The organism is Pleomorphochaeta sp. DL1XJH-081, from assembly GCF_049310885.1.
Lineage (GTDB): Bacteria > Spirochaetota > Spirochaetia > Sphaerochaetales > Sphaerochaetaceae > CAYZJV01.
In genome coordinates, this window is sequence record NZ_JBMDYO010000009.1 from 1 (window position 1) to 57,020 (window position 57,020).

Below are 57,020 nucleotides of genomic sequence, written 5' to 3' on the forward strand. Positions count from 1 at the left end.
TTTCTTTCGAAACATTTGTTCGGGTCTAACCACCTATCGCACCACAGGCTCAGCCTGTGGATTTCTTACACTATTAAATTACAGAAAGCTTTCGTTTACGATATCAACCAAACGAGTCTTCAGTTCTTCAAGTTTCCCATTGACTGTTGCTCCAGCCGCTTTGCGGTGACCACCACCACCTAATGTAGCGCTGATTTTTCCCACATCCACAACTGATGTGTGGGCTGCCCTGAAACCGATTTCCCAGATGTCCTTCTCAACAATCTTGAAATAGAGGACAACTTCCACGTCATCTACTCCAAGCAAATGGGCATAGAGAGCATCAGATGGACGATCAGCAGCGTTAAATAACTGCATATCCTGTGCCTCTTCTACTACCAACATCAGCCTACCATCGAGAAGAGGTTGTGCACGTTGGAGGAGTCTGCCCAAGAATTGTTGTGATTCGAATGAATTACCCCCCTCCATACGGTTGAATATCTCATTAGGGGACACTCCAAGTTCGACAAGCTCTCCCATCAAATGGAATGTTTCACCTCTGTAAGGGCCAATGAATTTCATAAACCCTGTATCAGTAGCCAATCCAAAGAAGATGTGGTCGGCTATTTCGTAGGTCATTTCTACATCTAAGGCTTTATAGAGTTGCATAATGCAAAGCGTAGTCGAAAATGACTTAGGAACAATATAAGAGAGGTCTCCAAATTTGGAGCCGGAGGCATGATGGTCGATAGTCAGTGTTGTTAACCCCTGTATCTCATCTCCCAAATAACCTATTCGGTCGATGGTTGAACAATCTACCATGATAACCAAAGGGTTGCGATCATACAGTTGTTTGTCGACATGAGGAGCGAACAAGGGCTCGTATTGTTTTATTTCTTTCCTTGCAAACGGTCCTGCATTCACCAGATGGACTTCTACCCCAAGTCTTTGTAAGAGTTTTTGGGTTGCAATCTGGGAATGGATGCAGTCTCCATCAGGACCTACATGGCCGACAACGATAGCAACAGAACAACTTTTAATTTCATCAATAATCGCAGGAGGTACGTCAGGGTAGGTGAACATCTTATCCTCTCGTGTTATGCGGTTTCGGCCGGATCCATTTCAAGCTCTGGCAATTTCGCATTATCAACCGTATCGCGGTTCACCACGACCCGTTTTATACCCTTTCGGGAAGGAATATCGTACATGACTTCGATCATGATATTCTCAACGATAGACCTCAATCCACGGGCTCCAGTCTTCTGTTTGATTGATTTTTCCGCTATAGCTTCGATTGCCTCGGGAAGAAATACCAAATCGACTTTATCCAACTTTAATGAAGCTGTGTATTGTTTTATAATAGAGTTCTTTGGTTCAGTGATGATCTGCATAAGATCTTCTTTGTTGAGATTGTTCAAACCAACGTGGATGGGCAATCTGCCAATGAATTCCGGGATAAGACCAAACTTTACTAGATCGTCTGGATGCATTTGCTTGAACAATGAAGAATTATCCTGGGAATCCCCGCTGGTGATATTTGCGCCAAAACCCATCTGGTGGGCAGATACACGTTTCTCAATAACTTTGTCGAGCCCAACAAATGCACCTCCACAAATGAATAGGATATTCCGTGTATTGATTTTGAGCATCTCTTGGTTAGGATGTTTTCTTCCACCTTGGGGCGGTACGCTGGCATCCGTTCCTTCAATTATCTTGAGCAACGCCTGTTGGACACCTTCTCCAGATACATCACGGGTAATGGAAACATTTTCCCCTTTCTTGGCAATCTTGTCGATCTCATCGATAAAGATGATTCCATGTTCCGCTGCAGTTATATCATCGTTCGCATTCTGAATAAGTTTAAGTAGAATATTCTCGACGTCTTCACCAACATATCCTGCTTCAGTCAAGGTAGTGGCATCTGCAATGGCGAAGGGTACTTGTAACTTTTGTGCCAAGGTCTTTGCCAAAAGGGTTTTACCCGTACCGGTAGGACCAATCATTAGAATATTGGATTTGTCCATCTCAAGACCTTCAGCCTTGAATTGTTCCTGGAATTTGACCCGTTTGTAGTGATTGTAGACCGCTACGGAGAGGACTTTCTTGGCATCATCTTGGCCGATGACATAATCGTTCAGATAGTCGTGAATCTCTTTCGGGGTAGGAATGGTGCCAAGATAATCATCAGGTACGGTACTCTGGCCAGGATCAGCCTTAAGGATGTCGTTACATGTATGTATACAATCCTCACAAATCGCGACACCGGGGCCATCGATCAGTCGTTTCACCTCTTTGGAACTTCGTCCGCAGAAGGAGCAGACTTTACTATTACGTGCCATGGTTAGCTCCTGTTCATGATGTGGTCGGCCAATCCGTACGAAACTGCCTCTTCGGCTGTAAAGAAATAATCGCGTTCAATATCGTTGGCTATCGTTTCGTAACTTTTGCCCGTGTGTTGTGCGAAATATTCTACGCTGAGTTTTTTGATTCTCAGCAATTCACGGGCATGGATGGAGATGTCGGAAACTTGTCCATTCACACCTCCCCAAGGTTGATGAATCATCACCCTGGCAGAGGGAAGGATATACCGCTTGCCAGCGGTTCCAGCTGCAAGCAATAAAGCTCCCATGGAGGCCGCTTGACCGAGACAAATGGTTTGGACATCACTTTTTATATATTGCATAGTATCATAGATAGCTAATCCGGCGGTCACACTACCACCGGGGCTATTGATATAGAGGCTGATATCTTTCGTCGGATCCTCGGATTCCAAGAAGAGTAACTGGGCTACGATAATATTCGCGCTTGCAGCAGTAACCTCCTCTCCGAGGATAATGATACGATCGCGCAATAGTCGGGAAAAAATATCGAATGAACGTTCCCCGACCCCAGAGTGTTCTATGACTACTGGTACGAGAGACGATCGTGGTTCAGTTTTCTGCTCTTGCATGTATCCTCCGGTTGATCCTGGATCAGTGCTGATGATCGGCCATGAACTCATCGTATGAGAGAGCCTTGCCATCCTTGAGGGTATTATTCTCTAATAGGAAATCGCCAGCCTTCTTGATCTTCATATCATCTTCAATGAGAGCTTTGTAATAAGATTTGGTATTTTCGTCGGTAACACCCTGCAATTGAGTCTCCAATTCCGATTCCAATTCTTTCTCATCAATGGTGAAATTTTCCTTCTCTTTGATCTTTTCCATTACAAGCTGGACTCGGATACTCTTCTCTGCAGGTTCTCGCCAAGTTGCTGTGAAGTCATCCTTCGTCTGTCCTTGGAATTCGAGGAACTTGAGAATCTGATCTTCAGACATGCCGGACTGGGATACGAACCTTCTCCAAGAAGAGTCGACCTCCATCTCAATCATGGACTGGGGTACAGCAATGGTTACTTTCTCAAGAATGGTATCCAATAATGCATTCAGCTTGGTCTCTTTGAGATGGCTCTCTAGACTATTTTCCAGCTTCTCTTTAGTAGCTTTTACCAGATCCTTTACGGTCTTGTAATCTTCGCTTACATCCTGGGCAAACTCATCATCGAGTACAGGAATATCACGAACCTTCACCTGCTTCAGCTCAACTTTAAGAGAGATCTCCTTACCAGCATACTCAGGATATTCGAAGTCCTCCGGGAAGGTCTTCCCAATGGTCTTGACCTCATCCTTCTTCATACCGACGATATCATCATCGATTTTATAGAAGTTCGTCCCACTACCGACAGTGAATGCGAAATCCTTTCTCTCGGTACTTGCAACTTCATTTCCTTCAGCGTCGATCTCAACATAATCGATAGTGACGATGTCACCACTTTCGACAGCTTTATCCTTTTCTATAACAAGGGCATTCTGGTCCCTAAGTTTTTCTATCTCTTTGTTTACCGTATCATCTGAGATTTCTACCTTAGGCACTTCAACGGTAAGTCCCGTGTAGTCGGGAAGCTCGAAAAGGGGCATGATATCATAAGTGACTGCGAACTCGAGATTCTTATCTATGTCGGTAGAGATGTTCTCCTCGTCGACTAGATTGGGTGTACTATAGGGGAGGGGGCGGTATTTGTCCTCGACATTTTTCAATGCTTCTTGGACGGCATCGTCAATGATGGTATAAACGCTTTCCTCGCGCATAGCAGGTCCAAATTTCTGTTCCAAGATAGATGCAGGAGCCTTTCCCTTCCTGAATCCGGGCAATTGGAGACTCTTGGTATATTTCTGCAAAATCTTAGCATATGATTCTGCCAATGCTTCCTGTTTTACGGTAATGGCCAATTCTACGGCCGATTTCTCAAGTTCTTTGACTTTCTGTTCAGCAATCATCCTATTTCTTTCCTCTTTACGTTTGGTATATCTATAGTAAGCATGCCACAGCTTCTAGGCAAGGGCAATGCGGTTTAACCCAACCAATCATAGCAAATACCGAATAAAAAAGCGACCCGGTGTCCGGGTCGCTTGAGAGAGCGAGAGACGGGATTTGAACCCGCGACATCCACCTTGGCAAGGTGGAGCTCTACCACTGAGCTACTCTCGCAAACGCATGCCGCATCTTACAGACTTTAGACCCTAAGGTCAAGTGCGAGAGGAGGGACTTGAACCCTCACACCTACGGTACTAGATCCTAAGTCTAGCGTGTCTGCCAATTCCACCACTCTCGCAGTGGTTTCCATCCGGAGAACCGGATGCTAATGCGTTTTATGAGCCGCAAAGGGATCGAACCTTTGACCCGCAGATTAAGAGTCTGCTGCTCTACCAGCTGAGCTAGCGGCCCAAAACAATGTAAAAAATCACAACTGCGTCCGGCAGGATTCGAACCTGCGACCTACGGATTCGAAGTCCGGAACTCTATCCAGCTGAGCTACGAACGCATCAAAAACCACAAAATGTGTAGCTGAGCTGCACAAGGGTGGATGACGGGGCTCGAACCCGCAACAACCAGATCCACAATCTGGTGCTCTACCATTGAACTACATCCACCAAGATGTCTTTGCAGTCCGGATCCACCAGCGCAAATCAACGTACAATAAACTGCCCGATTAACCATGTTTTGTCAATAGTGTTCAACGGAACTTATCAAAAAAAATGCAGTCACAAGAATTGCAGGGATATCTCCTTTCACTTGGAGCAGACGATGATGACGACGGTTACCTGCCATGGTACAGCATTCCGTTCGCAAATCCTTTGCAGATGTGCCGACATATAATCAACATCGACTTCCAACTGTAACTTCTTCCATGCTGGGGTGTAACTTCGTTCGATCCATCTATCCAATCCTTGCTTGGAAATGTGCCGGTGTTCTTCTGCCTTAACGAGATGCGAAGTCACAGTGATCTTCTCTGCGGTAAAGAGTGCTAGAAGATCATCAACCGACCATCTTGCCATAGGATTTCCATTAGAACCGTATATCTCGTTTTCCGCATCGGCCAATTGTTTCTTTACAATCGGATCTGTGGCTATATGGGATAGGCGAGATCCGAGAGATGGTATGGTTTCAGCGGAAGTGAAGGTGCCTTGAGGTGCTATTTTTCCTAAAATCAAGGGAAGTAACTGTTCTGCTTCGTCTAGTCGGGTGAATATATTTCGTCCAATGATATGCTCAAAAACCATGTTGGTATCTGTACTTTGTAGTACATTTGGAATATCTCCCATGTTGATAACAGGTCTTTCGAGCTCTTCCAGGGTATTGGCATAATGCTGGAGGTGTTTGAAGTGATCTTTATCCGACGTCTGTGCTACCACGATTCCCTCCGGTGCATGACGAAAAGCCTCCCAAACAAAGATTCCATGACCGGCATTGAGAACCAGTATTCTGTCATGGCGATGGATATCAATATACGAGAAGAGTCGTTCGCGTAGTGTATGCAAGAATGTGCCGCGATCTCCAGTTGTCCTTTGTACCCAACGTTCCCTTTCAGAATCATTGGGGCTATAGGTGAGATTACCGGAGAATGTATCGGGAATCACTGCCTCCAGCTGGGCTTCCCTTTTACGTAAGACCTCTTCACGAATATGCTTCTCGTATCCCATTTCTGATGGATGGTAAAAGACCTTCCCTTGCAGACTTCCTGGAAGGTATTGCTGCGGCACCCAGTGGTTGTGGTAGGCATGGGGGTAGAGGTATCCCTCTCCATGGCCGAATCCCTTCTTATCGCGACTACCATCCTTTAAGTGGTTTGGTACTTCGGTAGCCTGTTCTTCTTCTATGGCTTTGAGAGCATCGAAGAATGCCATGGCCGTATTCGATTTCGGAGCTGTGGAGAGATACAATGCAGCATGGGTAAGGTGGAATCTGCCCTCGGGTAAGCCTATCCTCTCAAAAGCCGCCGCATCAGCCTCTACTATCTGGATAGCCTGTGGGTCGGCCAATCCGACATCCTCACATGCACTTATCATCATGCGTCTAAATATGAATTTTGGATCTTCCCCAGCACGGATCATCCGTGCCATCCAATAGAGTGTTGCATCGGGATCACTTCCTCGTATCGATTTGATAAAGGCGCTGATGATATCAAAATGGTAATCACCCTCCTTATCGTAAAGGACTACTTTCCTTTGGATACTTTCTTCCGCTGCTGACTTGGAGATTTCTATAGTCGATCCGTCTTCTGGAGGGAAAGATTCTCCACTAGTTTCCACTGCCAATTCAAGTGCATTAAGTAGGGACCTGGCATCTCCATTGGCAATATCTACGAGATGCTCAAGTGCTCCTATTTCAAATTTTACCTGCCATTTTCCATAACCACGATCTTTATCAGAGAGTGCCTGATGTGCAATGTCTAGAAGATCTTCAGTGCCTAGTGGTACCAATTGGAATATCCTCGATCGACTTACCAATGCTGAATTGACTTCGAAATAGGGGTTTTCTGTTGTGGCTCCAATGAGGATGAACGTTCCATTCTCTACCCAAGGCAACAGTGCATCCTGTTGGCTCTTGTTCCAGCGGTGGACCTCATCAACAAATAGGATTGTCCTTTTTCCATAATGGGCCAATCTGCTACGGGCTTCATCTATTTCGTATCGAAGGTCCTTCACTCCCGAAAGTACCGCATTCAATGTGGAAAAATGGCTCTTAGTTGTGTTTGCTATTACTCGAGCCAGTGTCGTTTTTCCCGTTCCCGGAGGGCCATAAAGGATGATTGAAGACAACTGGTCAGCTTGGATAGCTCTCCTGAGCAATCTTCCCTTGCCGACGATATGGTCTTGGCCTACATATTCGTCCAAAGTTCGAGGTCGCATTCGATAAGCGAGTGGTTGATGGGCATTGTCTTGTTGTTCGAAGAGATCCATGAAGCGATTATACGCTACCGTTTGCATGGAGACAACCGTAGTTATAAAGAGTTATGGAGTAGAGAAAATCGTAATACGCGGATCATCATAGGCAGGAGCCATTGTCCTTAACAATGCCTCTTGAGTGGTCATAGCTGCAATGAATTCTCTTAAGAACGAAACCATGATTGTTTGTTCGATAGTAACATCAATAGTTTGGAGCTGCAGATCTTCTTGTTGCTTGTTCAATTGGTTTTGTGCTTTTACGTAGGTATTATAATGAAGCAACAATGCATCCCAAGCTCCGACTACTGCTATCCCATCCTCTTGAGAGAGACGTTGAACAATCCATGATTCCAATCTTGGCGCTAAATGAGATGCAAAATGGCGCGTTATTGCATCGTTATTTCCCTCAATTATGGCAAAGGGATCCTTGATCTCGATGGTTGGTTTGAGTTCCTCTCGGAAAAACCGGGGGATCTGCGAACCCATACTAGCCATTGCCTCATATGTCCTGAGTAGATAGGTGTCCATGAGACGTTGTGTTCCCGGTATGGTATCGATAATCGTGAAGATTCCGCTTGCTGCGGTCGGCACAAGTTGTGCAGTGACCGACTTCCACCTTTCTGTATTGGCAATCGTGTCACTTGCCGCGAGTACCACGAGATCCATCATTTCCAAGACAGACTCCTTACCAAACTCAACTTCTTCTGGAGTTCTTTGTATCTCCTGTGTGCTTCTACAGCTTGTAAGGGAAATAAGCATGAACACGAGTATGGGGAGGAATAAAAGCTGGTGTGGTCTTCGGTGCATGTCGAAACTATAGCATGTGAATCTACTTGAGAAAACAGTTTCCGCATGATAGATTGAGGCGCCATGAAATCCCCACAGACGACGCATCTCACAGAAGGACCTGTGAATAGACAAATACTCAAGCTCTCTCTTCCCACGATGGTGGGTATGTTGCTCCAATCAGTTTATGATCTGGTTGATATGGTATGGATTGGTTTCATCAGCCCTGCAGCCATTGCAGCTGCCACCCTTTTTGGAACCTTCTTCTGGCTCATAGAGGTCCTGAACGAGATTGTTGGGACTAGTAGCGTGGCATTGATAAGCCAAAGTCATGGGGCGGCTGACCGTGAACGTACGACCCGGATTTCCGAGCAGACGCTCGCATTCAAATTTATCCTCGCATGCATAGGAGCAATTATTCTTGGGCTTGGACTCCGTCCTCTTTTCCATTTCTTCTCACAAGATCTGGCTGTGATCTCGTACGGGATGGATTATGGTCTCATCAGGGTACTGTTCCTTCCCTTTTTCTTTTCATCCTATAGTGTAAACACCATTTTTAGATGTACAGGAGATGCGAAGACTCCCATGCGGCTACTTGTCGGATCAGCGCTTCTCAATATGGTAGCTGATCCCCTATTCATGTTCGATACAATTCCTGGAACCTCTATCCGTGGGTTAGGGATGGGGATGAAAGGAGCAGCCCTTGCGACAGTTATGTCCATATCCTTCTCGTTTATTATTGGTTTCGGGTTGCTGATCCTAGGAAAAGGTGATGTGAAAATCCGAGTGAAGAATCTGTTTAAGCTCGATCCAGTAATATCAGCTAAGCTTTTTTCCATTGGCTTACCCAGTGGATTGACTCTATTGTTGAGAAATCTCTCAATCGTTATTTTTTTGAAAATGGTAGCTATGTATGGAACTGAAGCCGTTGCGGTATCGGGAATAGCTTTCCGTGTATATAGTTTCGCTCTCATGCCAGGATGGGGACTTACCATGGGTAGTGGGATCATCATTGGGCATAGCTTGGGAGCCAAACGGGTTGAGAGGGCTTTTGAGGCTGTCCGTCTGACTACAGTTGATTGTCTTCTCTTTGTCGGTCTACTCGCACTTCCAATTATCATATTTCCCTCATTCGTGTTGTCACTATTTATGGGGGGAGCTACTGTTCCCGGCGATGGTATCCTACTGATGCGAATTGTTGGTCTTGCGCTTTTTATCGGAGCTGGAATGAGTGGTATGGGAGCTGCATTCACCGGAGCGGGCAAGAACCGACCCATGCTCTATGCAAGTGTTCTCGGCCAGTGGGGAGTATTGGTTCCTTGGGCGTTGGTTGCTACTCTGTTACTGAAAGCTCCCATCCTGTGGCTCTGGTTGGCAATTCTTGCCGGGGATGGAGTTGAAATGCTGTTCCGCTGGTATCTCTATAAGAAGACTAGATGGGCAACCACCGAAGTATGAGTTGACTCTACCCAGTAAAAAGTGTGAAATTATAGTTAGATTCGATACGGAGGTATTCGCATGACAAATCAACGTACCCAAATGCTTTCTCAGGTTAAGAACCGTGAGCGAAGTATCCTCAAGAATGTCTATCTCTGGATGACAGCTGGCTTGGCTATGACTGGAGTGGTATCGTACGCAGTTGCTACCAACGACACATTGCTCCGCATGTTCTTGGGTAGTAGTGTCAGCTTCCTCTTTATCATCTTCGCTCAGTTTGGTCTGGTCATCTATCTTTCGGCAAGATTGCAGAAAATGGCATCAACTTCCGCAATCGCAGCTTTTATGGGATATTCGATCCTAACCGGAATTACGTTATCGGTTATCTTTTATGCCTATAGCGGCCTTGTCATATCTCGTGCATTTTTCACCACAGCAGCATCTTTTGGTGGTATGAGCCTCTACGGTATGACCACCAAAAGAGATCTTGACGGGATCGGACACTACCTCATTATGGGGTTATGGGGTATTATTATCGCATCATTGATAAACATGTTTATCGGTAGTGCCAATGTATACTATCTTATTTCCATAATCGGTGTATTAGTATTTCTTGGACTAACAGCATGGGATACACAGAAAATCCGTAAGATGAATGATGCCTATGGTTCCTCCATGGACGAGGAGACCTATATCAAACTCTCGATCATTGGAGCTCTCATGCTCTATTTGGATTTCATCAACATATTCCTCTTCCTGTTGAGGATATTCGGACGTAACAACCGTTAGGAGAGTTCTTATGGACAAAGCTTATGACCTCTTGCTGAAACGACGTTCAGTAAGGAGTTTTTCCCAGGATCAAGTTGATACTGAACTTATTGAGAGAATCATCAATGCTGGATTGCATGCCGCAACCGCCATGAATCGCCAGAGTTGGCATTTTACCGTTGTCCAGGATAGATCTTTTCTGACTGCGATTAGTAAGGCTGTCGGAGCTGTTTTGATCGATTCTGGTGTACCCTCACTCATAGAAAGGGCAAAAAGTGAAGATTTCAGTACTTTCCATCATGCACCTACAGTTATCTTTGTCTCCTCCGATGGTAGCCACTATTCCCTAGCGGATTGTGCTAATGCAAGCCAGAACATGTGCTTGGCTGCTGCATCCTTGGGATTGGGCTCTTGCTACATCGGTTCATTCGTGCAGGCATTCGATCATCCGAGCGGAAAGCAGTTGCTCGAACGGTTTGACGTTCCCCAGGGGTATCGTCCTGTGTTTGCGATCGCAATCGGTAAGCCGACCGACGAATCTTTAATACTTGGAGAAAAGGAAATAGAGAGAAAGGTCTCCTATATACTTTGATCGTAAGAGGAACCCTGTAGAAAAACGAAAATCCCACGCGAGTGGGATTTTTTGTTGTAAAGCAAGCTGTATTATAACGCTGTAACCGACAGGAGGGTTGCATCCTGCAGATAGGCGACTGCGACCTGAGCGGAAGGAACATTAGAACTGAAGTGAACTTGACCCATTGCATCGACTGCGACACTGGTTTTCTGGGGGATATATGCATGGATGGTAAGAGTTTCTGAAGCTACCACACGTGCCCCGAGAGAAGACATGCCTAAGACAACCAATAAGAGAACCAGTGAGACTAGTTTTTGTATTGTTGTGCCCTTGAGCATCCCTTCCTCCATTGGATGAGTCGCCTCAATCCTGAATATATTTTGAATATAGGGAATAAGGGTGCGATTGTCAACAAGTAAGTTTATGTAATATAAGGAGTTATATGCTATGACAGATGTTGTTGGTTCATTCATGTTAGTACAGACAATGTACTAACATGTGCATGATCTTTGACCATGAAAACATAAACATATGACATCAATTGCATGTTTCAAAACTACGAAAAATAGCTCTCTAGCGCAGAAAACTTATAACGTTAGTTAAAATTCTCGTGTGAGATGTACGAAGTGCTGACAAAGGACAATGAGGTTACATTTTTTAAAGTTGTTGTGGTTGAAGTGGGTCAAATAGGGTCAACATCTACCAAACCTCCACCAAAAATAGGTAAGAAGTGGTAAGAAGTTTTCTTAATTTTTTTTGTAATTTTTTCAAATTCCCAAATATGAGACGGCATTTCTGGAAAACGCATCACGTAATGCCGCGAAGCCCACGCTCTCAGATTCTATATAACAACGTCTTCTACCGATATGTTCGATATAGTGGGCGTCGGATCCTTGTGTGACGGTGTATCCATAGGTATCGACGATAGGCGGGAATGCAATGGATTCCACAGCACTATAAGGGAGCTCTGGAAGAAAACCCAGGTTTGCAGTCACACTATTGGCGGGTCTGTCTATATGGGCAGGTATGACCAAACCATTGCTCTGTAGGGTTTTCTCAATCAAGATATCGAATGGTATTTCAGCAGGCCCGTAGAGAAATATATCGGCCTCTTCTATAATCGTGCCTGTAACATCACATACTAATTGGTTGCCAAAAAGACGGGAAGAATTGGCTATCTTGGGAAGGATGGATTCGATCCATGCGCTAAACGATAAGGCTTCCTCTAGTGTCTCGAAGAGTGAAAGAACATGCACTTCCTCACTTGTAGTGACTTCCAGACCAAATACTCCTGTGATACCGATTATCTCACAGGCTTGTGCGAATGCAGGAAGGTTTCTTCCGCTGTTATGGTCGGTAAGAGCAAGGATATCGATACCTTTATCCGCGCCTTCCATAGCAAGGACTGCGGGGAGCATCGCATCGCTACCGCAAGGAGATAGGCATGAGTGGTTGTGCAGATCTATGCACCAACGTCCCATTAGACACTACCTAAGGCCTTTGCAAGACGGTAGGATACAGTGAACTGGTTCTCTTCTGTTGTGAAGATTGCGATCTTTTCCTTCCTTGCTGCCTCTACCATCGATTCATCCGGCTCCCTTGAATTGCAGAGGATAATCGCATGCATACCGATTAACGATGCCACTGCAACCGTATTCTTGTGAGCCTGGATAGTGATGAGGGCACTATCTTCAGCAGCATTACCCATCACATCGGAAAGTAAGTCTGATGTATAGCCTGAGAGCAACGGAGCTGAGGGATTTTCCATGGTAAGGGGTTGATAACCCAAATCTTTTTCCAATTGTTCAACTCGTATCATTCTACTCCCTCCTGTGGCTTTTTAATCGTATCTTTGAACCGTATGGTTGAACGGACTATAGTGCCTTGCACTGTGGATTCAATCTCGAATTCATCCGAAACAGATTTCACATTAGGTAAACCCATCCCAGCGCCGAAACCAAGCGAGCGAATCCACTCATTCGCAGTTGAGAACCCTTTTTCCATAGCTCTCTCCACATCAGGTATGCCAGGACCCGAATCTTCGCTCACAATGACAACTTCGTCAGGGCCATATTCGGCAGTAATCTTTCCACCTTCGGAGTGGACTACGATATTCATCTCCAGTTCATAGCTCGCGATTGCCGCTCTTCGAATAACCGATGGAGCGAGAGCACTCTTTTTCAACCTTTTCTTTATCTCCGTTGAGGCGAATCCAGCATTTTCAAAGTCATGTTTGAGTATCGCAAAGGAGTGGACATCCCTAGATAGGCCATCGGTCACCTTTGTAGTCTGGTTCATCCTTTCCAGGTTTTCAACCTCTCTATTAATCTCCAGCAACAATCGGGTAGTGATGTCTCTCGTTGTCACCATTCCTACGAGTTCCTTGTGTTTATTCAATACCGGGAAACGGTGATAGCTGTAACGATCAAAATAGCTGATCGCGAAAGAGACTGGCATATCGTCCTCCAATAGGATGAGGTTCTTCGTCATATGCCGTTCAACTGGTTCTTCGATATATCCGAAATCTAGCGCCTGGATGATATCATCCATACTGACAATACCTAACAGTCGTATATCGGAGACTACAGGGACACCAGTGATTGAGTTCTCACGCATAAGTCTCTGTACGGTACGCATGGAATCGCCGAGCGAGACACTGATGAGTGAGCGGGTCATTACATCTTTCACCTTCAGACGGTAGATCAGTTCCAAGATTACAGTAGGTGAGTTGTAAGTATTGATAGGTATCGTCTGCATGTTGTTAGTATACTACAGGTACTTGGTAAGAAGGAAGTGATTCTGATATGCTCTTAGCATGCAGATTCCTCAATGCCGAGTCCTGTACGAGTCCGATTCTTTCCTCATTGTAGAGAAGCCTTCTTTCTTGGCGACAGTTCCGCTATCACGCGATCCGTTGGGGCATTCGCTTCTGAATCAACTGTTGTCCACCTATCCTGAAGTAGGAGAGGGTAGTGGTCGGCAATCGCATGAAGGTTTAGTTCTCCATCGGCTGGATACGGATACCTGTGGTCTCGTCCTTGTTGCAAGGGATGCATTTTCATTCCAGAAATTACAATTAGCCCAAAATAATGGTTTTTTTACCAAGACGTATCTCGCTGTTGTCTCCAAGTCTTTCCGATTGGATGGCTTTCCATCCGACAAGCCGGATTTACCTATAGGGCACAGAGTCATAATAGAAAGTCGATTCCGTCCCTATGGGATAGGGAGACGAGCTGTACGGCCAGTTGCCGAAGAATCGAGCCGCTTGGCAAAGCAAAAAGGCGGAGCTGCGATGTATTATACTTCGGTGGAGCATATGGGGAAAGATGGTTTAGGTCGTCATCTGGTAAAGTGTCGGTTGGTCAAAGGTTTTAGACATCAAATCAGATCCCATTTAGCATGGACCTCCTATCCGATAATTGGTGATCGCCTATATGGTGGAGAGGTTGCTGATGAACTTCATTTGGCGGCCGTTACATTAGAATTTCCGCATCCTTCGGATGGTTCACCTTTCAAATTCGATTGGAACGAAGCCCCCGAATGGACGCAACAATCAGCATATGGAGAGGTAGAGGATGAGTGATTCTAGAGAACGGGATCTCGCCCGACTATTGGTCCGGTATTCTATTGGATTGAAACCTGGTGAGAGTTGTCTTATACATGCGACGGATGTTCCGGACAGTATGGTTGAGAAATTAGTTGAAGAGGTCTATGAGGCTGGAGGATACCCACAAGTACAGCTCATGTCCATCCGCTTGGAACGTGCCCTGATTGCACAATCGACTACTAAGAGTCTCTCATTGTGGGCAGAATGTGATGCTTTTAGGATGAATAAGATGGATGCTTTCATTGGCATACGGGGAATCGTAAACCCTCGGGAACATGCAACACTTGGAGCTTCTTTCCACTCCTACATGGAATACTACAATGCTCCGGTCCATCATGATATTAGAGTTCCCCATACGAAATGGGTAGTTCTCCGGTATCCTACTCAGTTGATGGCTTATCAAGCCAATATGTCCACAAAGGAATTCGAAGACTTTTTCTATTCTGTTACCAGCGAGGTCGATTATCTTGCTATGGCAGCAGCGATGGAAAAGGCAAAGGCTTTCCTTGACTTAGCCGATTCGGTCCATATTGTTGCAAAAGATACAGATATCACTTTTTCCATAAAGGGAATGGGAGCTGTTCCATGCGCCGGGCTCAGGAATATTCCAGATGGAGAAATCTATACCTGTCCTATACGGGACAGCGTCAATGGAATTATTACTTATAATACCGCATCTACCTACCATGGCCATTGTTTCACCGATATCTCTTTTACCGTTAAAAATGGGAAGATCATTGATGCAACAGCTGATGATGTCGATGCAATAAACGCCATCCTTGATTCGGACGAAGGTGCTCGATATTTCGGTGAATTCGCCCTAGGCTGTAATCCAAATATCAATTTCGCGATGGATAATACCCTATTCGATGAAAAGATTGCAGGATCGATCCATTTTACTCCGGGAAATGCCTATGATACCTGTGATAATGGAAACAGAAGTTCTATCCATTGGGATCTGGTCCAAATACAGACGCCACAATTTGGTGGAGGAAAGATCTATATTGATGGTCAACTCATCCGTGAGGATGGTCGATTTGTACATGAGGCTTTCGTAGATCTGAATTTCGACCGATAACGATTCAATGCTCGGCGTTGAATACAATTGTCCGATTATCGAAAATGATAATACGGTGCTCCAGATGGGCTTGTACAGCTCGTGAGAGCACCTGTCTTTCCACATCTTTGCCCACTTGTTTGAGACCTTCAGGACTGAGTTCATGGTTAACCCGAACCACATCCTGTTCGATGATCGGGCCTTGGTCCAGGTCCTCAGAGGCATAGTGTGCTGTAGCCCCAATCATCTTCACGCCTCTTTCATATGCACGCATGTAGGGATTCGCTCCTTGGAATGCCGGGAGGAATGCATGGTGGATATTAATAATCTTTCCACTCCATTCATGGGTGAATTCCGCTGTCAATATCTGCATATACCTTGCTAGCACGACCAGATCGATATCATGTTTCGCCAAGAGTGTACGGATTTTATCCTCCTGCTCGGCTTTCTTTCCCTTTTCGATGGGGAGGTAGTAGTAGGGGATACGGAATTGGTCAGCGATGTACTCAAGATTGGGATGGTTACTTATGATCAAAGGAATATCGCAACGAAGATCACCTTCGTGTTGCCTGCTCAACAAATCGAAGAGACAATGGCTGGTTTTGGATACCAGAATTGCTATTCTATTTCGGTAATCGGTGAAATGGCACTCCCAAGTCAGTGAAAGATCGCTAGCGAATTGGGCAAAGTCCTCTTGCAATTCTTTGCGGGTTGTCTTCAAATCATCAAGATCGAGTTCGATTCTCATATAGTACCGTTTTGCACGTGTATCCGAGTGTTGTTGACAGTGGAGTATGTTATATCCACGTGAGTAAAAGTATTGCGATATGGTTGCTAATAGACCTTTACGGTCATCACACTGGATGAGGAATATAATCTTGTGCATGTTTGAAGGGTCCTCCTATCGTCCGGCCAACGGTTTCAACTCAGTATACAAAGGCGCTGAAAACGATGCAACCGGGACGGTCAAATCCGAATATAGTGAATTCACGTATTTGATGGAAAAGTCTCCATTTTTGGAGATGTGGTGGAATCCTCTGGAGGCGTTACCAACAGTTCAATTTTACGTTCAATCTCGGATAGCTCCTTCTCTACCTTGCGAGCAATCTTGACTCCCTCTTCGAACAATGCAATAGATTCTTCCAATGGAATACTTGTGTCCTGGAGGCGATTGGTGATCTCTTCCATCCTAGCGATATCCTTATCATAACTCATGCACTGACCTCCCGATCAATTATTGTTCTCTTCAATAGACAATGTCTTTGCAGTCGCCATACCCTGTGAGAAACGGATGGAGAGGGAATCTCCCTCCTTGAGCATTTCGGCTGATGTGACCAATTCTCCGGTATCTAATTTGTTTACTATTGCATATCCCCGATCAAGTACTGCTATAGGGGACAATGCCGACAATTGGCGATCGAATGTCTTTAGTTGGGCACGTGCAGCAGATATCCTACTTTCTATGATATATTGCATCTGCTGTCTCGCATCGTCAGTTCTTAGACGACCTTGTTCCAACTTTCTGGTGAAATACTCTTTCATCCGTGTCGGAGTAAACAGTTGCGTTCTGCTCTTTGCTAATGCTATGCGATTACCTAAAATATTGGCCATTTGTTTTACCTGTTGCTCCAGGTGTTCGACCAGTTCGTTCATGTCAGGACTCACTAACTCTGCTGCAGCGGATGGTGTTGGAGCTCTGAGGTCCGCAGCGTAATCGCTTAAAGCCCAATCGATCTCGTGTCCGACAGCGCTTACGATTGGAATAGCAGAAGCCACAATAGCTTCAACCACACACTGTTCACTGAAGGGAAGTAAATCCTCCAGCGATCCTCCACCTCGGCCTACTATGAGTACATCTGCAAGAGCCCATCTATTCGCAGCAGCAATCTGTGCTGCTATCGTTTTTCCCGCACCCTCTCCCTGTACTGTCGCGGGGAGTATAGTGACATTGATCGTGGGGTTGCGTCTTCCCAAGACTTGAAGGATATCATGCAAAGCAGCACCTGTAGGACTTGTGACTACACCAATTCTTTTCGGATAGGTAGGAAGACTCTTTTTCTTGTCTTCATCGAAATACCCTGCTTGGGCGAATTGCCGCTTGCGTTCCTCCAGCAAAGCTAGGATATCACCGATACCAGTCTTCGTCATATGCTCACAAATCAACTGGTATGTGCCCCGTTTCGCATACACACTGATGTTTCCCAAAACTCTTACCCGGTCGCCATCCTTAGGTAAGAATGGTAATCGCCACGATTTCTGTTTGAACATCACTATCTGGAGCGATGCATTGTTGTCGTTTAGTTGGAAATACCAATGCCCACTGGATGCTGGTCGAAAATTGCTGATTTCGCCCTCAACCGAAATTCCATAGAAGGCCCCCTCCAGTGTCTGCTTGATGAGCGACGTAAGGTCGGATACCGAGAATATCTGTTCGGAGAAGAGATCATTCATGCCGGTTCCTCCCCATTAAAAATCCGTTCTGACCTCTTTTTCTTTTGATATGCATGGGTTTGGCTGAAGTAACCAGATAGACCGAATACTAATGCGATTATGAACGAGACCCATACGGGAAGGAAATAGAATTTCGAGAAGAGTAGAGCTATGGCTGATCCTCCGACAATCGAACTGGTGGTGATGATGTAACGTTCAGGAAACACGATATGGCAACATACGGCCAGTAGGGCGATTATTGCCGAAATAATCATGTGTACCGTGATGGTAAATCCGAACTGTGACAAGCCCATGATTGTCGTACTTATTACCATTGCCAGTACCAGATCAGAGAATGCATCGGATGTTCTTGGGAACCTTTTCTGAGTCAAACGACCTAACGTAGCCGCAGCTAATACGATAGCGAGGATCCCCATGCTTTCAAGGAGTGTGTTTCCCCTAGTGGCGAGGTTCCATATACTACCAAGCCCCTCACCTGTCCAAAGCATCTCAGTGACGACATCCCCTTGCATGATCCGTATAATGATAAAGAGGGTGAAAGTTATTGTCGCTAAAACCATACGCAGAGGAGATATGAAACGTTCATGGTTCAAACCCATGAATAGGATTACAGAGGCTGAAATGACACCGACGATCATGACTATTGAATTCAAAGGCAAAACTCCTTTCCGTATATACCCAGAGCTGATTTCCCAACGAAGCGAATGAAATGATGCCCTTACAATGGTAGCACTGTCGCGCGAAAGTAGGCAACGCATCCTAGGGCTACCCTTTGCTCTGGGTACCAATCTTTCATTAAAAAAGACAGCCCGCAAGAGCTGTCTTTTCTTTGCATCCGGATGCAGACATCCGACCTATGATTAGTCGGCTAAGATTGCTCCGGTAGGACATGCATCCATACAAGCACCGCAGCTGATGCACAATTCAGGGTCGATAACGTAGATATCGCCCTCTGAAATTGCTTCAACAGGACACTCGGGAAGACATGATCCGCATGCTACGCATGCATCGGTAATAGTGTAAGCCATAGTGGACTCCTTATGGTTTTTTTATACGCGTTCGACTATATACCCAAGAGAACATGGCGTCAAGGCTTGCTAGACTATCTTCTTCCCGATATAGTCCCAAAAGAGATGTAGCATCATTGGTTTTGGAGGAAATTTCATGGGCAAACAGTTGGTATTAGCAGAAAAACCGAGTGTTGGTAGGGAACTTGCCAGGGTTCTCCAATGCCGCAAGCGGGAACGTGGTTTCAGTGAAGGTGATAGGTATGTCGTGACATGGGCATTGGGACATCTTGTTGAATTGGCACAACCGGCAGAATACAACGAGAGATACAAACGCTGGCATATGCAGGACCTTCCCATGCTCCCAGCCCAACTACGACAAAGTATTATCAAGCAAACCTCCGAACAATACCACGTAGTGGAAAATCTTCTACGTAGGGAGGATATTGATTCTTTGGTGATTGCCACCGATGCCGGTAGGGAAGGTGAACTGGTAGCACGTTGGATTATGAAGATGGCTGGCTGGCAAAAAGAAGTCAAACGTCTTTGGATCAGTAGTCAGACCGACTCTGCAATTGAACAGGGGTTTGCAAAGCTTAAAGATGGAGAACTCTACGAGAATCTCTATGCAGCTGCTGAAGCTAGAGCTGCGGCTGATTGGTATGTAGGTATGAACGTGACGCGAGCACTTACCTGCCGCTACGATGCCAAACTCTCGGCAGGACGAGTGCAAACTCCCACATTGGCTCTCATGACCGATAGGGAGGATGAAATCGAGGCTTTCTCTGGTGGTTTCTATTGGACTATCAGGGCAGACTTCGGTGGTTTTACCGCCTCTTGGCAGGATGAATCCGGCTCTATTAGAATTACCGAGGAGCAAAAATCGGAAGCGATCATCGAAAAGATCAAAGGTAAAGAAGGGACTATTGTTTCAGTAGATAAACTCGAGAAAACCGAACAACCTCCTTTGGCATACGATCTTACGGAACTCCAGCGTGATGCGAACTCACAGCTCTCATTCAGTGCGAAACAAACCTTGGATGTCTTGCAGGGTCTGTACGAAAACCACAAAATAGTTACCTATCCCCGAACAGATAGCCGGTATATTACACCCGATATCGTACCTACCTTGGCGGGAAGATTGAAAGCAATGGATGCTACCCCGTTTGGACAGGTTGCATCCCTTTTCGTGGAGCACGGGTACCGAAGCGATATGGATCGATTCGTCATGGAAAGTGGCGTAACCGACCACCATGCTATCATTCCTACCGAACAGCGAGTCGATCTGAATAGACTCTCCAAAGATGAACGCTCTCTCTGGGAACTTATTGCACTTCGATTCATGGAAGTCCTATCAGGAGATTATATATATGAGACCACAACGGTCGAAGTCCATGTATTGGATGAGCGTTTCCTGACTCGATTTACCGTACCGGTGAAACAGGGTTGGCGCGATATGGCTCGTCTTATCGGAAAGCGCAGTGCTGCTGCAATCGTCGATATCGATGAAGGCTCGAGCACTCGGGATGTCAAGCTGGTTGAGGGGAATCTGGTGACAGTGGGGGCGGTTCGTTCGAGGAGAAACACGACAAATCCACCAGAACGATATACTGAGGCTACCTTGCTCTCTGCAATGGAGCATGCAGGAAGGTTTGTTGAGGATTCTGCATTGAAAAAACGACTAGGTGGTGGATTGGGAACTCCGGCGACCAGAGCCGATATCATTGAAAAATTGATCCAGAACCACTATGTCGAACGTGAAGGGAAATATTTAGTGCCAACACCTAAGGGGCGAGAGCTTGTTCGTCTCGCACCTTCCGAATTACGTTCACCGGAGCTTACTGCACTATGGGAGGACCGTCTTGCTGCAATAGCCGATGGGAAAGAGAAGAAAGAAACCTTTGTTGAGGATATAAAGGCAAATGCGAGAAAGCTCGTATCGGAGGTTTCCTCGAATAAGGAACGGTTCGAACCTACATTTCCCGATGGGAAGCAGTGTCCCTTCTGTGCATCTCCCATGATGCGGGCTACTGATGAATTCGGACAGGTCCATTTTATATGCCAGAGGCTCTCCTGTTCTTATGAGGAAGCTCAGGTGAAGCGTCGTAAGAAGGGTTCTTCTGCGAAGATGACTGTAGCCGATTCCAATAAGCCAAAAAAAATGTTAGTGAAAACCAAGACAGTACCAGCATCATCAGCTACAGGAAAGAAGGTTGTTGTAGTCAAGCGTTCTACTGCTAAGGTGGAAGTTGCCGAAGAATGGGAGACGGTGACAGAGGTGGTCCGACCTTCAAAATTAGAGCGACGTGGACGATTCGACGATCATGAATCTACCTCAGCCACTCCTCGAAGGGGGAGGGGAAATGATCGCACAAGTACCAGAACGCAACTGACAAATCCCAATCGTTCACATGGATTCTCGTCTCAAACCGATTCGGGAACAACATTTGCTGATCTTCTTGCTGCAAGCGAAAAACGAAAACGTGAAAGGGATAAGAAGCGGAAAAAGTAAAAAGCGTTGAAAAATTTGCGGAATACCTCAATCATTTGTAACTTGATTGTGGTATTTGTCGACAGTAAAGCTAACTGATAGAAGAAGATATTTATCAAATATTTTGATTGACAACTCGTCCTCCCGTGCTATGATGTACTTGCTACTCATACTATAAGAAGTAGCTGATATGAGAAGGATTTTCATACAAAGAGGAGGAAAACACAATGAAGTTTTCAAAAGTATTGTTGATTCTGGCGTTGGTGCTCTCAACAGGTGTTTTGTTTGGTGCAGCGCAAGGTGAAGCCGTAGCGACCGATGCCGAAGTGCTCACTCCAGCTACCTACTCCTGGACTGCTGGTGGCATGGGTGGCGGTTGGTATACCCAAGCTGGTGGAATGGCTGCAATCGTAAAGAACACCGTACCTGAAATCACCATAAAGGTAATTCCCGGTGGTGGAACGGTAAACCCCGCAAAGCTCGATGCCGGACAGGATGACTTCGGATGGGGCGTCGGTTATGTCGACAAAGCCGCTTACAATGGTGTTGCTCCTTTGTTTGACAAGGAATACAAGAATATTCGTGGCTTAGCCGGTAACTTCTCTGTTGACTTCTACCATTTCCTTGCTGCAAAGAGTACAGGAATCAGTACCATCGATGAACTGGTTGCGAAAGTGAAGGCTGGGGAAAAGGTTAATCTTGCAGGACCCATGGTTGGTACCAGTGAGAGAGCTCTTACATCTCTATTGTTTGAGAATTATTATGGTATCTCCTATGAGCAGATTGAAAAGAATGGTGGACGGGTGATTTATGCCGCATATGGCGACATGGTTAACCTCTTCAAAGACCGCCATGTGGATTATGTCATTGCATGTCTCGGACTTCCTGGCTCCGCAATAACAGAAATGGCGATATCACGCGATTCTGTTTTGTTGAAGGCTTCAGACGATCTGGTCAAATTCTCGGCCAACACCTATGGAACAGTCTCCTTCGATTCGGGACTTAATCGTGTTCCCGCAGGAACCTATGACAAGATCGACGTTGATACCCAAGCAATCGGACACTCCACTGAGATCATTGCCAAGGCTGACATGCCCGACATTGTCGCATACAATTTCGTGAAGGCTCTCATGGAGAATATCGATGAAGTCAAATCCTTGAACCCCTCGTTCCAGAAGTATTTCTCCAAGGAAATTGCTCCAAGCACCATGGTTCCACTACATCCAGGTGCTGAAAAGTATTATAAGGAAATTGGTGTACTTAAGTAGTCGCAACCCGTCATATGTAGAGTTTGTATCTAGGGGGAGTGTGTTCGGTTCTTTAGGACAGTCGCGCTCCCCACATTAAGAAAGATTGGAGTTATCTTTATGCGTGAATTAAAAGGTTGGGTAAAGTGGTTTGTCAGTCTATGTCTGGTCGCTGTAGCGGTCTTCCACCTCTACACGGCTATCTTCGGTGTATTTCAGCCAAGGATCCAGAGAGGCATCCACCTTCTGGTCTTGCTTCCCATGGCATTCATGTTGTATCCAGCGACAAAGAATTCACCGAAGGATCGTCCGTCTCTTCTTGATGTAATTTTAGCTATATTAGCAATCGCACCTCCGATTTACCTCATGATTATGAATGATACGCTGAATATGAGGATGGAGTTGTTTGATCCTGTATCGAATATCGAAGCGATTCTTGGTTGGATCAATATTGTGTTGATTATTGAGGCTGTCCGGAGAACGGTCGTACCGGCGATGGCTATCCTGATCGGTCTCTTCTTTGTCTATATATTCCTTGCACCATTACTCGGTGGTATCTTCTATTCGAAGCCGATGGCACTCAGCCGAATCGCCGAGATCAATTATCTGATTACAAGCGATGGTATCTATGGCTCGATTGTCGGTGTGACGGCAACATTTGTTGCGGTATTCGTTATCTTCGGAGCGTTCATGCAGAATACGAAGACTGGAGAATACTTCACCAATCTGGCCGTGTCTTTAGCTGGAAGAAGTGCAGGTGGACCTGCGAAGATCGCAGTCATCTCATCGGGCTTATTTGGATCGATCAGTGGCGTCGCAGCTGCTAACGTCTATGCAACCGGTGTATTCACCATTCCGCTGATGAAGAGACTCGGTTACCGTTCCCAGTTTGCCGGAGCCGTCGAGTCTGCTGCTTCCACCGGAGGCTTGCTCATGCCGCCTATCATGGGAGCAGGAGCATTCGTGATGTCCGAGATTACCGGTATCGCGTATGTACATATCATTAAGGCTGCATTACTAGGAGCAATCTTCTATTATCTGAGTATCCTCTTGAGAGTTCACTTTGTTGCAAAGAAGGAGGGGCTACGGGGCATGGATAAGGATGAAGTCATCTCACGCAAACAAATCTTGAAGGACTCCTACCAACTCATTCCTCTTATTCTCCTTGTCATATTCTTAGTTATCGGCTATTCACCTTTTATAGCTGCTGTCTATGGAATTCTTGCTACTTTCCTGCTCACCTTCCTTAATAAGGAGACTTGGATGACACCTGCGAAGCTCTGGGATACCTTTGAGCTATCGGGTAAAAACCTCATCATGCTTGGTGTTTCATGTGCAGGAGCCGGTATGGTGATCAGCATTGTAACCAATACGGGACTTGCTTTGGGTATAGCTTCGGTAATCCAATCTTGGTCGGGTGGTGTTCTCCTTCCTGCCCTAATGCTCATCATGGTGACATCCATTCTCATGGGTATGGGAATGCCGTGTACCCCTGCCTATATCGTTGCCGTTACGATAGGTGGTCCTGCATTGCAGGCTATGGGAATCAATGTTCTAACAGCACACCTCTTCGTATTCTATTTCGCTATACTAGCAGAAATCACGCCTCCGGTTAGTATCGCATCCTATTGTGGAGCGGCTATCGCAGGTTCGGATCCACTGAAGACCGGGTTCGAAGCGATGCGCATGGCTATAGTCGGATTCATCATTCCCTACATCTTCGTTTTCAACCCTGCACTCATGCTTAATGGCTCATTTCTTGAAGTCTTGACGTTAATAATTGTAGTCATCTATGCAGTAATTACACTCGCCTCCGCATTCAGGGGATACTTCCATAGGATACTCACGAAGGTTGAACGGACTATCATGGGTGTCGTTTCCGCGGCATTGATCATCGGTAGTTGTAACCTTACTATTATGCACAACATGGCAATCCAGATCGCTATTCTGGGTTCTGCAGGGCTTATCCTGGTATTATACATTTTGGCAAAAGTGAAAGCATCAAACAGTACGCCTGCTGTAGCATGAAATAATCAAGTTTGACGCCAGAGGCCATTGTAAGGTCTTTGGCGTCTTTTTTCTTGACTTGGAAGCCAGAGGTGGTACAATACAAATACTACTCATCTAATGAGTAGTAAAATAGGGTAGTCGTTACAGCCTCATTGCTGACATGACTTACCTAACCAAAGATTAAAGGAATATCAGATGGGCGGTTCGTATGATGTGATAGTTGTAGGCGCAGGAATTATCGGACTTTCGTGTGGCTACTATCTGACAAAACAAGGACAGCGGGTCGTGGTGTTGGAATCGGGAGGATTTGCCGATGGAGCTTCCGGTGCCTGTGACGACATGATTCTATTCCAATCAAAAAAGCCTGGTATCAATCTTGAGCTCGCTTTCGAAAGTCTTGAGCTCTATAGATCATTAGTAGGGGATTTGGACGATCCTCTTGGATTTGAAAATTACGGTGGTATGGTACTCATTGAAAACCAGCGTGAGTTGGAGGTCATGGAGGAATTCGTAAGCCAACAGAAGTCGTATGGACTCGATGTGGAAATCCTTTCCAAGGCTGAAATGAGAAAAAAACAACCGTTTCTTGATGAGCGGTTCATTGCATCAACCTATAGTCCTATGGATTCACAAGCCTATCCATTTGCGGTGATGCACCGTTTTGCACGTAAAGGCAGAGAAATGGGCATGCAGATTGTCCATCATGCTCCGGTCATAGGAATCGAACGGGATGGTTCAGGAATCTTTTCAGTTACGACCACCCAGAAACTCATCTATAAAGCTCCAGTTATTGTGAATGCTGGTGGTGCATGGGCAGGAAAAATTGCTTCATTGGTCGGTGAATACGTGCCTATGGAACCCAGAAGGGGCCAGATCGTTATTACTGAGAAAGTTCCTTCAATTGGTGATACGAATCTATGGAGTGCCCGATATCTGGTCTCTAAGTTGAAAACAGGCATGGAAATCGAATCTACCGAAGAAGAGCGACGTCTTGGTCTGGGTTTCGCATTTACCAGGACCGAAGGAGACAGTTATCTGATTGGTAGTACTCGTGAGTATGTAGGGTTCGACAAGCGGACGACGATGGAGGGTATAAGGGCGATCATCAATCAAGCAACATCATTCATTCCTGTATTGAAAGACGTAAATTTTATCCGTGCGATAGCAGGTTTGCGACCGGCTACTCCGGATGGAAAGATGATATTGGGAGAACATGCCGCGTTGTCAGGATTCTTTACCGCTGCCGGGCATGAAGGGGATGGAATCAGTCTTGCTCCTATTACCGGTAAGCTGCTTGCACAGATGGTTTGCGATGGTAGCGTACAGCCAAGATTAGAGGAACTCTCCCCTAATAGGTTTTCCCAAGACAGAACGGAGGTCTCTTGATGAAAGAGGGTGATAAGGATTTTTTCATTTGCCGATGTGAAGAGGTGACACTCAAAGAGATTGAGGATGTAATCGATGAGGGATACCACACGATTGATGATATCAAGAGAATTACCCGTGCCGGAATGGGCCTTTGCCAAGGTCGGAGTTGTGGGAAAGTCATTGCCCGTATCATAGCCCAGAAGACGGGGAAACCGATCGAAGAGGTCCTCCAGGTCAGCTATCGATTTCCTGTAAGGACAGAGAAAATGAAAGTCTTGGATGAGGAGGGTAGTACTGATGCGCAGGATAGTTGATCATCCGGTCCTTGGGCCGCTTCCCGATACGGATTTGGTAACGATCATTGTCGACGGTGAGCCTATCACGGCAAGAAAAGGTGAGATGATCGCAGCGGCCTTGATCGCGACCGGGAAGAAATATTTTCGCAAGACGGTAAAAGTACATGAGCCAAGAGGCATCTACTGTGGAATTGGACGCTGTACCGATTGTGTCATGACAGTAAATGGAATTCCCAATATTCGTACCTGTATTACTCCAGTAGAGGATGGAATGGTGATCGAGACCCAGATGGGATATGGCGTATGGAAGCAGGAGCACTGATGATGGAAGAGAGAGAGATTGTCGTAGTCGGAGCTGGACCTGCTGGCCTTTCGGCGGCCTTGGAGGCTGCTAGGACCGGTGCCCAAGTCCTACTTGTGGATGAGAATGGAAAGCCAGGTGGACAATTGTTTAAACAGATCCATAAATTTTTCGGTTCAAAGGACCATCGGGCTGGTGTACGGGGAATTGATATCGGTACCCAATTATTGGAAGAGGCGCAAAATCTGCAGATCGAAGTCTGGTTGGATGCTGAGGTTTGCGGAATTTTCAATCAACAGGATGTGTGGATAGTCCGAAATAAGGAAAAATCGGTAACCGTCCGAGCCCAGAGAATTATTCTAGCTACCGGTGCTGTGGAGAATTCGGTGAATTTTCCTGGTTGGACCTTGCCGGGTGTCATGGGAGCAGGTGCAGCCCAAACTATGATTAATCTCCACAGGGTTCTTCCCGGTGAAAAATGTCTGATGGTCGGTTCCGGAAATGTCGGCATCATTGTTTCCTACCAACTTCTCCAGGCGGGAGCTGAAGTTAAGGCTGTGGTTGAGGCTGCTCCGCGATTGGGAGGGTACGGTGTCCATACCGCAAAAGTTAGAAGGGCAGGAGTCCCCTTCTATACGAGTCATACGGTACTAGAGGCACGAGGGACTGATCATGTCGAATCCGCCACGATTGTTCAAATTGATGAAAAATGGAAACCGATTCCGGGAACGGAAAAGGATTTAGATGTTGATACCATCTGTATCGCTGCTGGACTTACTCCCTTGGTCGAACTTGCTTTTGCTGCAGGATGTGAGCCCTTGTATAGTCCACTTCTTGGTGGAATGGTTCCCAAACACGAACCTACGATGCAAACGTCCATACCCAGTGTGTACATAGCAGGAGACATTTCAGGAGTCGAAGAGGCCAGCACAGCTATGGAAGAGGGACGAATGGCCGGTCTTTCAGCAGCCTACTCACTGGGATATGTTTCGGACGGAATCTATTCTGATGGCTATGAAGCGGCACTCAAACGGATGCTGGCATTACGTTCAGGCATGTTTGGACAGAAAAGACGTGATGCGAAAGCGGCAATTTTCGCACAAAACAGGGGATAACCATCATGGAACAAGAGCAACAAAAGGATTTGGGTTTAAAGATTACTGGAGCACCCAGCCTGGAAGAACTCCATGGAAGTGCATGTTACCAATTGCCGTCAGAGGACCGAAGGGCGCTTGCGGCAGTTATCGAATGCATAGAGGGTATCCCTTGCAACCCCTGTCAGACGGCATGTCCACAAGGCGCAATTGTCGTTGGCGACGAGATCACAAACTTGCCGGTTGTAGATCTGGACAAATGCAATGGTTGCGGTATATGTGTTGCAGCCTGTCCGGGCCTTGCCATCTATTTGAAGAAGCATACATTCAAGGGGAACTTGGCTTATATTGCTTTCCCTTATGAATACCTACCTCTTCCCTCCGAAGGTCAGACAATCCAAATGGTGGATCGATTCGGATCAATAATCTGTGATGGAACAGTCTTGAGAGTGGTGAAAATAAAGAAGAATGATCGTACTGCCGTTGTCCATGCCACCTACCCAAACGAATTCTATGAGCAGGTGGTTAATATGCAACGGTTACTAACCAGTTGATTTTTCAGATACCGAACTCATTCTTTATGATCGCGATCGCACGATCGACATCGGCAGTAGGTGAGACGTATGAGATCTTACTCTCCGATGTCGTGACAGCATAGATGGGAATATCGGCCTTTGCCATACAGGAGAAGACCCTGTAGGCGATACCAGATTGGAATTCCATTCCAGGGCCCTCTACCGTTAATTTGGTGATATTGTCCATGATATCAAACTTTACTCCACGATGATCAGTACTCAACTGCTCTAAGAGTTCCTTTGTCTTATCCTGATCTTTTGCCTTAATGGTGAAGCTTACGGAAATATGTCCATTGGTCGCTCCAGTATGGCTGATCATATCAATGAAAATATCGTTCTTCGCCAATATCCCGTAAAGTTCAGAAATGACTGCCATATCCCTTGGTAAATGGTCTACCGAGATGAGAACCTCCTCGGGGTAGGTATACAGAGTCGTGACAGCACTCGATTCATTGATCATGTCCTGCATCGAATACATGCCAGTCTTTTGTCGGGTAATGTAGCGTGCAGCTCCTATAGCTCCCGTAGCAAAGACCTGTCGTGAAAACGCCTGATGCCCAATGGTGATCAATTCATCTTGACCTGCGAAGGTAACCTCATGTTGTCCTACGATGGTTCCACCACGTAATGAGTGGATTCCCAATTCATGAGATTTACGTAGGGTGTCGGACCCCTCTCTTCCGCAGACATACTGCAGTTTATCTACACGGATTGCATTGATGGAATCTGCCAGCATTAATGCTGTGCCACTGGGAGCGTCTTTCTTGAGGTTGTGATGTTTTTCTATGATCTCTATATCGAATCGATCCCCCAAGACTTTTGTCGTGTTCTGAAGAAGTTGTTGTACCAGATTGATTCCGAGAGACATATTTCCCGATCTGAAAATCGCAATAGATTCCGATGCCTTTTCTAGAAGGGTGAGTTCATCCTGTGATAGACCCGTTGTAGCCACAACACAGGGAATCTTACGTGCTATTGCTACAGGCAACCAGTTTCGCAATCCCTTCGGTGATGAGAAGTCGATAATTACATCTGCTTCTGCCGAACAATCTTGCAAGGAGGGGAATACCGGATAATCCCTCGGCACTTCGAAAACATCGATACCTGCAACGACTTGCATATCGTCTGTCTTGCCAATCAGATCGGTCAGGACAGAACCCATTCTTCCGCTACAACCGTTAAGGATTACTCTAGTCATATTATCACTCCCTGTTACTGTAGTGACATGATGTTATTATAAAAACTAAAAATAATCAATAATAACATTTTAGTTTAGACTTATTTCTTATGTAGGTGCAATAAAGAGGGAATAATTTTCTATCTAACTATCCTTAATCAAATGTTGAAAGCAGGATCTTACGGTTTTCCGGACGTAATTCACAAAGTGGAAGACGGAACACCTCGTTCAGCAAACCTTTATTAGCCATATATGTTTTGACTGGTACCGGATTGGCTTCGATGAATTGGTTTACGAAGAAGGGGTACAGGTGGTTGTAGACAGATAGTGCCTTTTCCATATTCTTGTCCAACATAGCGTGGGTCATCTCGACCATCTCTTTGGGGAACATATTGCTAGCTACGCTAATGATTCCCTCTGCTCCACATATCATCATCGGCAGTGTAAGCGAATCGTCACCAGAGAGGACAGAGAATTCGGAGGGTCTGACATGTAATAAATCTTGGATTTGACACATATTGCCACTCGCCTCTTTCACGGCAACGATACCTGGATGCTGGGCAAGTCTAAGCAACAGAGGAGTCGGCATATTAACCGCACTTCTTCCGGGAACATTGTAGAGGACTATGGGAAGGCCTGCTTCTTCCGCAATAGTAGTGAAATGCCTATAGAGTCCTTCTGCAGAGGGTTTATTGTAATATGGGGTTACTTGGAGTGTCATATCGGCGCCCAAATCCTTGGCTCTCTTGGTTGCCTCTACTGCATGTTTCGTAACATTGCATCCGGTTCCAGCGATCACGGGAACTTTACCAGAGGCGACTTCGGCGGCGACTTTGATCAATAGTTCCTTCTCCTCTGGTTCGAGGGTAGGACTCTCTCCGGTTGTTCCCACAGGTACCAAGCCATCGATACCCTGTTCAATCTGGATATGGATTAGCGCCTTGTAAGCCCCGATATCGATGCTACCATCCTTATTGAATGGGGTGACCAATGCCGTGAATACACCTTTGATCATGATAATGCTCCTTACAGACTATGCATGCTACTCATACTATGAGTGGTAGTAGTTTATACTGAATTATTCGCCCAGTCAAGAAAAACAATAATTACCTATACCTTTGTTTGTAGTACTTTTATCAAAAAAGAGGTGTTGCTACTCATCATATTAGGAATAATTTGTTGTTTACTATGGAAGACTCCGAATCTCTGTATTATACTTGCATGGTAACTGTTATTTAGAGAAATTGGATTTAGGGAGGGGACTGTTGGATATTGCAAAAGACAAATGGAAAAAACCCATACTGGAAATTATCAACGAATCGGAAGAACCTGTCGGTTCATGGTATATTGTGAATGCTTTTACTGAGCGGGGAGTAGAGGTTAGTAGCGCTACCGTTGGAAGAGAACTGAACCAATTGGAAGTTCTCGGCTATGTTGAGAAACACGGATATAAGGGTAGGTCCATCACCTCCTTGGGCCGTCGGGTGATTGAGGCGGCAAACACTTCGCTGGAATTAGACTACTATAAGAAGAGTCTCGATGATCTGATCAACAGTAACGTGTTGGAGAATTTCCTTATGGTTCTTGAGGCTAGATTGGCAATCGAGCGTCAAACCGCCCGCCTTGCAGCGGAGCGGATCACCGATATCGAACTGGAGGAATTAGCGGAATGTCTGCGCAATCAGCAAAGTCACTCGAAGGACCATCAGAGTATTGCGAATGATGACATCTCCTTCCATGGCAGTATAGCTAAAGCTTCCAAAAACAAAGCGTTGTTTTCCCTCTATATGATGCTCTCCACGATGGGGCAGCAATCGCAACTGTTTGAGGAATTACGACATAGGGTTGGAGATAACTATTCGAATTTCCATGATCGGATACTCCATGCATTGGAAGAACGCGATAGTGATAAGGCCGAACAATGCATGCTCGACCATATTTCCAAGCTTATATTCGATGTCAAACAGTACTGGCATGAGTATAAAAAGAATCACGATGACCATAATGGACGGATTCTGTAATTCTTTAATAATGTTACTATAAAAACATTTTGTTATTATTATAGACAAGATGTTGTAAATCTGCTAAGATGCCCCCAATCGAATGATGGGGCGGGGAGGCTATATGCATATCGCAATCGTTGGTTTTGGAAAGATGGGACATGTTGTCTACCAGAGCGCCATTCGCGACGGCCATACTATTGCCGCTGTTATCGATCCATACTCCGATGCACCGGAAGTGACAGATAAGAAGTGTGATGTGGCTTCGTTGGCGAATGCCGACGTTGTTATTGAGTTTTCTGTGGCAGAAGGAATTGAAGAACGCTTTCGCACCTATGCGGAGGCTAGGATTCCCACTGTCATTGCAACAACAGGATGGTATGATCGGCTGACGGAAATCGAGAAGGAATTTTCCAAAAAGGATTGTTCCATTATATGGTCAGGCAATTTTGCGATTGGAGTCCATCTTTTCTTTTCAATCGTTAGGGATGCGGCAAAATTGATGGATTCGTTCTCAACATATGACCCTGTCGTACAGGAGTTGTTCCATAGCGGAAAAGGGGACAGTCCTTCGGGTACCTCCCTCATGATTGGTAAGATTTTGTTGGAAGAGTTACAGAGAAAGGATTCGGTGGAGTCTGCACGTTTGGACAGGAAGAGGAAGGATTCCGAAATCCATCTTAGTAGTGCCAGGGGAGGATCTAACCCCGGTACCCATACGGTAATTTTCGATAGTCCCGTCGATTCAGTAGAAATTACCCATCGTGCACGTAGTCGCGAGGGGTTTGCAGCAGGAGCTATACAAGCGGCAGCTTGGGTCAGTGATGGAAGAAAAGGGTTCTTCTCTCTCGACGATATGCTTGCCGAATTAACAGGATAAGCCTAAGAGGCAAGCGTCAAGGCGCAAAGGAGTTGGAAATGAAGAAATTTAGCGGCGTTTACACAGCACTGGTTACCCCCTTTACAAAATATGGTTTGGTTGATGCCAAAGCGTTCAAGAAGATCATTGAGTTCCAAATTTCACAAGGAATAGATGGATTGGTACCGTGCGGAACAACTGGAGAGAGTCCAACCCTGAGTCATGCAGAGCATGATAGGGTGATCGCTACCACTGTTGAAGTCGCTAACGGTCGGGTTCCTGTTATTGCAGGAACCGGTTCCAACGCTACCAGTGAGGCGGTTCGGTTATCCAAGCATGCCGAGACGGCAGGAGTAGATGCCCTTCTTCTGGTTAATCCGTACTACAACAAGCCTACCCAGAAGGGATTGTATCTCCATTTCAGGACTATTGCCGATTCGGTTGGTATTCCATGCATTCTCTACAACATAAAGGGGAGGACGGGAGTAAATATTGAAACCGATACTCTTGTAAGGTTGGCTAAGGACTGTCCCAATATTGTTGCAGTGAAGGAGGCTTCGGGAGACTTGGCCCAAATGAAAGATGTTATCGCACGATCTCCAGAGGACTTTGCAGTTTTGAGCGGAGATGATAATATTGCTGTGGATTTGATCGCCTCTGGTGGTGATGGAGTCATTTCGGTGGCTTCAAACCTGTTGCCATCTCATATGAAGACGATGATCCACGCTGCCCTTGATGGGGATATCGCCAAAGCCAGGGCTTGGGAGAAGAATCTCGCACCCTTCTTCGCATCTTGCTTCTGTGAGACGAATCCTATCCCTATAAAGACTGCGATGGCCGCATATGGATGGTGTGAGGAAGAGTTCAGACTTCCCATGTGCTCACTTGAGAGCGAGGAGCATAGGAAGCAGATTGCCAATGCTCTGGCACCGCTGGATGTCATTCGCAACAAATAACAGTAGAATAAACATTTTCAAAAGGATTTTACATGGCTACTATCAACAAGAATTTTAGAAAACTTTCTGCGGGGTATCTCTTTCCTGAGATAGCTCGCCGTGCAAAGGCCTACCAAGAAGCCCATCCGGATGCGAAACTCCATCGATTGGGAATAGGTAATACGACTGAGGCTCTCCCGAAGGCTGTCTTGGACGGATTGCATGTCAAAGTCGACCGGTTAGGGGATGCGAAGACATATACTGGGTATGGTGATGAGCAGGGTGATACTCCGTTGCGCGAAGCCCTCTCCGGTTATTATAGAGACCTCGGAGTAGAGATAGCTCCCGATGAATTTTTCGTCAGCGATGGCGCTAAAGCTGATGCCGCCAATATACAGTCAATTTTTGGCTCAGATAATGTTGTGGCGATTCAGGATCCTGCTTACCCTGTATATGTTGATTCTAATGTTGTATCGGGTCGCACGGGACACTTCGATCGAAATCGGGGCGAGTATGAAGGATTCGTTTACCTCGCCGGAACCGAAGAGAATGGATTTTTTCCTGAACCACCCCAAGAGAAAGTCGATCTGATCTATCTTTGCAGTCCGAACAATCCTACGGGGGCAGTAGCTACCCATGAACAACTACAAGCATTCGTCGATTATGCAAGGAAAAACAAGGCAGTGATAATTTTCGACGCCGCTTATGCGGAGTATATATCGGATGATTCACTTCCCAGGACAATCTTTGAGATTCCCGGCGCGCGTGAATGCGCCATTGAGATCAATAGTTTTTCCAAGTTCGCCGGTTTCACTGGAGTTAGATTGGGATGGACGATCGTTCCCAAAGAACTGGTTGCAGAAGATTCTGAACCTGGAGAGCTACACAAGATGTGGTTCCGCCGGCAGGTCACATTTTTCAATGGGGCTAGTAACATTGCACAAGCAGGTGGTATCGCCGTCCTGAGCACAGATGGTCTTGTCCAATCAAGACAAATCATCGCCTACTACATGGAAAATGCACGAATCATCCGTGAGGGGCTCCGTTCGGTTGGTCTGACTGTTTTTGGAGGAGACAATGCTCCATACCTTTGGGTCAAGACACCAAACGGTATGGGTTCCTGGGAATTTTTCGATCAACTTCTCACTCAATGTCAGGTCATAGCGACACCCGGTTCGGGTTTTGGAGCTGCCGGAGAACGGTATATTCGGGTTAGTGCATTCGGGCATCGTGAGAATATTGTAGAGGCTGTCGATTTGATCAAGAAGAATCTGGTTATATCCAAGGAGAACAATTGATTATGAGCAACAAGAACTTGCCCTTGGGCGATAAAGAGATGCGAACCCTTGCCGATACCTTAGAAACACCGTTCCATCTTTATGATGAGAAGGCAATCAGAGAGAATGCTCGTGCATTTACCAAGGCATTTTCATGGGTTCCCGGATTCAAGAACTACTATGCTGTGAAGGCTTGTCCGAATCCAGAAATCCTCAAGATATTGAAAGAGGAGGGTTTTGGAGCCGACTGTAGCTCACTTCCCGAATTAATCCTCTCCCAGAAGGCGGGAATCAACGGTGAGGATATTATGTTCACCAGCAATGACACACCTCCCGAAGAGTTCAAGAAAGCTTACGAGATGAAGGCTGTCATCAATCTCGATGATATCACTCATATAGAAACTTTGCAGAAGGCTGCCGGTATTCCTGATCTCATCTCTTTTCGTTACAACCCCGGTAGCGATAGGACCGGTAACGCAATTATCGGAAATCCTGTTGAAGCAAAATATGGTGTCACTACCGAACAGCTTCTTCCTGCTTACGCGAAAGCGAAAGAGCTAGGAGCAAAGCGTTTTGCATTGCATACCATGGTCGCTTCGAATGAACTTGATGGTACCTACATCGTAGAGACAGCAAGAATGCTTTTCAGCCAAGCTATCCGCCTCCAAGAGGAGTTAGGAATTCGATTGGAATTCGTTAATATGGGTGGCGGTATCGGTATTCCGTACCGACCTGACCAGGATGCAATGGACCTCCTTTGGGTGAGCTCCCAGATTAAGAAACTCTATGAAGAAATGATTGTACCGGCTGGATTGGACCCTTTGAGGATTGTATTCGAGTGTGGAAGGATGGTTACCGGACCATATGGATATCTGGTCTCACGAGTACGCCATGTCACCAAGAAGTATAAGGACTATGTGGGGTTGGATTCGTCTATGGCTAATCTCATGCGTCCGGCACTCTATGGAGCCTATCATCATATCACGGTAGTTGGTAAAGGAGATGTACCTGCAAATCATACCTATGATGTGACTGGTTCTCTCTGTGAGAATAATGACAAGTTCGCCATCGATAGGCAATTGCCTGAAATCGAATCTGGAGATGTAGTGGTTATCCATGATACCGGAGCCCACGGGCATGCCATGGGATTCAATTATAACGCTAAACTTCGCTCAGCAGAATATATCTTGCAAGAGGATGGTTCGGTAAGGATGATTCGTAGAGCAGAAACGATCGATGATCTATTCTCTACCTTAACGAGCTAAGAGGTCTGCGATGGCACATGAATTTCCATTACGGGTCTATTATAGCGATACGGATGCAGGCGGGATCGTATATCATGCACGGTATCTCGATTTTGCCGAGCATGCCCGTACAGAATTGCTCCGGGCGGTCTCACAAGATCGACCCGGGCAAGCGCAATTGATCAGTGAACATAGAGTTGCTTTCGTAGTAAAGTCTATTTCAGTAGAATACCATAGTCCGGCTTTGCTTGATGACGAATTGACGGTTGTCACTACCTTGGAGCAGGCAAAGCGTTTCTCTATGGTTTTCCTCCAACGCGTCATGCGAGCATCAGAGGAATTGGCGACATTAAAAGTACGGGTAGCATCGGTCAATCTCGATACAAAGCGACCAGAACCGTTCGAGCCATGGTTCGCAGAGGCCGCCTCACTAGTGTAACTACTGGTATTGATTTACTAGATGGGGTTCTACAGGAACATCAAGACGGATTCCTGCAGACCCTATAGAACCTGTCTGGGGTAATCCAACTACGATGTCGTAGCGGAATGCTCCCCCGTTGAGGGAATCAATTGTATATGAGACTCCAGTTGCTCCAGGTATCGGTACTCCATCGCAGTACCATTGGATTGAGAGATCTCCTATAGCAATATCTTGTCCCTCGTCCAAGGAGAAGGTCAGAATTGCACTCTCTCCCACGACAAGGTCCATTGGAGTTGCGATAATGGTTCCATTCACTGGAGCTGCTGTATTGTCGATAATTGTGATTGTTGCTGAATCGGCTACATGACCGATTTCAAGATTGCATACAGCACTGCTCAAGGTTCCATCGATAATGCGGACACTTTCCACAAAACCTCCCACCAGTTCTCCATCGGTCTCTATCGTAACCATTGCAGTATAGTAGCCTGATGGGATATCGGTTCCAGAAAGAATAGCTGTTCCAGCAACCAGATCGGTCGACAGGTTCAGCTGCGGTATGACATTATTATCGGAGTCCAGCAATTGCATCGAAACGACAGAATCTGTTCTCGTTTGTTCAGGGTCCCAATTGCATGACAAAGAAAACGATCCGCTTCCAACTGCCGATTCTAAAGCTATGGTAACTACATTGTTGTTTCCTGTTATCCGAGCGTTTGTAGCACCTTGGGAGATTGCCTTTCCCATACTATTATATCCGGTACCGGTGAAGGTCCAGCTTCCCAGTTTGAGGCTGCCTATAGTTATAGTTGGATTGCTACTGTTGGTTTTTTCAAGAATCTGGTTCTCAGGTCCAATACCACTAACTGAAAAGGCCACCAAATCCAATGGCGACTCGCCATCTGGCTCGATAGAGCGATTATCACTTTGTTCGTTCGATAGGAAGGCTATCGTGAGTTCTCCGGTATCATGATGGGATATTTCCTGTTCACATCCGAACGTACAAAATGCGAGTAGTAGACATGATAAAATGATTGTCCATTGTCGAGCGAGTGCAGGAAACGCAAGTTGAGATACCACGCCCCTTGGGGCGGAATAGGTGGCAGCGCCTCCGTTTTCCAGGGCGTGCCCGACAGTAGTGAAACTTCTCATTTTCCAACGAAGCGAGGGCAGCGGGACCACTACGTGGTAACATTGTCGAGCGAGTGCAGGAAACGCAAGTTGAGATACCACGCCCCTTGGGGCGGAATAGGTGGCAGCGCCTCCGTTTTCCAGGGCGTGTCCTGGAGTAGTGAAACTTCTCATTATTCTTTTCCTCCTTACACCCATGTACAGGTGTTTTCAGAGGAATGGACTACAAAGCTATGAATTCTGCTTCAATTCCAAGAGTCGGAATATGGCCTCATGTCCGATACGTAATCCGAACATACCGGTAATACTGGGAAGACTTCCCAACACTCTCCTGGTCCGTCCTCGATCGAGTATCTGCTCGTTATGTTGACTATATTCCTCTTGTTCTGGCTCTTTATAGGTATAGTTTACCAATTCGGTAGAGTAGACGGTGAAGATTCCCCGTCCTATACCCCTTCTACGCAACTTGGTACGCACTTGTTTTGCTAAAGGACATCCATGGGTATCCATCAGATCTCCTGTTGTGATTTTCGAAGGATCTGTCCGCAATGCCGCTCCCATAGATGAAATCGTCGGTATTTTTTGTCGGTAGAGGCCCTCCAATAATGCGAGCTTCGGCGTGAGGGAATCGATTGCGTCGATAACCAAATCGACTGGAGGTTCCAATATCTGCTGCAAAGTCTCTTCATGTGCGAAAAGATCCAGAGGTTCTACCTGTACAGTTGGGTTGATATCTAGGACCCGCTCTTTAGCTACGAGGACTTTCTTCTGTCCTATGGTTGAGTCGGTAGCCAACAGTTGTCGATTGATATTGGTTATACCCACTGTGTCAAAATCGACCAGACGCAGGTGTCCGACACCACTTCTTGCAAGGACTTCCATAGCATAGGACCCTACCGCTCCCATTCCTACAATAACCACATGCGAGTCTCTTAGAGTTTGGAGGGCATCTTCTCCCAACAACCTACCAATGCGTAAAAAGCGTTGCTTGTCCATAGACTTGCTCCTCGATTTCTCCAATATTGCGACCCATCAGTTCGCTGATACGGTGAAGATGTGTTGAACATAGCGTGTCGTAACCATAGGCATCATGCAGGGAGGCCGAGACGAAAGGGTAGTCGGTCTCTAGTAAAAAGGGCACATCCAGCTTAGCAAGATGCTCGGAAAGCTTAGTCTTGTGCGTCCAAACGGTAGGACCCAAAGATATGGTCGCCCCCAAGTCGGCCAGTCGTCGGGCACTCTCTACCGATTTAACATACCCATGAATAATGGTGGGGGTAGAGGGTTGCACCTCTTCGAGTAGCCTCTCTAGTCTAGGCATTGGCCCTATATGGTGGATAACAGTAGGGCGTCCTCTTCTTTTGGCAATCTGCATCAATTCATAGGCTAAGGAAAACTGTGTTTCCGATGAAATGTCATTTTCAAAGCGTACATCTAAACCGATTTCTCCCACATATCCCAGAGGATTGTTACCTAGCGTTGTATCGAGTATCGATGCAAGATTGGTTATCATATCGGGTTCTACAAGTCTTTCGTGTGAGATTGATTGTGGGAGGATACCATATCCATGACGGTAGAGCTGATTATGGGGAGCTTCGGTCATGCGATTCCATTCCGATGTATCGCTCGTGGCGAACCATATGATCCAATCCTGCTCCAGTGAGGGTTCTCCAACTTGGGGCAAATGTCTATGCATATCTACCATCTAGATTCCTTTCACCAAATGCTCTATCAGGATCTTGAGACCAAGTGTGAGCAACACCACCCCTCCTATCATTTCCATCTTGTCACCTAGGAGTGGCCCCGTACGTTTACCGATGAGTACTCCGAATGTGGAAAGGATGAAGGTAGTTACGCCGATAATCGCAATACTCAACCAGATATTGATGCCAAGCATGCCAAACGTTACTCCTACGGCCAGAGCATCTATGCTTGTGGCAATACCCATCATCATAAGATCGTGGAATCGAAGTTCCGAGCCGCAGGAATCCGCACAGGCATACCCCATTGATCTGGCTCTTCTTTTCTGCCGGAAATCTATAAAACCGTCGATAAACATTTTTATCGCGATAACCGCCAGTAAGAGAAGGGCAATCCAATGGTCGAAATGTTGGATTTTGGAACTGAAGGTAGATCCAGCAAGCCATCCGACCAAGGGCATTCCCGCCTGGAATACACCGAAGGTAATTCCGATCGTGTAGGGATAGCGGAGGGATCTTATCTCAAGACACGCGCCTTGGGTAATAGAGACAGCGAATGCGTCCATAGACAACCCGACTGCGATGCCGAATACGGTGATGAGTTCTGCCAAGTTCATAACTTCCTCATTTTAGCCTGATAGGCATTCCTGAACAAGAGCTCCCATGGCATAAAAGGCTATCCTCTGATACCATGACAAGTCTAGGAGGTGGTATATGCCCGTATTTGTAAGAAATCTCGCATTGGAGCATCTTGTCGAGGATGGCCAGCTGAAATCAGATGAGATGCTTAGGATGTACAAAGATTCCCGTTGGCGGCATGCACATGGTGCCTTCTATATGGTGCATACGCTACCTTCCGGAGTCGAATTCATTTTCCGTGCGATCCGTGATGGTGATGACGTTAGGATTCTGGGAACTGATACCCACCTCGGTGGTCGTTGTATGTGGAACGCAATTCCATTCTTCAACACGACACCTAAAGATGCGGATGCTCTGACCGCAGTCGTGGCTTGTACGAATATTGCCCAGGATGGTGTATTCGTTACTCATTTAGTGAACGCAGCTGTATTGCCAGAATTGAAGGAGGGTGATTCGATTACCATGCAAATGGTCGCGTTTCCCTTTGTTCTTGAATCCTATGACTCTCGTGAAGGATATGAAAAGGCTTACGCCGTTAACCCCGATTCAGCGAATTTTCCGACTCTTCTTACCGATAAAAGGATATTTCCCTTGAATTTCATGCTCAAACATGATCCTGATATTCCAGAGGACAAACGGAACCATCAGCTCAAGGATGATGTAATCATGGCATGTGGGCCGGTATTGGAAGTCAGGCAGGCACCATTGCATGACGAAGGCCACAAGACGCCCTTCTTTGTCGCAACCATTGCTACTCAATTCGGGCATCTTGATGTAGCCTATACCGAAGAAATGTTATTGGGTTCTCCCTGTAAGAAAGGTTCGTATCTTGCTTTCAGTGGAATATTGTCGGCCGATGTTGCTGTAGAGGGATATGAGAACTGGGTCGAATAGATCAGCCGCAGCGGTAATAGCTGTCCGGTTTCTCATGAAGGCTCGGTGAATCGGCTCCAAAAGCTATCAGGATTTCTCCAACTCTATGACGATACGATTGCTCTTCCTCAAGACAGCGGATGGTCACTCCAGCTATTGCCGATTCATCTTCGGATTCCAGAGACTCGTAGATAATGGTCTGGCACGTATGTTCAACCTCACGTCCAAGTGAAGCAATCTGAGTTTTTGCCTTTTCTGGTGCCACGAGAATCTGCTGGATTAGGCTAAGTCTTTCTTTGGCAAATCGATAGGAGAATCGGATAGCTGAAAAAGGTGTGGTCTCCCATGATTGCTTATCCATGCTGAAAGGGATAAATGGACTATAAATCGGAAGTGGTGCTCCGGTAGCCCATACGAGAGGCACTCCTCTATGGTAGGTCACAATCATGGATCCCGTGGTCCTGTTTGTCACAAATCCCTTTGCGTCCATGCAAATTGAATGCATCGAATGATCCAATCTTACTTCTGACCCTCTATTATAGATCAAAACATTTCGCATGGTTTCCCAAGAGCCATAACTCGATTCAAGAAGTCTCATGGTTGTTGCTCTTCTTGAGTTGCCTTTCGTAAATAGAAGATACAGAGCGCTGGCATGTTCCTGTGCGAATGCTTCAACCGAATAGCTATTGGAGATAGCGTAGACAGTAGGGACCTCCTTTACGGTCCACTGACGGGCAGCACTTTCTAGCACAAAGGCTTTCTCATTGTCGGTTATGAGGAAACTATTATGGTATCGTAGCGTACCCTCATAACTGCCATTGCCTCCTTGTCCATACATTTGAATCAATTCAACGATAATCTTGACAGCTGAGTCGGCGTTCTTTGCATTGTGGAGAGCGAGCCTGAGGATATCCATACCCAACATGCCATTTTTCTCGGTTTTCCTTTTGGCGAATACCGCCTCATTTCCAATGGCGACTCCGAGCTCATTGACTCCCATCTCGGCGCCCCAGATCCAGGCAGGCCTACTGATAATAGCCTTGAAAGGATTCGAGAATTTTCGTGCTGCCTCCTGTAGGCGCGGATATTGGATCCGGTCATATTCCTTACGATGTTCGGGATGGGAAGGTTCTGCCAGTCCCTCGTCACCAGAAACAAATTGAAGCATCTGCGGTTCATGCGGATGTCGGTCCGAGTTCTTTCCAAATATTCGGTAACCGGAATCTCCATCTGTGGTAACGAGGGTATCACACATATCAGAACCTCTTGGTATAAGCGTGGCAGTACGGTAGTGACCCTTTGTTCTCGTAATAATCTTGATGGTAATCCTCGGCAGGCCAGAACTTGGCTGCTGGCCTGATTTGGGTAGCGATAGAGAGACCCTTGTTTTCAAGGATAGATACCAGTTCTACTGCGGTATCGTATTCACTTCTGCTCCTATAGAATATTGCCGAAAGGTATTGGTTTCCGATATCGGGTCCTTGCCCGTTGATCTGGGTAGGATCATGGATCTCAAGAAAGTATTTCGTCAAATCCTCATAACTGACCACAAGTGGGTTATACAGGACTTCCACCGACTCGAGATGCCCAGTCGTGTGGCTAAGGACATCCTGATAGGTCGGATTTTCTACATCACCGCCTGCATAGCCGCTGGTGGCACTGTAGACTCCGTCGAGTTTTTCGAACAGATATTCGACTCCCCAAAAACATCCTCCTGCATAGACGGCTGTGGCAACAGGCGGACCGTCTTTGAACACAAGCGATATGGAATTGACACAATGGCGTGTGTTCTTATCGGTGAATCCTTCATTTAAGAATACATGACCCAGATGCCCTTTACAGGTCGCACAAACGATCTCGGTCCTTCTTCCATCCGGGTCGGGGTAGCGCTCTACGGCGTTCGGCAGTTCATCATCGAAGGATGGCCATCCACAGTTTGAGTGGAATTTGTCTTTCGATACATAGAGCGGAGAATCGCATAGCTTACAGTAGTAGGTTCCTTCATCGGTAGTATCGGTGTAGGTTCCGGTGAAGGCACGTTCGGTTCCCTTCTTCAACAATACATGAGCTTCGAGTGGATTCAGTGAATTTTTTAATGATTCATCCAACGGTACGAATGGGTACTTTTTCTCTATAGATATTCTGTCCATGGGGACTCCTTTATCTGTGTTTTCGGCCTCCTTAGACCCTGTAGCTCCCAATGGCAGTACTGAAAGTACCAGAAGAAAAACCAAAAACAGTAGCTTACGTTTCATCTCTTTCCTCCAATATACTCATCTCCAGAGCTTTGGGAAAATAGGCCATACTTTTTTCTGGTATAAACTATATTCAGGATATTTCTCTTTTGTGATTCCTTCGGTAAAGATTGTTGATCCCATGAAGAGTAAGGTGAGCATGATTGGTCCAAGGATGCTCCAATGGAAAATACTTCCCACATTAGCGGCTCCGATGAGATAGATACTCCACCAGACTCCCAGTTCTCCTAGATAGTTTGGGTGACGTGAGATGGCAAACAATCCACCTGTTTTGAATCCCTTTTTGTAGTCTTCCTCATAATCCTTCTGTTTCTCCATAAGTCCGTATTTCGATTGTTGGAAGGTATATTGTTGTTGGTCGGCTACGGTTTCGATTGTCAAGAATGAAAGCATAAGGAGTACCCCTATCCACGCAAAAAGACCCATAGAGGCACCTGGAGTTTGCGAGAGTACGAAAAGAGGAAGGGTAAAGCAAATGAACAAAGCCTGTTGATATACTGCAATGAATAGTAGGTTGAACAGTTGCCAGTAGAGTGGGTTGCCGATTTTATTTCGTAGAATTGGCCAACGATAATCTTCTCCACCAGTGTAGCCGTCTCTTCTGGCGAAATTGAAAGTCAGCCGGGCTCCCCAAATGGTAACCAGTACCGCAGTTGTGGTAACAGCGGTATTGAACGAACCTGCATAGGCGTAGATCCAAGCATAACCAACAGGAGTGGTACTCCATAAGCGGTCTGTCCAAGAGTAGTCATTGGTTACAAGACCGAAAAGAAAACTTGCCGTAGCCGTAAGTGCCGTAATGGCAACAACGGTATACAGGGTGTTACTTGTTTCGATAGGAAATAGGGAAAGTCCCAGTACGAAACAACCGATGATCACTATGAAGAATCCAATAATTGTTTTTCCTGTGATGTTCATACCGGTTACTATAACTTTGGATAGGTGAACTGGCAAGTATTAACACAATTCTCCGCGTGCACTGTTCTTGCCCGAATTCTTAGCCCTATAGAGATTGTTGTCACACCGTTTGAGAAGGGTTCGTTTCGATTCGGGATACCGGTAGCAGGTGTAACCCAAACTTATAGAGATCTCGATTTTTGGCAATGCAAGCAATTTGCTCCAATCGTAATCGCCTACAGCAGCATGTATCCTTTGGGGTAAGACCTCTTCGGGCAATGAGTTTGCTTTCGGGAGAATGACTAAGAATTCATCGCCGCCCCATCGTCCTACATGGTCTTCAGTTCTTGTTATGGACGAAAGAATATTTGCTAGTTGAATAAGTACCCTGTCTCCCATATCGTGACCATAGGTGTCGTTGATGTCCTTAAAATTATCAATATCGATTAGGCAGATCATGAATGGTTCGTCTCTTTTTGCAAAGAAAAGGGAATCAAGGATGTTCTCCAAGCCGCTGCGATTGAGGATATCGGTGAGACTGTCATGATGGGCTTGTATCCGCAATCTCTCTAGCATGGTTGTCTTTGCGGCTCCCTCATCAGCTAGGTCACTCAATAACTTTCCATTTACCAAAAGCAGGGTAAGGAAGTTGACTCCGGTAAGAGCTATAAGTGCGAATAGATTGCTTGTTCTTATTGCATTCGAGTCGAAGGTCTGAAGTTCTACTCCTTGGAGTATAGCAAAGATATCTCCTAGTGTACGAAGAATGAAGATTCCGACGAATAAGGTATAGATGAAAAATAGGATGCTGAAAGGCGTTGCATAGTAGGTGTTCATTTTCCGTTTTTTCCAGATGATTCTCAGATATTGGAAGGAAACGAATGCGCTAGCTCCTCCATGAATAGCCGATCGGTACAATTGGTTTTCTACCGTGAAAGCACTCGTCAATATCAGAATGGAAATCAATATGGCAAGTATGAGGTAATTGCGTTTATTGAGATCTGTCTCTGTGAAGCTTGCTAATCCGAATAGGAATAAGAATGCTCCGACAAGGGTGGCTATGTTTCCAATAGAAACAACGAGAGGATTGGATGGACCGGTATCGATAATCGCAATGATCCTGCCCACCGTGTGGAGCATGAGATTCAAAGTCCAATAGCCCAAGCCTTTCACATGGCTACGGTTCCTGAGCCAGAGAGAGAAGAATACGATGGCAAACATGCCATGGAACAGCAATCCGAAAAAAGCTATGGTGGAAAGATCATACGGATTTTGGATAGGTTTACTCCTCTTTTGTTTTTCCGTTCCTTGATTTCCAAACGGAGTGAGGGTAGTGGAGCCATCAAATGGATACATTACCGAACAAGTGCAGGAAACGAAAGCTTGCTTGCATACCATTCATTTTATCGAAAAAATGTCAACAAGTATACTTTTTTTGAAAATATTAATTGCTCCATGCATATGCTTGGAGTATCATCGTGTATAGATTATTGACTCAAATGGAAAGGAGTTCCTATGAAAAAGATTGCTGTATTGAGTATTACATTGATAGTTCTTGTACTGTTGTTGGCCGGTTGTGCATCGACCGAACAGGCCGCCGAACCCAAGACTCCCGTGATCATCGGAGCTGAGGGTGTGCCACAACCCGATTGGGTGAACTCAACTCCTCGTGCTGCGGATGTACATTATGAGACCGGGTATGCAAAGTTGAGCAATAAGGCAAACTCAATCAAGCGTGCGAATGCCGATGCCAAGGAGAAGATCAGCCAATGGATCAACACCACAGTTGAGACTGTGGTTGTCAACTACACCAGCGATATGGGCTCTGGGGACAACCGCCAGGCACTTGAGGCTTTCGAGTCCATCTCCCGTCAGACCAGTAACAACGCTCTCATGGGTGTTACACAAGAATCGCTCTGGGTAGATCCCGACAATGGTGTTTGGGTTTTGCTCTCCATGCCAAAGGAGAACACCGTGAAGGCTTTCGAAGCAGCTAGCAAAGAATTTGAGCTCAACGAAGCTGCCATGTATGCAGAGTATAAGATGGATGGTGCTCTCAAGATGCTTGAGGAGACTCTCGCAAATCAATAGGATCTGATAGTATTCCCAAGCATTACATGCTGGCAATTTCCCCTAAAAAGGAATATGCCAGCATTTTTCTTGTCAATTTCCGGTTGACTTGGCATACCATCTGGGTGAAGATATGGATATATAGATATCGAATTTCATTCGATCATGAGAGAGTGTTGGGGTCTCACCAAACACCCAAGCGTCTTCCACCGAATCCCTCTCGGCATACTGTTCGGCACTCTCACTGACATTGTTACCAATCTCTGGGGGTATGTTGTGAAAACGAGAAGAAGAATCTCATTTCTAGTCGTCTGTCTTGTCTTGATCCTAACCATGGCACTCGTCCTGACCGGATGTCCCGAAGCCGGTATCGATCCACCGGGAGATGACGACAGTTCATCCGGCGATGACAGCTCATCCGGTGATTATACAATTCGTTTATATGCAGATGACGACTCTAATCCCTACGAATTAGCTATAGATGGGGATGTTTTTCCCTATGAAATTGGTAATGTCTTAGAAACAACAGAATATGCTACAGATTATTTCAGAGGATGGTATTCTGATTCCGAGTTTGAGATAGTAGTCGAAGGACCATTGACTTCTGCCGATTTTAATGAAGATACAAGGATCTTGGATCTATATGGAAAATGGGGGTATGAGATCGGAGAGAGAGGTCCTGCAGGAGGCTGGATATTTTACGATGATACTATTGGATATGATAAAAATCGTGACGGATCTATCGATTCTGATGAAAAAAACTTGCTTGGTGAACAAGACCGATTCCTGGAGACAGCTCCTGAAGATCTTCCTCTTCCTACGGGTGCGCAAAAGTTTATATTCGGATATTTCCATGATGATAATGAAGAAGAACCGAAAGAGAATATCATAATGGAAACGCAACCTTCTGTTGGTGAGGGTGAAATAAACACTGATCTACTCGTCAATACAGTAGAAAATACCGGGGTCGACGTATATAAAGGTGATAAACTAGTCAGTGATAGACTTCCTGAATCGGAATATATCCCGCTTCTGTGCCTTGATTTTCAGGTTGATGATTTCAATGACTGGTTTTTACCTTCTCTGGATGAATTGCTTTTGATGCACGTGCGACTTAATCTCGCTGAAATTGGAGAATTCAACAATACTACAACAGAAGATTCAGATGGTGCGAGAAAGTCTTCCTTTTATGTTTCATCGACAGAAGATCAATCCGTCAGCTGGGAGGTGATAGGGATAAATTTTTCATATCCATACGAATATGAATCTAGTGGTTGGTATATGTACATAACTTCGATATATCGAGGTGGTGATTTCAATAATACTTTTGTACGTCCAATTCGTGCCTTTTAGTCTGAAGTCAAACTACATCCAAACTTATGTTATTTCGTATTAACAGTACTTTGTAGAATCCAAACGGTCTTTGCAGACATGGTGGCACACGTACTCGATGATTGCGGCTACCTTGTCCATGAGGGAGACCACGAAGCTCTCCTTGTATCGGGGTAGGGCTTTTGTCTTGGGGTACATGTGTTTTACGATGATATCGGCTTCCCTGTCGTTTATCTCGAAGTGTCTCTGTGCATTCTCCAAGGCTATGTAGGGGTGTTCCCTACCATGCTGGGAACGCTTGGCATCGGTAGCCTTCTTTTCCCGCCAGTCGTAGAGGAAGAAATCATGCAGCAGTCCACCGCGGGCGGCAGCTGCATAATCGAAATGGAGAACCTTTGATACAGAGTATGAGAGGAAGGCGACACGTACCACATGGTCATAGATATGCGATGCATGGTGGTTGTAATCCTTGAGTTTCACGAATTCCTCATTATAAAGGATTTCACCTACCAATGAGTTGAATTCAGTACGTGCTGGTCTTGCTATGAATTGCGGGATGTGGCCGGTCCGTACCATGTGGAAGTGTATATGCATACCCAGGAGGAAGAAGAGCAATGAGAGCGTTATTCCCAGGAGTAGGGTGGTATCGGAATAGAGGACATTGAGAGAAGAAATGAAGTCGGTGAATAAAAATAGAAGAAACATACCCGCTATGAGGTAGAAGAGATGCCTTAATTGTCTTTGGTTCATATTTCCGAGAATACTGCTCGCTCTGGTGATGTACAGGATGCTCCCCCTTTTTTGTACTTGTTCCAAGGTTACAAAATAATAACCTCAGGGTCAACCATCGGAGAATGCATACAAATAAAAAGCGGGTAATACCGTCCCTTACAGGAGGTATCACCCAAGGTTTAGAGAAAAATCGTATAACATTGATATTATGAGAAGAATTCACACGTCCAAGCGTCGCAGAATTCACCTTCCGAATGAAGTTTTCCGTGGATATAGGAATCGACTATCTCACGGGTCTCACCCTCGGCTCCGATGATTACTTCAACACCCTTGTCCTGGAAAATCCTTGCGGCCTCTTTTCCCAGCTTGCCTGAGATAATCGTATCTATACCGCCATGTGCGATCACCTCTTCCGGCAATTCACACGGACGATGACCTGGATTGTGGAATCGTTCGATCTTGGTGATCTTCTCCCCGTCGGTATTATAGTACAGGAAATCTTCACAGAGACCAAAGTGGTCACTCACCACATCCTTTTCGGCTGCAACGGCAATGCGTTTCATTGTGTACCTCCTTGCATCCTTCTTTCTTCTTCTACCATTAGATTAAAATTCCAGATTGTCAAGTGGCTAAGTTTATATTTAACATTATATATTAAAATAAATTATGATATATTACATTTCGATACTTATATACTATGCAGGCAGCCTATTCATCCAGATCCATCTCCTCTGTTTAACCAAAGGAGAGAGGGGAGGGCGGCATCGGTAGGTTGAACTTGCAAACAGCCATGGAGCTCGGACAAAGGGGCGTATAGCCGATAGCGCTGGGAGAGAGGCTTCTCACCACAAAAAAAGCCACCCATAGTGGATGGCTTTGTACCTATAGTCGGGCTGGGCGGATTTGAACCGCCGACCCCATGTCCCCCAGACATGTACGCTAAACCCCTGCGCTACAGCCCGTGTATCCGTGATTCGAACACTTGGAAGACCATATCATGAATGGAAAGTACGTGTCAATAAATGCCATGATCTTATCCACCAATCGCAATCCTGTATTGGCGAAGCATAATGTGTCATAAGAAGATATATGACAACCCCCCCAATTTCTGATGAAATCAAGGTAGAGAGGAACAATAAAGAGAAAAATTGATAATTTTCCATCTAAAAAATACTTACAATTGACATAAGTTGACAATTCCCGTATTCTTTTTACACATGGATTTTCTCCACCCAGAAGGAGTGGCTGTGATCCTAAGATTCGCCTAGTGGCCATCAGGGAAAAGAAGGATGGATTATCGCATGAAATCGTACACAGATGAGAATAAAAGACCTTTGCACCGAGTACGTTTGAATGATATGATGCAGGACATGAAAAGGAATAAATTTCTTGTATTGATACTTATGGTATCGATATTTGCAGCCTCACCGTTGTTTGCTTTCCAATTCTCTCCCTTAGAGCAATCATTCGAACCTACCGGGGCTAACAGTACAAAGACCTACACCATCGTCAATGATTCGAATGATAGTATTGCAGTGGAAATCTCTGCCTTGACAAGAGATCTCGATGCGAACGGGAAAGAGATAAACCAAAGCGCGGCAGCCTACTTCTCCATCGTTCCGAGCAAAATCATACTGCGCCCACAAAGTTCCCAGATCGTCCGGGTCCAATACAGAGGACCACGAACAGTACCTACAGAACTCTCCTTCAGACTGAGGGCTGAACAAATCGCTTATTCGCAGGGAAGGGCGACAGAAGGCCAGAGTATGTTCAACTTCCTCTATGTGTATACCACTAGTCTCTATGTTACCCCAGCCAGAACTACAACTCGTGTCTCTGTGGATTCAGCCGCTCCCATGCTTACTAGTGATGGAAGACAAGTTATGAATCTTACTATCAGTAATACAGGGACCATCCACCAGATACTAAACGGAGCAAAAGTCGAAGTCGCCAACAATGCAACTAGACAAGCAGTCGTCTACGAAGGGGATGCATTAGGCTTCGTAAATGGACTTAATTTGCTCGCAGGGAAAACCGTATCCGTGCAGGTGGCATGGCCACAGAACATGGAATTCCCCTCCAACCTTGCCAATGCGCAAAGGATGTTTACGGCAAAAATCTCGTACAACAATTAACGGGCTATCGTTATCGATAAGGACAATGGTGCATGATGGAGGCAGGAAAAAAGCGATTGATCAGCATCCTGGTCATCATGCTGGTCTACATGGTAGGCTTACTCATTGTCCTCTCATTTTGTGAATTTGCGAGACCACAAGTTCAAGCGGAGCCAAATGTAGCACCTTCTCCCCCTGCTATTCAAATCGCAACGGAAAGCCCAACCCCCATTTTCCAAGAAGTACAGCAACCCTCTAAAGAGATCGAGAATCCGCCACCTGAACCATTGGTGGTCGAAGAACCTCTGCCTGTTGAAGAACCGACTGAAAACGAGATCGAACCTATCGTAATCGATGCTCCACCACCAGTTCAACCACAGACGCAGGAGACATTATTACCAGCCGACGAGTGGGCCGAACCTCCCGTTGAGGAGGATCCCTGGGCAGATTTTTACGTTGCGGGAGAGGAGGATTACTCCATATTTGAGGATGGCACCTACTATGTACCTCTCATAGTCAACGGAGAGTATCTTACCGATATCAATGTCACTTTCCTCCAAGACCAACTGCTGATCGACGTTCTCGAATTCGAAGCAATCGTATCGGATATGTTGATCGAATCATTCAGAGCACAGCTATTTTCGACGGAAGAGACCTTTTTTACCCTCGATTATCTTAATGGAATGGAGATCGAAACTTGGTACGACTACCAAACGTTCGAATTGTATATGAACTTTCCTACATGGATGATGCCTACCCGCGTATTGTCCATTAATCGTGGGAGCATCACCCGTTATGGTTCCTATAGCATGAGTGGAAGTGAATTTCTGGAACCCGAACCCTTTTCTTGGTTTACGAATCTATCGATCTATTCTCTGGTGGACTATGCTGCAGCAGATGGTTGGAAGTTTAATCCGACATCTCTTTTTACCATGCAATCGCGAAATTCCTTTTCCGTGTATGACATAGGATTTGATTTTTCGTATACCGTCCACCCTGGACGAGCCTACAATGAGAATACTATTGAACCATGGTCGAACGATTTCGAAGATTATCTGACCTGGCAAGGGATACAGGGCTTTTATGATTATAAGCCTAAGAGCCTTCGTTTCCTTTTCGGTAATGTGAACGATTACCTCGGATACTCCACTGATAGTATTGGCATAGCAATAGAGAAACGGTATGCCTATGGAGATGCACAGCCCAAGACGCATCAATATGAGTATGAAGTAGTTGTCGACGAACCATCGATCGTCGAGGTACTAATAAATGATAAAAGTGTCTACAGACGTGAACTGCAGGCAGGAATCTACCAATTGCGTGATTTCGTATTTACCCAAGGGGCGAACTTTGCAAGAGTGGTGGTGGAACCTATTGCAGCACCCGAAAGGAGACAGGACTTTGAGTTCGTGGTCGGTTTCGATTCCCGTCTTCTCTCGAGAGGAGATACCCTCTATTCCGCTAGCCTATCATTTCCAGAAAAGGATATTGGAAAAACGATATTCCGACTCGACCAACAACTGGGCTTGACTGATGAGATTTCTACTTCTTATGGTCTTGGTCTTAGTACATCGGCCATTACACTGGGACTTTCCAACCTGTTCGCCACCAGATATGGCTCGTTGGATGTGACACTCGCATCCAGTTACAGCAACCCACTCAAATGGGGCTTCAAGGGATCCCTCGGGTATAGGGTATCGGGTGATGAGGATTCTCCCTTCGGAAGTTTAACCATCTCGACAGGATTTACTACAGACCGCTATTCAACCAATATGGATATTGGTGTCGGTGCGACGAAGGCCAATGGCCATCAATTCGATTCCAATCTCTCTTTTTCTGGTAGCATAGGGGAGAAGCTGCGCTATACCCTAGGTGGTTCCTTGAATTGGAGTACCGATGAAACTAGACCGGCTTGGCGAATAACTGCTAGTAGCGGGATTCCTTTGATTTCCCGAATGAGTGTCAGTGCTTCGGTTAGCCTCTCAGCAACACCCGGAGCTCCTACACCACAAGTAAGAGGCCAGGTCGGTTTGAATTATGCATTCACACCGAACCTCAGCATCTCGGCTTCCACCAATCTTGAGGATTCCTCCTTTGCTAGTGCATCTTGGAGACCCTTCGGTTCAACGGATGACAATATTCAGTTCTCCTTCACTGGAATCCAATTCGATGATCCTCTGGATCACCAGGGGAGCATTTCATACAGCCATAGTGGTAATGCCTATGGACTTTCCCTCAGACAGCAATACAGTGATGGTTTCGAACGATTCTCTACAAGTCTCTCACTGAATACAGCATTCGCCTACGCCGGTGGACTTTTCGGCATTACCCGTTCGATATCGGATAATTTTCTGTTGGTCAAACCCGGTGGAGCCTTGAAAGGTAGTGATATAGCCGTTACTCGGACTATGACCAGCGAGCCTGCTGCATTGCCTTCACTTTTCGGCGTTGGAACCTATACGGGGATAAGCACCCATACAACAAACAATGTCGTTGTGTATGGTATTGGAGACTCTCTCATGGGTAGTAGCGAGTCGTTCATCTTTGATTTCCTTCCGAGACCGAGACAAGGCTATGCTGTCAGGATAAGTAGCGAACCAACCTTCTCACTTGTTGGTACACTCCTCAGATCACCATCTGCCGCCTATAGCCGCTATACTACCGATCTCGCCCGCATCATGGTCGACGAAGAGGGTAATGAGGAGCTGCAACTGGATGAGACGCTCTATCTGTTTACCGATGAGAATGGATTCTTCTTTATAAGTGGGATAACGACAGGAGATTACCAATTCAGTATCTTCCTTCCAGGTAGTGCCGAGGATGAACCGCCTATAGATGTTCGATTCTCTATTTCCGAGGAAATGGATCCTGATATGCCACTCGTCCTTGTGCTAGAAAATTTTGTTGCAAGCGAGATAGCACAATCCTTGGAAGAGGAACAGTTTGCTGAAATTATGGGAGAGGAGATTGCCGATCCAATTCTGAGCGAGGATGGCTATTATTGGCTTGATATCGTCGATGTTATGGATGAGATTACATTCTGGGATAGTTTCTTCCCATCAAGGCAGGTCTTAGATTCGGTCACCGAAGTGCAACCCTCTACCGATGCTTTTGTTGAATATATCACCCCCGAATCGCAACAGGATTCGGCGTTAATCCGTATGAGGAAAGAGCAGGAACAACGATTGTTCAATCTGGCTCGTTTGCGGGAAATCATCCTTCCCTACCTCGATGCGATAGCTCCTTTGGAGGGATGGAAGCCCTAAAAACGGCAATCTCTCTATCTTTATCGATAGACTCTTGCTTGATATGAAGTGGATAAAGGATTACTATGTCCCTATGCGCAGCGAACTGATCAATGAGATTTTCTCTGTAGAATCCGAAGCTGAGAAAATCGTCTCCGAAGCACAACTGAAAGGACGCGAACTAGTATCCGAAGCACAAAAGCGGGGCGAAGAGGCCTTGCGTGAAGCTGTCGAGAAAGCCCGTACCGATCGAGATACTGCTATAACCCATGCACAACAAAAGGCTGAGGAAAGAATTGCTGCACAGCGGGAAGCCTTAGAGCTATCAGATGTAGATAACAAGGAATTGATTACCCGCGCGGATACGATAGCTGATAGCATGGTCAAAGTGCTCTGTCGTACCACATTGGGAGATCCAGTGTCGTGAGCTTGGTATCCTTGGACCGTTATGCCTTCATAAATGCCAAATTGCGTTCCCGTATCGGCTCTATGTTGGAAACTGCACAAATCGAGCAATTGATGAAATCGCAGACTTTGGAGGAATTACTCCATGCCTTGAGAGGTACGCCGTACGAACCACTACTGGAAATCTATGATGAAAGTGGTGATGTACAACGTCTTGAGGCATGGTTGTTCGCTAGGAATGTCGCTCTCCATCAGGAAGTGGCGAAATTCATGAAAGGAATCCATGGGGAAGCCGTTCTTGCCATGACAAGGAAGCTTGAGGTGGAGAATCTTAAAGGTGTAATCAGACTCTGGTTCAGCAATACTGTTAAACATCAGAATATCGACTATCGTTTTGGATACCTCTATCAGGATGAGATTGTCTCTAGTGTGGATTGGACGCAAATTGTCAATGCTTCTGGATACGACGGGATACTGGAAGCTGTAGAGGGCTCTCCCTATGCCTCGGCGGTTTCCTCCTTCTCTCCTGAACAAGTGGCCCAGGAAGGTCTTTTTGGACTGGAAACGGCTTTGGACCGTACCTGGATTGGTGAGCTCCACCGCGTAGTCGCTCAATTACCTCCAAAAGACAGATCGTTGATCGAACAAGTACTCCATCGGGATGCAGATTTGAAAAATATTATCAACCTTGTACGTTTCGGATGGATGTATCAACTGCCACAAGACCAATTACGGACACTTATGTTGGAGGGGAGTTCACTGGTAGAGACGAAGGAATTTGAAGCCTATTTGGAAACACCACCTTCTGCACGATCTCCTGAGAAATTGGTCGCAAAACGTTTCCCCGACCTATCCAAGCTGCTGCGTGATTCGGGAAAATCTACTCCCGAAGAGCAAACTAGGTTGGTTGAATGGTACCTGTTCTCCGTACGAAAACAATCATTCCATGCGATGTTGCAAGGGGATCCCTTCAATTTTGGAACTATACTCTCCTATTTTTTCCTAGAAGAGCGTCAGGATGCCATAATTCGTATATTGATCAATGGAATCCACTATGGTTGGGAATCCCAAGAGATTCGGGAGTTTGTCCTATGAATGTTTTTACTGTACCAATGAAACTGATGACTGCTGTGGTTCTCGATGAGGTTACTGAGGATGTTAAACGTGCACTGCTTAAACTGGGTGTGCTTGACTTCATCAACGTATCCAGACTTGCCCCTGAGCAGGCTTCCCGTCTAGCCACATCGGCAGAAAAAGAGGATCCGGCCTCTTATGCTGACCTCCGAGGAAGGGTAGAGACCTTGTTCATGCAGGCCGCACTTCCAACTCCGGCTACCGAGAAGCTCGACCCAGACACCATGCGAACATTAGATATGGACCGCAGTAGACAATTGGTAGAGAGCATTGTCAACAAAGTGGGTCAGATCAGGGAACAGCAAAAGCAATTGAGCCAAGCAAGGATCAGGACAGAAGAGCTTCTCAGATATGTTGCGGAGAAGCAATTGCAATATATCGATATTAGGATTGGTGTCCTTGGGAAGGGGAGTGCTGAACAAATCAAATCCAGGCTTGCGAACCAGGCCTCCGTTATTTTGCAACCGGATACGTGGAATGATATGATCTTACTTACCCTAAAGAGGGATCGACAGCAGATCGGGCCATTAATGGAATCCTTGCAATGGACAGAAAATCCCGACGGTACGCTACAGAAAAAGGCGCTTGTTCTGTTGGAGGAAAACCTACGAGTACAACTGCAGAAACTCGATGCGGCAAATGTGGAAATTAAGAACACCATTACGGAAAAAGTACGAGAAGAGCGGGAAAACCTTGAACAGCTTTGGTGCGATCTTCGTCTGCACGAGTTGATGGGAGAGATAACCGAACACTTCAGCCATACCCGCAATACCACGATATTCTCCGGTTGGGTTCCTCAGGATACAGCATCCGAACTGGAACAGGCTATCCTCACTGCATCCCACGATGCCTGTGTAATAGAGTGGATCGATGCACGCCAGATGCCTAGGGAAGAGATTCCCGTTGCAGTGGATGACATTCCTCTGTTGCGGCCATTCCAAAAGTTGGTTGATAACTACAGTGTACCAGAATATGGGACCATCAACCCGACACCTTTCGTGGCGGTATCGTATCTGGTTATGTTTGCACTCATGTTCGCTGATGCAGGACAAGGACTGGTTATTCTTCTGTTGGGTCTATGGGGCGTACGCTATTACAAAAAGCATCCTGAAGTAAAACCCAAATTAATAACAGCTGACTTGAGCAGATTATTCATCTATCTCGGTGGTGCTTCCATCGTTTCAGGAATCGTATTCGGATCGTATTTCGGATATCCTTGGTTCGAAGCCCTTTGGTTTGATTACCATGGAGCGGTGATTGGACATGATGGCGGTGGTAGGGACGTCTATTCCATACTCGGGATCACCATTTGGTTCGGGATCGTGGTCATTGGGACAGGGCTGTTGCTGAATTGGATAAATTTGATCAGAAAAAAAGATTACTTCCACCTCTTGTTGGACAAGAATGGGCTCATTGGAGGATGGCTATTCGCCTGTGGAGTATATGCTGCATTTGCCTTTGTAGGTTCCGGTTATAAAACACTACCGGAAGGGTTGTTCCTTCCTATCGCTTTCTCTGTTCCCTTGGTAGTGTTGTTTTCCAAGGTGCCACTCCACCGGTATTTGGAGAAACGGGAAGGTCATCTGGTGCCTGAAAAATCGGTGGGGGCTATTATCCTCGACTCTCTATTGGAGTGGATAGTTGATGTCCTTGAGATATTCTCCGGATTTCTTGCGAATACGCTCTCATTCATGCGGGTTGCAGGATTAGGTATCGCACACGTGAGCCTCATGAGTGCCTTTGCCCAGATGTCCGATCTTGCTGGAGGCACCTTAGCTGGAATCTTGATCATCATAGCAGGAAATGCCATGGTGATTGCCTTGGAGGGACTCTCGGCTGGTATTCAGGCCTTGCGTCTCAACTACTACGAATTCTTTACCAAGTATTTCACAGGCCGCGGCCTGTTGTACAACCCTGTCTCACTTCGTGCACACGCGGGAAGACAGATATTAAATCGCCCATAGGCTAGGAGGGTTCATCGTGACCATGCAAACTTTCAGAAAACGTCTCGGACTGTCGTTATTTATCACGGTACTGTTGTTGGTTCTGTCGGCATTCATTTTTACTCCATCGTTGTTCGCTGCGGAGACTACCGCTGAAGCAGCGCAGGAAAGTTCAACCGGAGATTTGATGTGGGTGGTGATTTCAGCCGCCATAGCATTCAGTTTCGGTGCCATGGCTGCCGGATTTGCGATATCCCATGTGGGTGCAGCGGCTATGGGAGCTATGAGTGAAAAACCAGAAATCGGTAGTCAAGCTCTCATATTCAT

At 46.0% G+C, this 57,020-nt stretch carries 55 protein-coding genes and 6 tRNA genes (1 of these 61 running past the window's edge); 28 read left to right on the top strand and 33 right to left on the bottom strand.

What is annotated here, in order from left to right; translation table 11 throughout:
- Positions 1-78 precede the first annotated feature (78 nt).
- The 11 genes from ACODJP_RS11845 to ACODJP_RS11895 form a co-directional block, all read right to left on the bottom strand.
- Entirely contained in the window at positions 79-1,062 is a 984-nt protein-coding gene (locus ACODJP_RS11845) for a DHH family phosphoesterase (protein ID WP_422481759.1), read from the bottom strand.
- Positions 1,063-1,076: 14 nt separating this feature from the next.
- Entirely contained in the window at positions 1,077-2,318 is a 1,242-nt protein-coding gene (clpX, locus tag ACODJP_RS11850) for an ATP-dependent Clp protease ATP-binding subunit ClpX (RefSeq protein WP_422481761.1), read from the bottom strand.
- Positions 2,319-2,320: 2 nt separating this feature from the next.
- A complete protein-coding gene (gene clpP / locus ACODJP_RS11855) occupies positions 2,321-2,929 on the bottom strand; it encodes an ATP-dependent Clp endopeptidase proteolytic subunit ClpP (protein ID WP_422481763.1) in 609 nt (202 codons plus the stop codon).
- Positions 2,930-2,951: 22 nt separating this feature from the next.
- Positions 2,952-4,295, bottom strand: a complete 1,344-nt coding sequence (tig, locus tag ACODJP_RS11860; protein WP_422481765.1) for a trigger factor — start codon at positions 4,293-4,295, stop codon at positions 2,952-2,954.
- 139 nt (positions 4,296-4,434) lie between these two features.
- Positions 4,435-4,506: transfer RNA gene (locus ACODJP_RS11865), tRNA-Gly, on the bottom strand.
- Positions 4,507-4,549: 43 nt separating this feature from the next.
- A tRNA-Leu gene (locus tag ACODJP_RS11870) sits at positions 4,550-4,630 on the bottom strand.
- A gap of 40 nt (positions 4,631-4,670) precedes the next feature.
- A tRNA-Lys gene (locus ACODJP_RS11875) sits at positions 4,671-4,743 on the bottom strand.
- A gap of 23 nt (positions 4,744-4,766) precedes the next feature.
- Positions 4,767-4,840 (bottom strand) — tRNA-Arg (locus ACODJP_RS11880).
- A 37-nt stretch (positions 4,841-4,877) separates the two neighbouring features.
- Positions 4,878-4,949 (bottom strand) — tRNA-His (locus ACODJP_RS11885).
- A gap of 138 nt (positions 4,950-5,087) precedes the next feature.
- Positions 5,088-7,259: an AAA family ATPase gene (locus ACODJP_RS11890; protein WP_422481943.1), complete on the bottom strand. Its 2,172-nt coding sequence runs from the start codon at positions 7,257-7,259 to the stop codon at positions 5,088-5,090.
- A gap of 51 nt (positions 7,260-7,310) precedes the next feature.
- Positions 7,311-8,051, bottom strand: coding sequence for a hypothetical protein (locus ACODJP_RS11895; protein WP_422481767.1), 741 nt, complete (start codon positions 8,049-8,051; stop codon positions 7,311-7,313).
- A 63-nt stretch (positions 8,052-8,114) separates the two neighbouring features.
- Between ACODJP_RS11895 and ACODJP_RS11900 the strand changes: the two genes are divergently transcribed.
- From ACODJP_RS11900 to ACODJP_RS11910, 3 genes are read left to right on the top strand one after another with little or no spacing between them, the layout of a single operon-like run.
- On the top strand, positions 8,115-9,488 hold the full coding sequence (locus ACODJP_RS11900; RefSeq protein ID WP_422481769.1) for an MATE family efflux transporter: 1,374 nt from the start codon (positions 8,115-8,117) through the stop codon (positions 9,486-9,488).
- 60 nt (positions 9,489-9,548) lie between these two features.
- On the top strand, positions 9,549-10,256 hold the full coding sequence (locus tag ACODJP_RS11905) for a Bax inhibitor-1/YccA family protein (protein WP_422481771.1): 708 nt from the start codon (positions 9,549-9,551) through the stop codon (positions 10,254-10,256).
- A gap of 10 nt (positions 10,257-10,266) precedes the next feature.
- The gene (locus ACODJP_RS11910; protein ID WP_422481773.1) at positions 10,267-10,827 is read left to right on the top strand and encodes a nitroreductase family protein; all 561 of its coding nucleotides are present in this window, start codon (positions 10,267-10,269) and stop codon (positions 10,825-10,827) included.
- 71 nt (positions 10,828-10,898) lie between these two features.
- Here the strand turns inward: ACODJP_RS11910 and ACODJP_RS11915 are convergent, their stop codons facing one another.
- The 4 genes from ACODJP_RS11915 to ACODJP_RS11930 form a co-directional block, all read right to left on the bottom strand.
- Positions 10,899-11,147, bottom strand: coding sequence for a hypothetical protein (locus tag ACODJP_RS11915; RefSeq protein WP_422481775.1), 249 nt, complete (start codon positions 11,145-11,147; stop codon positions 10,899-10,901).
- Between the two features lie 429 nt (positions 11,148-11,576).
- A complete protein-coding gene (locus tag ACODJP_RS11920; protein WP_422481777.1) occupies positions 11,577-12,290 on the bottom strand; it encodes a PHP domain-containing protein in 714 nt (237 codons plus the stop codon).
- On the bottom strand, positions 12,290-12,628 hold the full coding sequence (locus tag ACODJP_RS11925) for a DRTGG domain-containing protein (protein ID WP_422481779.1): 339 nt from the start codon (positions 12,626-12,628) through the stop codon (positions 12,290-12,292). Before ACODJP_RS11925 ends, ACODJP_RS11920 begins: the two co-directional genes overlap by 1 nt.
- Complete coding sequence (locus ACODJP_RS11930; protein WP_422481781.1) at positions 12,625-13,566, bottom strand: CBS domain-containing protein; 942 nt, start codon at positions 13,564-13,566, stop codon at positions 12,625-12,627. The genes ACODJP_RS11925 and ACODJP_RS11930 overlap by 4 nt, the downstream gene beginning before the upstream one ends.
- Before the next feature lie 58 nt (positions 13,567-13,624).
- Between ACODJP_RS11930 and ACODJP_RS11935 the strand changes: the two genes are divergently transcribed.
- Positions 13,625-14,392 (top strand): pseudouridine synthase, encoded by a 768-nt coding sequence (locus ACODJP_RS11935; protein ID WP_422481783.1) that lies wholly within the window; start codon positions 13,625-13,627, stop codon positions 14,390-14,392.
- Positions 14,385-15,494 carry an aminopeptidase gene (locus tag ACODJP_RS11940; protein WP_422481785.1) on the top strand — a complete coding sequence of 370 codons (1,110 nt, stop codon included), beginning with the start codon at positions 14,385-14,387 and terminating at the stop codon, positions 15,492-15,494. Before ACODJP_RS11935 ends, ACODJP_RS11940 begins: the two co-directional genes overlap by 8 nt.
- A gap of 4 nt (positions 15,495-15,498) precedes the next feature.
- On the opposite strand, the gene purU is transcribed toward ACODJP_RS11940, so the two are convergent.
- The 5 genes from purU to ACODJP_RS11965 form a co-directional block, all read right to left on the bottom strand.
- Positions 15,499-16,359 carry a formyltetrahydrofolate deformylase gene (gene purU, locus ACODJP_RS11945; RefSeq protein WP_422481787.1) on the bottom strand — a complete coding sequence of 287 codons (861 nt, stop codon included), beginning with the start codon at positions 16,357-16,359 and terminating at the stop codon, positions 15,499-15,501.
- A gap of 101 nt (positions 16,360-16,460) precedes the next feature.
- A complete protein-coding gene (gene xseB, locus ACODJP_RS11950; RefSeq protein WP_422481789.1) occupies positions 16,461-16,688 on the bottom strand; it encodes an exodeoxyribonuclease VII small subunit in 228 nt (75 codons plus the stop codon).
- Between the two features lie 15 nt (positions 16,689-16,703).
- Positions 16,704-17,924: an exodeoxyribonuclease VII large subunit gene (gene xseA / locus ACODJP_RS11955; RefSeq protein ID WP_422481791.1), complete on the bottom strand. Its 1,221-nt coding sequence runs from the start codon at positions 17,922-17,924 to the stop codon at positions 16,704-16,706.
- Positions 17,921-18,577, bottom strand: coding sequence for a hypothetical protein (locus ACODJP_RS11960; protein WP_422481793.1), 657 nt, complete (start codon positions 18,575-18,577; stop codon positions 17,921-17,923). Before ACODJP_RS11960 ends, xseA begins: the two co-directional genes overlap by 4 nt.
- A 207-nt stretch (positions 18,578-18,784) precedes the next feature.
- Entirely contained in the window at positions 18,785-18,952 is a 168-nt protein-coding gene (locus ACODJP_RS11965; protein ID WP_422481795.1) for a DUF362 domain-containing protein, read from the bottom strand.
- A gap of 136 nt (positions 18,953-19,088) precedes the next feature.
- Between ACODJP_RS11965 and ACODJP_RS11970 the strand changes: the two genes are divergently transcribed.
- The 8 genes from ACODJP_RS11970 to ACODJP_RS12005 all read left to right on the top strand — a co-directional run bounded on the left by ACODJP_RS11970 (position 19,089) and on the right by ACODJP_RS12005 (position 28,292).
- The gene (locus tag ACODJP_RS11970; RefSeq protein ID WP_422481797.1) at positions 19,089-21,443 is read left to right on the top strand and encodes a DNA topoisomerase 3; all 2,355 of its coding nucleotides are present in this window, start codon (positions 19,089-19,091) and stop codon (positions 21,441-21,443) included.
- 206 nt (positions 21,444-21,649) lie between these two features.
- Positions 21,650-22,690, top strand: coding sequence for a TAXI family TRAP transporter solute-binding subunit (locus ACODJP_RS11975; protein WP_422481799.1), 1,041 nt, complete (start codon positions 21,650-21,652; stop codon positions 22,688-22,690).
- 99 nt (positions 22,691-22,789) lie between these two features.
- Entirely contained in the window at positions 22,790-24,697 is a 1,908-nt protein-coding gene (locus ACODJP_RS11980) for a TRAP transporter permease (protein ID WP_422481801.1), read from the top strand.
- A gap of 177 nt (positions 24,698-24,874) precedes the next feature.
- Entirely contained in the window at positions 24,875-26,065 is a 1,191-nt protein-coding gene (locus ACODJP_RS11985; protein WP_422481803.1) for an NAD(P)/FAD-dependent oxidoreductase, read from the top strand.
- Positions 26,065-26,361 carry a (2Fe-2S)-binding protein gene (locus ACODJP_RS11990; RefSeq protein WP_422481805.1) on the top strand — a complete coding sequence of 99 codons (297 nt, stop codon included), beginning with the start codon at positions 26,065-26,067 and terminating at the stop codon, positions 26,359-26,361. The genes ACODJP_RS11985 and ACODJP_RS11990 overlap by 1 nt, the downstream gene beginning before the upstream one ends.
- Positions 26,345-26,665, top strand: coding sequence for a (2Fe-2S)-binding protein (locus ACODJP_RS11995; RefSeq protein ID WP_422481807.1), 321 nt, complete (start codon positions 26,345-26,347; stop codon positions 26,663-26,665). The genes ACODJP_RS11990 and ACODJP_RS11995 overlap by 17 nt, the downstream gene beginning before the upstream one ends.
- The gene (locus tag ACODJP_RS12000) at positions 26,647-27,759 is read left to right on the top strand and encodes an NAD(P)/FAD-dependent oxidoreductase (RefSeq protein WP_422481809.1); all 1,113 of its coding nucleotides are present in this window, start codon (positions 26,647-26,649) and stop codon (positions 27,757-27,759) included. Before ACODJP_RS11995 ends, ACODJP_RS12000 begins: the two co-directional genes overlap by 19 nt.
- Positions 27,760-27,764: 5 nt before the next feature.
- Entirely contained in the window at positions 27,765-28,292 is a 528-nt protein-coding gene (locus ACODJP_RS12005; protein WP_422481811.1) for a 4Fe-4S dicluster domain-containing protein, read from the top strand.
- A gap of 4 nt (positions 28,293-28,296) precedes the next feature.
- Here the strand turns inward: ACODJP_RS12005 and dapB (ACODJP_RS12010) are convergent, their stop codons facing one another.
- Positions 28,297-29,511: a 4-hydroxy-tetrahydrodipicolinate reductase gene (gene dapB / locus ACODJP_RS12010; RefSeq protein WP_422481813.1), complete on the bottom strand. Its 1,215-nt coding sequence runs from the start codon at positions 29,509-29,511 to the stop codon at positions 28,297-28,299.
- 133 nt (positions 29,512-29,644) lie between these two features.
- Positions 29,645-30,505 carry a 4-hydroxy-tetrahydrodipicolinate synthase gene (dapA, locus tag ACODJP_RS12015; RefSeq protein ID WP_422481815.1) on the bottom strand — a complete coding sequence of 287 codons (861 nt, stop codon included), beginning with the start codon at positions 30,503-30,505 and terminating at the stop codon, positions 29,645-29,647.
- Positions 30,506-30,755: 250 nt separating this feature from the next.
- Between dapA (ACODJP_RS12015) and ACODJP_RS12020 the strand changes: the two genes are divergently transcribed.
- The 6 genes from ACODJP_RS12020 (at position 30,756) to ACODJP_RS12045 (ending at position 36,244) form a co-directional block, all read left to right on the top strand.
- On the top strand, positions 30,756-31,511 hold the full coding sequence (locus tag ACODJP_RS12020; RefSeq protein ID WP_422481817.1) for a FadR/GntR family transcriptional regulator: 756 nt from the start codon (positions 30,756-30,758) through the stop codon (positions 31,509-31,511).
- Positions 31,512-31,614: 103 nt separating this feature from the next.
- The gene (gene dapB, locus ACODJP_RS12025; protein ID WP_422481819.1) at positions 31,615-32,370 is read left to right on the top strand and encodes a 4-hydroxy-tetrahydrodipicolinate reductase; all 756 of its coding nucleotides are present in this window, start codon (positions 31,615-31,617) and stop codon (positions 32,368-32,370) included.
- A 38-nt stretch (positions 32,371-32,408) separates the two neighbouring features.
- Positions 32,409-33,305 (top strand): 4-hydroxy-tetrahydrodipicolinate synthase, encoded by an 897-nt coding sequence (gene dapA, locus ACODJP_RS12030; RefSeq protein WP_422481821.1) that lies wholly within the window; start codon positions 32,409-32,411, stop codon positions 33,303-33,305.
- 32 nt (positions 33,306-33,337) lie between these two features.
- Positions 33,338-34,582, top strand: coding sequence for an LL-diaminopimelate aminotransferase (locus ACODJP_RS12035; protein ID WP_422481823.1), 1,245 nt, complete (start codon positions 33,338-33,340; stop codon positions 34,580-34,582).
- Between the two features lie 2 nt (positions 34,583-34,584).
- Positions 34,585-35,826, top strand: a complete 1,242-nt coding sequence (lysA, locus tag ACODJP_RS12040; RefSeq protein WP_422481825.1) for a diaminopimelate decarboxylase — start codon at positions 34,585-34,587, stop codon at positions 35,824-35,826.
- A gap of 10 nt (positions 35,827-35,836) precedes the next feature.
- A complete protein-coding gene (locus tag ACODJP_RS12045; protein ID WP_422481827.1) occupies positions 35,837-36,244 on the top strand; it encodes a YbgC/FadM family acyl-CoA thioesterase in 408 nt (135 codons plus the stop codon).
- Here ACODJP_RS12045 and ACODJP_RS12050 read toward each other — a convergent pair whose 3' ends face one another.
- The 4 genes from ACODJP_RS12050 to ACODJP_RS12065 are packed head-to-tail and all read right to left on the bottom strand — an operon-like array spanning position 36,245 to position 39,671.
- Entirely contained in the window at positions 36,245-37,528 is a 1,284-nt protein-coding gene (locus tag ACODJP_RS12050; protein WP_422481829.1) for a hypothetical protein, read from the bottom strand.
- 57 nt (positions 37,529-37,585) lie between these two features.
- On the bottom strand, positions 37,586-38,350 hold the full coding sequence (locus ACODJP_RS12055; RefSeq protein WP_422481831.1) for a tRNA threonylcarbamoyladenosine dehydratase: 765 nt from the start codon (positions 38,348-38,350) through the stop codon (positions 37,586-37,588).
- Complete coding sequence (locus tag ACODJP_RS12060) at positions 38,319-39,059, bottom strand: TatD family hydrolase (RefSeq protein WP_422481833.1); 741 nt, start codon at positions 39,057-39,059, stop codon at positions 38,319-38,321. The genes ACODJP_RS12055 and ACODJP_RS12060 overlap by 32 nt, the downstream gene beginning before the upstream one ends.
- Positions 39,060-39,671 (bottom strand): manganese efflux pump MntP family protein, encoded by a 612-nt coding sequence (locus ACODJP_RS12065; RefSeq protein ID WP_422481835.1) that lies wholly within the window; start codon positions 39,669-39,671, stop codon positions 39,060-39,062.
- 97 nt (positions 39,672-39,768) lie between these two features.
- On the opposite strand from ACODJP_RS12065, the gene ACODJP_RS12070 reads away from it, so the two are divergent.
- Positions 39,769-40,587, top strand: a complete 819-nt coding sequence (locus ACODJP_RS12070; protein ID WP_422481837.1) for a hypothetical protein — start codon at positions 39,769-39,771, stop codon at positions 40,585-40,587.
- Position 40,588: 1 nt separating this feature from the next.
- Here ACODJP_RS12070 and ACODJP_RS12075 read toward each other — a convergent pair whose 3' ends face one another.
- From ACODJP_RS12075 to ACODJP_RS12090, 4 genes are read right to left on the bottom strand one after another with little or no spacing between them, the layout of a single operon-like run.
- Positions 40,589-41,821 (bottom strand): carcinine hydrolase/isopenicillin-N N-acyltransferase family protein, encoded by a 1,233-nt coding sequence (locus ACODJP_RS12075; RefSeq protein WP_422481839.1) that lies wholly within the window; start codon positions 41,819-41,821, stop codon positions 40,589-40,591.
- A gap of 1 nt (position 41,822) precedes the next feature.
- Positions 41,823-42,821 (bottom strand): bifunctional methionine sulfoxide reductase B/A protein, encoded by a 999-nt coding sequence (locus ACODJP_RS12080; RefSeq protein ID WP_422481841.1) that lies wholly within the window; start codon positions 42,819-42,821, stop codon positions 41,823-41,825.
- Between the two features lie 18 nt (positions 42,822-42,839).
- Positions 42,840-43,739: a DUF1295 domain-containing protein gene (locus ACODJP_RS12085; protein ID WP_422481843.1), complete on the bottom strand. Its 900-nt coding sequence runs from the start codon at positions 43,737-43,739 to the stop codon at positions 42,840-42,842.
- Between the two features lie 39 nt (positions 43,740-43,778).
- The gene (locus ACODJP_RS12090) at positions 43,779-45,074 is read right to left on the bottom strand and encodes a GGDEF domain-containing protein (protein ID WP_422481845.1); all 1,296 of its coding nucleotides are present in this window, start codon (positions 45,072-45,074) and stop codon (positions 43,779-43,781) included.
- A gap of 159 nt (positions 45,075-45,233) precedes the next feature.
- Here ACODJP_RS12090 and ACODJP_RS12095 point away from each other — a divergent pair, with 159 nt between their 5' ends.
- Both ACODJP_RS12095 and ACODJP_RS12100 read left to right on the top strand, forming a co-directional pair.
- Entirely contained in the window at positions 45,234-45,809 is a 576-nt protein-coding gene (locus tag ACODJP_RS12095; RefSeq protein WP_422481847.1) for an LPP20 family lipoprotein, read from the top strand.
- 312 nt (positions 45,810-46,121) lie between these two features.
- Positions 46,122-47,141 (top strand): hypothetical protein, encoded by a 1,020-nt coding sequence (locus ACODJP_RS12100; protein WP_422481849.1) that lies wholly within the window; start codon positions 46,122-46,124, stop codon positions 47,139-47,141.
- Between the two features lie 39 nt (positions 47,142-47,180).
- Here the strand turns inward: ACODJP_RS12100 and ACODJP_RS12105 are convergent, their stop codons facing one another.
- From ACODJP_RS12105 to ACODJP_RS12115, 3 genes are all read right to left on the bottom strand, one after another.
- The gene (locus ACODJP_RS12105) at positions 47,181-47,870 is read right to left on the bottom strand and encodes an HD domain-containing protein (RefSeq protein ID WP_422481851.1); all 690 of its coding nucleotides are present in this window, start codon (positions 47,868-47,870) and stop codon (positions 47,181-47,183) included.
- A 188-nt stretch (positions 47,871-48,058) separates the two neighbouring features.
- Positions 48,059-48,415, bottom strand: coding sequence for a NifB/NifX family molybdenum-iron cluster-binding protein (locus ACODJP_RS12110; protein WP_422481853.1), 357 nt, complete (start codon positions 48,413-48,415; stop codon positions 48,059-48,061).
- A gap of 325 nt (positions 48,416-48,740) precedes the next feature.
- A tRNA-Pro gene (locus ACODJP_RS12115) sits at positions 48,741-48,814 on the bottom strand.
- Positions 48,815-49,222: 408 nt separating this feature from the next.
- Here ACODJP_RS12115 and ACODJP_RS12120 point away from each other — a divergent pair.
- The 6 genes in view from ACODJP_RS12120 to ACODJP_RS12145 are tightly spaced (at most 43 nt apart) and all read left to right on the top strand, a layout consistent with a single transcriptional unit that may run on beyond the window.
- On the top strand, positions 49,223-49,987 hold the full coding sequence (locus ACODJP_RS12120; RefSeq protein ID WP_422481855.1) for a molecular chaperone: 765 nt from the start codon (positions 49,223-49,225) through the stop codon (positions 49,985-49,987).
- 32 nt (positions 49,988-50,019) lie between these two features.
- Positions 50,020-53,232: a hypothetical protein gene (locus ACODJP_RS12125; protein WP_422481857.1), complete on the top strand. Its 3,213-nt coding sequence runs from the start codon at positions 50,020-50,022 to the stop codon at positions 53,230-53,232.
- A 43-nt stretch (positions 53,233-53,275) separates the two neighbouring features.
- Positions 53,276-53,638, top strand: coding sequence for a hypothetical protein (locus ACODJP_RS12130; RefSeq protein WP_422481859.1), 363 nt, complete (start codon positions 53,276-53,278; stop codon positions 53,636-53,638).
- Positions 53,635-54,711, top strand: coding sequence for a V-type ATPase subunit (locus ACODJP_RS12135; protein WP_422481861.1), 1,077 nt, complete (start codon positions 53,635-53,637; stop codon positions 54,709-54,711). Before ACODJP_RS12130 ends, ACODJP_RS12135 begins: the two co-directional genes overlap by 4 nt.
- Positions 54,708-56,714 carry a V-type ATP synthase subunit I gene (locus ACODJP_RS12140; RefSeq protein ID WP_422481863.1) on the top strand — a complete coding sequence of 669 codons (2,007 nt, stop codon included), beginning with the start codon at positions 54,708-54,710 and terminating at the stop codon, positions 56,712-56,714. The genes ACODJP_RS12135 and ACODJP_RS12140 overlap by 4 nt, the downstream gene beginning before the upstream one ends.
- Positions 56,715-56,736: 22 nt before the next feature.
- Positions 56,737-57,020, top strand: partial view of an ATP synthase subunit C gene (locus tag ACODJP_RS12145; protein ID WP_422481945.1) — the 5' portion only. The gene runs 67 nt beyond the window's last position; 284 of the gene's 351 nt are visible here — the first part of the coding sequence; its start codon is at positions 56,737-56,739; its stop codon lies beyond the right edge, outside the window.

What these genes read in the sequence shown, in the direction of transcription:
- xseB (WP_422481789.1), bottom strand. Translation starts at nt 16,688, where the DNA reads ATGAGTTATGATAAGGATATCGCTAGGATGGAAGAGATCACCAATCGC.
- ACODJP_RS11845 (WP_422481759.1), bottom strand. Translation starts at nt 1,062, where the DNA reads ATGTTCACCTACCCTGACGTACCTCCTGCGATTATTGATGAAATTAAA.
- ACODJP_RS11985 (WP_422481803.1), top strand. Translation starts at nt 24,875, where the DNA reads ATGGGCGGTTCGTATGATGTGATAGTTGTAGGCGCAGGAATTATCGGA.
- ACODJP_RS12130 (WP_422481859.1), top strand. Translation starts at nt 53,276, where the DNA reads ATGAAGTGGATAAAGGATTACTATGTCCCTATGCGCAGCGAACTGATC.
- dapB (WP_422481819.1), top strand. Translation starts at nt 31,615, where the DNA reads ATGCATATCGCAATCGTTGGTTTTGGAAAGATGGGACATGTTGTCTAC.
- dapA (WP_422481815.1), bottom strand. Translation starts at nt 30,505, where the DNA reads ATGATCAAAGGTGTATTCACGGCATTGGTCACCCCATTCAATAAGGAT.
- ACODJP_RS12100 (WP_422481849.1), top strand. Translation starts at nt 46,122, where the DNA reads ATGGCACTCGTCCTGACCGGATGTCCCGAAGCCGGTATCGATCCACCG.
- ACODJP_RS11930 (WP_422481781.1), bottom strand. Translation starts at nt 13,566, where the DNA reads ATGCAGACGATACCTATCAATACTTACAACTCACCTACTGTAATCTTG.
- ACODJP_RS11920 (WP_422481777.1), bottom strand. Translation starts at nt 12,290, where the DNA reads ATGGGACGTTGGTGCATAGATCTGCACAACCACTCATGCCTATCTCCT.
- ACODJP_RS11910 (WP_422481773.1), top strand. Translation starts at nt 10,267, where the DNA reads ATGGACAAAGCTTATGACCTCTTGCTGAAACGACGTTCAGTAAGGAGT.
- xseA (WP_422481791.1), bottom strand. Translation starts at nt 17,924, where the DNA reads ATGAATGATCTCTTCTCCGAACAGATATTCTCGGTATCCGACCTTACG.
- ACODJP_RS12045 (WP_422481827.1), top strand. Translation starts at nt 35,837, where the DNA reads ATGGCACATGAATTTCCATTACGGGTCTATTATAGCGATACGGATGCA.
- ACODJP_RS11975 (WP_422481799.1), top strand. Translation starts at nt 21,650, where the DNA reads ATGAAGTTTTCAAAAGTATTGTTGATTCTGGCGTTGGTGCTCTCAACA.
- ACODJP_RS11935 (WP_422481783.1), top strand. Translation starts at nt 13,625, where the DNA reads ATGCAGATTCCTCAATGCCGAGTCCTGTACGAGTCCGATTCTTTCCTC.
- ACODJP_RS11900 (WP_422481769.1), top strand. Translation starts at nt 8,115, where the DNA reads ATGAAATCCCCACAGACGACGCATCTCACAGAAGGACCTGTGAATAGA.
- ACODJP_RS12005 (WP_422481811.1), top strand. Translation starts at nt 27,765, where the DNA reads ATGGAACAAGAGCAACAAAAGGATTTGGGTTTAAAGATTACTGGAGCA.
- ACODJP_RS11970 (WP_422481797.1), top strand. Translation starts at nt 19,089, where the DNA reads ATGGGCAAACAGTTGGTATTAGCAGAAAAACCGAGTGTTGGTAGGGAA.
- ACODJP_RS12140 (WP_422481863.1), top strand. Translation starts at nt 54,708, where the DNA reads ATGAATGTTTTTACTGTACCAATGAAACTGATGACTGCTGTGGTTCTC.
- ACODJP_RS11990 (WP_422481805.1), top strand. Translation starts at nt 26,065, where the DNA reads ATGAAAGAGGGTGATAAGGATTTTTTCATTTGCCGATGTGAAGAGGTG.
- dapA (WP_422481821.1), top strand. Translation starts at nt 32,409, where the DNA reads ATGAAGAAATTTAGCGGCGTTTACACAGCACTGGTTACCCCCTTTACA.
- ACODJP_RS12110 (WP_422481853.1), bottom strand. Translation starts at nt 48,415, where the DNA reads ATGAAACGCATTGCCGTTGCAGCCGAAAAGGATGTGGTGAGTGACCAC.
- ACODJP_RS11895 (WP_422481767.1), bottom strand. Translation starts at nt 8,051, where the DNA reads ATGCACCGAAGACCACACCAGCTTTTATTCCTCCCCATACTCGTGTTC.
- ACODJP_RS12120 (WP_422481855.1), top strand. Translation starts at nt 49,223, where the DNA reads ATGAAAAGGAATAAATTTCTTGTATTGATACTTATGGTATCGATATTT.
- ACODJP_RS12070 (WP_422481837.1), top strand. Translation starts at nt 39,769, where the DNA reads ATGCCCGTATTTGTAAGAAATCTCGCATTGGAGCATCTTGTCGAGGAT.
- clpP (WP_422481763.1), bottom strand. Translation starts at nt 2,929, where the DNA reads ATGCAAGAGCAGAAAACTGAACCACGATCGTCTCTCGTACCAGTAGTC.
- ACODJP_RS12125 (WP_422481857.1), top strand. Translation starts at nt 50,020, where the DNA reads ATGATGGAGGCAGGAAAAAAGCGATTGATCAGCATCCTGGTCATCATG.
- ACODJP_RS12035 (WP_422481823.1), top strand. Translation starts at nt 33,338, where the DNA reads ATGGCTACTATCAACAAGAATTTTAGAAAACTTTCTGCGGGGTATCTC.
- ACODJP_RS11890 (WP_422481943.1), bottom strand. Translation starts at nt 7,259, where the DNA reads ATGGATCTCTTCGAACAACAAGACAATGCCCATCAACCACTCGCTTAT.
- ACODJP_RS12090 (WP_422481845.1), bottom strand. Translation starts at nt 45,074, where the DNA reads ATGTATCCATTTGATGGCTCCACTACCCTCACTCCGTTTGGAAATCAA.
- ACODJP_RS12055 (WP_422481831.1), bottom strand. Translation starts at nt 38,350, where the DNA reads ATGGACAAGCAACGCTTTTTACGCATTGGTAGGTTGTTGGGAGAAGAT.
- ACODJP_RS11925 (WP_422481779.1), bottom strand. Translation starts at nt 12,628, where the DNA reads ATGATACGAGTTGAACAATTGGAAAAAGATTTGGGTTATCAACCCCTT.
- tig (WP_422481765.1), bottom strand. Translation starts at nt 4,295, where the DNA reads ATGATTGCTGAACAGAAAGTCAAAGAACTTGAGAAATCGGCCGTAGAA.
- ACODJP_RS12095 (WP_422481847.1), top strand. Translation starts at nt 45,234, where the DNA reads ATGAAAAAGATTGCTGTATTGAGTATTACATTGATAGTTCTTGTACTG.
- ACODJP_RS12085 (WP_422481843.1), bottom strand. Translation starts at nt 43,739, where the DNA reads ATGAACATCACAGGAAAAACAATTATTGGATTCTTCATAGTGATCATC.
- dapB (WP_422481813.1), bottom strand. Translation starts at nt 29,511, where the DNA reads ATGACTAGAGTAATCCTTAACGGTTGTAGCGGAAGAATGGGTTCTGTC.
- ACODJP_RS11965 (WP_422481795.1), bottom strand. Translation starts at nt 18,952, where the DNA reads ATGGCTTACACTATTACCGATGCATGCGTAGCATGCGGATCATGTCTT.
- ACODJP_RS11995 (WP_422481807.1), top strand. Translation starts at nt 26,345, where the DNA reads ATGCGCAGGATAGTTGATCATCCGGTCCTTGGGCCGCTTCCCGATACG.
- ACODJP_RS12105 (WP_422481851.1), bottom strand. Translation starts at nt 47,870, where the DNA reads ATGAACCAAAGACAATTAAGGCATCTCTTCTACCTCATAGCGGGTATG.
- ACODJP_RS12065 (WP_422481835.1), bottom strand. Translation starts at nt 39,671, where the DNA reads ATGAACTTGGCAGAACTCATCACCGTATTCGGCATCGCAGTCGGGTTG.
- clpX (WP_422481761.1), bottom strand. Translation starts at nt 2,318, where the DNA reads ATGGCACGTAATAGTAAAGTCTGCTCCTTCTGCGGACGAAGTTCCAAA.
- ACODJP_RS11980 (WP_422481801.1), top strand. Translation starts at nt 22,790, where the DNA reads ATGCGTGAATTAAAAGGTTGGGTAAAGTGGTTTGTCAGTCTATGTCTG.
- ACODJP_RS11940 (WP_422481785.1), top strand. Translation starts at nt 14,385, where the DNA reads ATGAGTGATTCTAGAGAACGGGATCTCGCCCGACTATTGGTCCGGTAT.
- ACODJP_RS11905 (WP_422481771.1), top strand. Translation starts at nt 9,549, where the DNA reads ATGACAAATCAACGTACCCAAATGCTTTCTCAGGTTAAGAACCGTGAG.
- purU (WP_422481787.1), bottom strand. Translation starts at nt 16,359, where the DNA reads ATGCACAAGATTATATTCCTCATCCAGTGTGATGACCGTAAAGGTCTA.
- lysA (WP_422481825.1), top strand. Translation starts at nt 34,585, where the DNA reads ATGAGCAACAAGAACTTGCCCTTGGGCGATAAAGAGATGCGAACCCTT.
- ACODJP_RS12080 (WP_422481841.1), bottom strand. Translation starts at nt 42,821, where the DNA reads ATGAAACGTAAGCTACTGTTTTTGGTTTTTCTTCTGGTACTTTCAGTA.
- ACODJP_RS12050 (WP_422481829.1), bottom strand. Translation starts at nt 37,528, where the DNA reads ATGAGAAGTTTCACTACTCCAGGACACGCCCTGGAAAACGGAGGCGCT.
- ACODJP_RS12075 (WP_422481839.1), bottom strand. Translation starts at nt 41,821, where the DNA reads ATGTGTGATACCCTCGTTACCACAGATGGAGATTCCGGTTACCGAATA.
- ACODJP_RS12060 (WP_422481833.1), bottom strand. Translation starts at nt 39,059, where the DNA reads ATGGTAGATATGCATAGACATTTGCCCCAAGTTGGAGAACCCTCACTG.
- ACODJP_RS12000 (WP_422481809.1), top strand. Translation starts at nt 26,647, where the DNA reads ATGGAAGCAGGAGCACTGATGATGGAAGAGAGAGAGATTGTCGTAGTC.
- ACODJP_RS11915 (WP_422481775.1), bottom strand. Translation starts at nt 11,147, where the DNA reads ATGCTCAAGGGCACAACAATACAAAAACTAGTCTCACTGGTTCTCTTA.